Consider the following 57377-nt stretch of genomic DNA (forward strand, 5'->3'; position numbering starts at 1 on the left):
CTCGCGGACGATCTGCGGCATGTGCTTCCCGCGGATGCCGGCCTCGGCGATGTACTGGTCGGTGAACTCGTCGCGGGCGCCGGGGACCTGGTCGAACACCTCGGCGACGAGATTCTCGAGGTAGAGCACCTCGACGCCCTGGTCCCTCAGGATCTGGGCGAAGGTGTCGTGCTCCTGCTGCGCGACCTCCAGGAACGGGACGTCGTCGAACAGGAGCCGCTCGAGCTCGTCGGGCGGCAGGTTGAGGAGCTCGTCGCCGGGACGGTGCAGGCAGACCTTCCTGAGCTTGCCGATCTCGGAAGGCACGTGCAGACCTTTCGTCATGGCCTCCTACCTTTCTTTCGGGCCTTACTGGCCAAATGTATCAGCGCCCCTCCGTATGGAGCGCTGCTTGCTGACAGCTCTAGTTATATCCAAATTTCAACCGCAATTCCACCTCGCCCCCGAACGGTCAACAAAGTACGATGAACGGTATATCGCATATGATTTCCCATGATGCACTTCAGTTTCGTAAAGCATATTTTCCTAGGTAAACGTTATTTTTCTAGGAAATCAAGATTGAACACTCAAAGTTATCCATGATTGAAAGTGCATAGCAAAAACGGTTTTCTGCATATAAATGACGCTTGTCCTCGATTCGACCTAAATTCGATTATATTCAGCTTGCTATCATTCTTATTCATACATTCTCACCAGTTGAGTGAGGATATAGATCGCTTGTTCAAAGCACCGGACGTTAGTGCTTCGGATCGTCAGCGTAATAAGTAGGTAAAGATACCGTTCGCGCGATACGTCCGCGCCATAGGTCGACTAAATTGAGACAATAAGAAATAGTGTTAGGCTACCGTCCCCTGTAGGGACTGAACGGACAGATGCATATGCCGAGCAAAATCGAAAAGAAGCAGAACGCCGCCAAGCTGCGCAAGAAACCGCGCGATTTCTCGTATACGCAAAATCGAGAGCTTAGCTGGCTGCGCTTTGATAACCGCGTACTCGACGAAGCCTTCGATGAGTCTGTGCCACTGTTCGAGCGCCTTAAGTTCGTCTCGATCTTCGAGTCAAACCTCGACGAGTTTCTCATGGTGCGCGTGGGCGGCTTGTCCGATCTGGCAGAGCTCAAAAAACAGCCCGTCGACAACAAGAGCAATATGACCGCCTCCGAACAGGTCGATGCTGTCATGGCAGAGCTGCCCGGGCTCCTTACCCGCTGGGAGTCGATCTTTAAGAGCATCGAGGACAAGCTCGACGCTTTGGGCGTTCACCGCGCCCGCATCGATTCGCTTACACCCGAGGAACATACCTTTGTAACCCGCTACTTCCAGGCCTACATATCACCGGTCATCTCGCCGCTGGTCATCGATCCGCGCCATCCCTTCCCCAACCTGCGCAACGGCGCGCTCTATCTGGCTTGTGGCCTGGACGGCATCACCGACGAGGAGAGCCTGCTGGGCCTTATCGAGATTCCCGCCTCGATGAACCGCGTGGTCGAAATCCCCTCGCCCACCGGCACCTACTCCTACATTCTGCTCGAGGACGTCATCCTCGCCTGCCTGGACAGCTGCTTCGGCTCCTATAAGCCGCTCGACCGCGCGCTCATCCGCGTCACCCGCAACGCCGACATCGATCCGGACGGCGAGGGCGTCGAGGAGGAAGAGGATTACCGCCAGCACATGAAGCGCATCCTCAAGAAGCGCCTGCGCCTGCAGCCGGTGGTGCTCGCCGTATCGGGCTCGCTCGAAAAGCCAACGCTCAAGACCATCCGCAAAGCGCTCGAGCTTTCGCGCCGCTCGGTTTTTACCTGCGATATCCCGCTCAACCTGGGCTATGTCTTTGGCATCGAGGGCAAAATACCCGAGCATCTACGAAACGAGCTGCTCTTTACGCCGTTTAGGCCGCAGCCCAACCCCACCATCGATATGACCCGCTCCATCCGCGATCAGGTGCTGCAGCACGACAAGCTGCTCTTTTACCCTTACGAGACCATGAATCCGTTCTTGGACCTGGTGCACGAAGCAGCCTACGACCCCGAGTGCATCTCGCTTCGCATCACGCTCTACCGCGTGGCCAAACAAAGCCGCCTGTGCGAGTCGCTCATCGATGCTGCCGAAAACGGCAAAGAGGTTACAGTGCTCATGGAGCTCCGCGCCCGCTTTGACGAGCAAAACAACATCGAATGGGCCGAGCGGCTGGAAGAGGCCGGCTGCACCGTTATCTACGGCTCCGAGGGCTTTAAATGCCATTCCAAGATCTGCCAGCTCACCTATCGCGAGGGCATGGCGCTTACCCGTCTGACGCTTTTGGGTACCGGCAACTTTAACGAGAAGACGGCCAAGCTCTACAGCGACTTTATGCTCATGACCGCGCATCCCGGCATCGGCGAGGACGCTAACCTGTTCTTCCGCAACCTGTCGCTGGGCAACCTGCGCGGCGACTACCGCTTCCTGGGCGTGGCGCCCGTGGGCCTCAAGCCGCTCATCATGCGCGGCCTGGACCGCGAGATTCAGCGCGCCCTTGTCGGCGAGCCCGCCCGCGTGTTCTTTAAGCTCAACTCGCTTACCGACCGCGAGGTCATCGACAAGATCGCCGAGGCATCGTGTGCCGGTGTGCGCGTGGACATGATCATCCGCGGTATCTCGTGCCTCAAACCCGGTGTTCCGGGCAAGACCGAGAACGTGCACGTGCGCTCCATCGTCGGACGCTTTTTGGAGCATGCGCGCGTCTATGCCTTTGGCGTGGACTCGGATATGATCTACCTGAGCTCGGCAGACATGATGACGCGCAACACCGAGCACCGCGTGGAGATCGCCTTCCCCGTGCTCGACCCCACCTGCCGCGCCCAGGTGCACGAGTACATGGGCATGCAGCTGCGCGACAACGTGAAGGCACGCAGTCTGACGAGTGACGGCACCTGGATTCCCGTGAAGCGCAAAGAAGGCGAGAAGCCCTTCAACTCGCAGGAAGCTCTGCTGGAGCGTGCCTATCGCAACGCCGAGGCCGTCGCCAAGGCAGAACCTACGCTCGCATCCAAGCCTGAGCTCGAACCGCAGCCGGCCGCACCCGAGGTCCAGAAGGTTCAGGCAACCGTCATAGAGCCTGAGTCCGAGCCTGCTCCTCGGCCCCAACCGCAGACGGCCAACCCCGCGTCCGAGAAGGGCGCCCGCCGCGAGAAGCCCGCTGGCAAGACCAAGACCATCGAGCGCCATCGCCCCGGTCGCGTGCGCATGGGACTGGGCCTGATCGGCCTAGGCCTTAAGACGCTCATTACCGGCAAGACGAAATAGACGTTTGTAGAAGCGCCCCGTATTTGAGGAATACCCCAAATACGGGGCGCTTTTCACTGCTACCATGGTTGCGAACAATACCGCGAATGACAGGCAGGAACATGAAGCTCACCATAGAATCGATGACCTACGGCGCCGACGGACTGGCGCACGCCGACAACGGCAAGGCCGTCTTTGTGCAGGGCGCCGTGGCAGGCGACACCGTCGAGGCCGAGATCGTGCAGGACGGCAAGTCGTTTATGCGCGCCCGCACGACCGAGATTCTGGAGCCGGGCCCCGATCGCATTCAGCCCCCCTGCCCCTTCGTGGGCGTCTGCGGCGGTTGTTCGTGGGGCAATCTCTCGCGCACCGCGCAGCTTGCCGCCAAAGAGCAAAACCTGCGCTCCACGCTCGAGCGCATTGGCAAGTTCGCCCCCGAGCAGGTCAACGATCTTGTTCAGCCCATCCGCCACACCAAGGACGACTGGGGCTACCGCAACAAGATTGAGCTGGAGCCCACCCTCGTTAACGGCCGCGTTCGCCTTGGCATGCACGGCGTCGATCCCAGCAAGATCGTCACCGTAGATTCGTGCCCGCTGTTCGATAAGCGTTTTCCCAAGGCGCTCAAATCGGTCGTCGGCGCGCTCAACTATCTGAGCGGCAGTCACGATCTGGGTCTGGAGCGCGTGGGCATTCGCGCTTCGCGTCGCACCAAGGCACTCGAGGTCGCACTTTGGACGCCCACGGGCTCCTTCCCGCGCTCGCAAGTCTCGCGCGTGTTGGCAGACGCCGCTCGCCCCACGAGCGTAGTGCGCGTCATGAGCAAGGGAGAGAAGAAGGCCCGCCGCGTCTCCAAGGTGGAGGTGCTCGCCGGCGAGGGCTCTTGGACCGAGAACATCGCCGACGGCCAGATGCGCCTTTCTGCCCCATCGTTTTTCCAGGTCAACACCAAGGGCGCCGAGATTTTGATCGAGCTTGTCATGGAGGCGCTCGACCCGCAAGAAGACGAGCTTGCCATGGATCTGTACTGCGGCGCCGGCACCTTTACCCTGCCGCTCGCCCGCCGCTGTGATTTTGTTGCCGCCGTCGAGGCCTACGGCCCGGCCGTGCGCGACCTGCGCCGCAACCTCGAGATCAACAAGCTCGATAACGTCGATGTCATCGGCGGCGATGCCGTGCGCGAGTTCCCCGACCAGGATGCCGATGTCCTGGTGGTCGACCCGCCGCGTGCAGGTCTGGCACCCGAGGCAATCGACCTCATCGCCAGCACGAGCGCCCGCGACGTGGCCTACGTGAGCTGTGATCCGGCGACTTTGGCACGCGATCTTAAGCGCTTTGTCGAGGAAGGCACCTTCTCCCCCGTCAAGATCACGCCGGTCGACCTGTTCCCGCAAACCTTCCACTGCGAAACCGTCGCCCATCTCAAGCGCAACTAGACTGTTTGCCCAAGACCACACCCGATGATTTTTCTGAGACGGGGATAAAAATAAATTTGTTCCGAATGATTATTTAATCCCCGTCCCTTTTTAAACATTGGGAAATCGAGCGTGGCAAGCATAGGTCTTCGGGGTATAAGACGGCTAATTGTATGCCGCCTTACGAAAGGAACTCTCATGCCCAGCGTTGCCGTTCTCGCCGCCGATGGTTTTGAAACTATTGAATGCCTGACCATGGTCGATGTCATGCGTCGCGGCGGCGTGCGCGCCACGCTCGTCTCGATCATGCCCACACGCGAGGTCGTGAGCTCGCTGCAGATTCCCGTGACCTGTGATGCGCTCTTTGATGAGATCAACTTTGAGGAGTACGACTGCATCGTGCTGCCCGGCGGCCTGCCCGGAGCCACCAACTTGCGCGCCGACCAGCGTGTCTGCGATGTAGTCTGCGAGTTCGCCGCAACCAAGCACGTTGCCGCCATCTGCGCCGCCCCGTTTATCCTGGGCGAGCTTGGTCTGCTCGAGGGACGCCGAGCCACGTGCTTCCCCGGCTTTGAGAAGAGCTTCCCCGAGGGTGCTTATACCGGCGAGAAGGTCACGCAAGACGGCAACATCATCACTGCCAGCGGCATGGCACAGTCACTTCCCTTTGCCTTGGAGCTGCTGCGCACACTCGCCGGCGACAAGGCCGTCGAGAAGGTTGCCGAGGGCATCCAGCTATGATTTTGGCTTCGCAATCGCCGCGCCGCATAGAGCTGATGCGCGAGGCGGGCTATGACGTTCGCGTAATTCCCGCAGATATCGACGAAACACCTTTTGATGGCGAAGCTCCGCTTACGCTTGTCGAACGCTTGGCACGCGCCAAAGCCGCTGCCGTTGCCTCCGAGCACGCCGAACCCAACGAACTAACTGTCGCGGCCGATACCATTGTCACCTTTGACGGGCAAATTTTGGGCAAGCCGGCAGACGAGAACGAGGCACGCACCATGCTCCGCGAGCTTTCGGGCCGCACGCACCAGGTGGCAACCGGCGTCTGCATCGTTAAAGCCGGCGACGCTGCAGCTCCGCATGCCGCCGAAAGTCTGTCGTTTGTCGATGTGACCGACGTGACGTTCTATGAGCTTACCGAGGAGCAGATTGGACACTATGTTGCCTCCGGCGAACCCATGGACAAGGCCGGAGCCTACGGTATCCAGGGCACAGGCGGCCGCATGCTCGTGCATGACATTTCGGGCGACTTCTACAACGTGGTGGGCTTACCCATCGCTCGCGTCGCACGCGCGATTCAAAAACTCTCGTAATTGCATCTGGCGCTGGGTATCCCCCGGCGCCTACAATTTTGCCGTACCGCACGGATCCCGACCGAGCATAAGGCCCGGCGGAAAACCGATAGGAGAAAACATGGACACACTGCTCGAAGCCATTGACGTTTGCGATGTCGATGGCTTTTGCTTTGGCAACTATACAGACGAGGAGGCCGGCACCGGCTGCACCGTAATCGTGGCGCCCGAGGGTGCCACCGGCGGCGTTGACGTACGTGGTGGCGCTCCCGCTTCGCGCGAGACCGATCTGCTGCGTCCCGAGAACACCGTCGATAAGGTCCACGCCGTCTGCCTTTCGGGTGGTTCGGCCTTTGGTCTCGAAGCGGCAAGCGGCGTGGCCCGCGAACTCGAGAGCCGCGGCATCGGCCTGCCCGTCGGCCCCACGCAGGTGCCCATCGTGTGCTCCAGCTGCATCTTCGATCTCGCCTTTGGCGATCCCACCGTGCGTCCCGACATTGAAGCCGGTATCGCCGCCGTGCGCGAGGCGCTCGACCATACCCCCACCACACTCGATCAGGGCAATGTAGGTGCCGGCACCGGCGCCACCGTAGGCAAGCTCATGGGGCCCGCCACCTGCATGAAGGCTGGCCTGGGAGCTGCTGCCGTGGCACTCGGCACCGTCAAGGTGGGCGCCGTGGTCTCGGTCAACGCCTGTGGCAACGTGGTCGACCCGACCACCGGCGAGTGGGTGGCCGGCATGCGCGCCGCAGCCGATAGCGACCAGATCGTCGACATGGAGCTCGCCGCCCTTGCCACCGCCGGCTCTATGAAAATGCCACTCGACCGCACCAACACCACCATCAGCTGCATCGTCACCAACGTGGAGCTCACTAAGGCCCAGGCCACCAAGGTCTCCCAGATGGCCGCAGACGCCTATGCACACGCCATCCGCCCCACACACACCACCAACGACGGTGACACCATCTACACCCTTGCCAGCGGCAAGCTGGGCAGCCAGGCAAGCGCCGCCGTTCCCCTAGACCTACTGGGCATGCTCGCCGTAAGGGCCCTGGAAACCGCCATCGTAAACGGAGCCAAAACCGCCAAAACATCCCACGGCATCCCCGGCGTTGCGAAGTAATCCACTCGACCGTCGGTCGGAGGCGGGCGGGCGTTACGTTTGCTGCTCTACAGTCCTATGCAAGACGAAGGCCACATTAAGTGGCCTTCTTTGCATGCGGAACTCGCGACAAACGTAACGCCCGCCCGTCTCCGACCGACTACCAACTAAAACTTTTCAGCCCAGGCCCCTGTGTACCGCGCGTCCAAGATCTTCAAATTCAGCTTGCTGACATAAAGCGGGACATAGCAGAGGGCCCCTGGTCCTTAACTTGATACGAGTTCCGCACGCAAAGGAGGCGCCAGTGGCGCCTCCGTCTTGCGCAGGACTGTTCGAAGTAGCAAGTTAAGGACCAGGGGTCCCCGTTACCCGAGCGTTTATGCACTAGTTGAATTTGAAGATCTTTGAGGCAAGACGGTATAGGCCGAGTGTGGTTTTGTCTCCAGCCCGCCCGTGCAGGTTGGTAAAGAAGCCGACCACACCGTAGCGTGCACGACGATACATACGCTCGTCGTAGGCCTTCAAATCACTCCACAATGTCGTCAGGCGCTCGTCGGCGCAATCCTCATCGGAAAGCTTGGTAAGCACCGAACAAATTGCCATCATCATGGTGAAATAGCCCATCATGTACGCGCGCAGACGCGACGACTCGACATCGCTATACAGATGGAACGCCTCCATCATAATGCGCGTCACGCGAAACTGCTGGTCCAGACGTTTGACCATCGTGGCCTCGTTGACGCTCTGGCCCTCGCGACCGATAAAATAACGATAGAGGTCGATGTCGGCGTAGTACATGGTCTTGCAGCGCGGCAGCGGCACATAGGCGTAGATATTGTCTACATAGAACGTGTGCGGCGGCATAGGCAGATTGGACGCGCGCAGCACATCCGTGCGATAACACAGGCTGTGCATGAGCAAATTCTGGTCCAGACGGAAATGGCCAATCTGGTCCCAGGTAAAGATCTTTTTGCGCGGCAGGGCAAACTTGTAACCAATAGCGGTATGCGTACCCTCGTAAACCTTCTCGTACACATAGTTCGAGATAAACAGATCGACGCGCTGGTCGCGCTCCTCAAAGCCACGCAGAATCGAAAGCATGGTCGAAAGCGCCGCACCGTCGAGCCAGTCATCCGAGTCGACGACCTTGTAGTAGGTGCCCTGTGCCTCGCGCAGGCCCGAGAGGACGGCCATGCCGTGACCGCCGTTCTCCTGATGCACCGCGCGGATGATACCGGGGTAACGCGCCTCCCACTCATCGGCCTTAGCTGCCGTCTCGTCCTTGGAACCGTCATCGACGATGATGATCTCGATATCGGTGGCGTAATTGCTCCCCTCCAGAATGGAGGTGATGCAATGGTCCATGTCCTTGGCGGCGTTATACGAGGGAATACCGAATGATATGACTTTATGCATGGCAGGCGATAATCTCATCCGAAAGATCGAGGGCAGAGTTGGTCACGGCATCCATATCGTAGTAACGATACTCGGCCAGGCGACCCACCGGGTGGAAGTTCGTCAGGTTCTGGACGCGCTCAAGATAGCGCTCATAGAGCTCGCGGTTCTCGGGCTCCAGAATGGCGTAATAGGGCGTCTCGCCCGAGCCGGGCGTATAGGACTTGGAATACTCCTTCATGATGGTGGTCTTGCCGGGCAGGACCTGACCAGTCATGTTCTTGAACTCGGTGATACGCGTGTAATCCTCGCTCGTGGTGTAATTGACGGTGCCCACGGGCTGGAACTGGTCCATATCGAGCGTCTCGAACTTCATGTCGAGCGTACGGTACGGCAGAGCGCCCAAGTCGAGGTTGAACAGCTCGTCGAGCGGACCGGTGTAGACGATCTCGCCGCCATAGACCTTGCCGTCGATCTTGACGGTGGTCTCGTCAATCTCAAAGAGGTCGCGGGCGTCCACGTCGCAGAACACATCAATCAGATCGTGGTCGAGCATATGCTCGAACAACGCGGTATAGCCGTCCTGCGGCATGCCCTGGAAGGGAGCCTGCGGGAAATAGCGGTCATCGTCGCCCACAAAGACGGGAACGCGGCCGGTGATCGAGGGATCGATCTGGTCGGGCGTCTGGCCCCACTGCTTCATGGTGTAATGCAAAAAGACGTTCTCGTAGACGTAATCGGCGACCTCGGCAAGATCCGGGTCGTTCTTCTTGCGCAGCTCCATGATGGGCACCTTGACGTCCTTGCCAAAGGTCTCCACGAGCTTCTGATACAGCTCCTCGCCGCGCTCATCGCCAAAGGCGAGCTTGAGGCTCGCGTGGTTAAAGGGCACGGGCATAAGGGTGCCGTTGATGTTGGCGAGCACCTTGTGCTGGTAATCCGTCCACTTGGTAAAGCGCGACAGAAAATTGTGGACGCGCTCGTTAAAGGTATGGTAAATGTGCGGACCATACTCGTGGACCAGGATCCCGGCCTCATCAAAGCAGTCGTAAGCATTGCCCGCAATGTGGCCACGGCGCTCCAAAACGGCAACGCGATAGCCGATGGTCTCGGCAAGACGGCGGGCACAAACGGCACCGGCATACCCGGCACCGACGACAATCATGTCATATGCGCCGGCGTTAAAGCCTTCAGGCAGGCCTGAGGTAATCTGCATCGATACTCCTTGTCAAAAGCCACGGGCTCGTTAGCTGGGCTTTTCTCGAACATTCTTCGAGACATATTTATCAGAGCGATTATAGCGCTAATGCGTCCTATAATGAGCTTGCCACACAAGGAAAGCTCAAGCACCCCGGCGTACATATTTGAAAGGTAAACCCGCTAGCAGCGGGTTTATTCGTGGACAGCCGGACGCCTGGAGCTTAGCGAAACGCTTGTAAGGAGTAACATGAGCGATTTCCTAAACCGTATGAAGTCTGCCGCCAAGGCCGACCTTAAGACGATCGTCCTGCCCGAGGGCGAAGATCCGCGCACCATCATCGCAGCTACCAAGATCATCGAGGAGGGCTTGGCAAAGATCGTCATCTTGGGCAACCCCGACGAGATCAACGTTCCCGGCGCTACCGTCATCGACCCGCGCAATGCCGAGAAGCACGAGGAGTACGCGCAGAAGTTTGCCGAGCTCCGCGCCAAGAAGGGCGTCACCATCGAGCAGGCTCGCGCCCAGGTGATGGACGCCACCTACTTTGGCACCATGATGGTCAAGATGGGCGATGCCGATGGTCTGGTCTCCGGCGCCTGCCACTCCACCGCCGACACCCTGCGCCCCGCGCTGCAGATCCTCAAGACCGCCCCGGGCACCAAGCTGGTCTCGGCCTTCTTTGTGATGTGCACCGACACCCCGCAGTTCGGCACCGACGGCACGCTGATCTTCGCCGACTGCGGCCTCAACATCAACCCGTCCTCCGATGAGCTCTCCGAGATCGCCATCGCCTCCGCTCACTCTTGGTCCACCTTCATGGGCAACGTTGAGCCGCACGTGGCCATGCTCTCCTACTCCACCATGGGTTCCGCCGGCGGCGAGGTCGCCAAGAAGGTCCAGGAGGCCGTGAAGTTCTGCAAGGAGAAGGCCCCCGAGCTCGCCATCGATGGCGACCTGCAGCTCGACGCCGCCATCGTCCCCAACGTCGCCCAGCTCAAGGCTCCCGGCTCCTCCGTTGCCGGCAAGGCCAACGTGCTCGTGTTCCCCGACCTCGAGGCCGGCAACATCGGCTACAAGCTGGTCCAGCGCTTCGCCGGCGCCGACGCCTACGGCCCCATCCTGCAGGGCATCGCCAAGCCGGTTAACGACCTTTCGCGCGGCTGCTCTGCCGACGACATCGTGGGTGTCGTGGCCATCACCGCCGTCCAGGCTCAGATGGCTGAGTAGCGCACGCACTCGCCCGAAGGCCGTACGGGCTAACCCCTGAAAACGTCCTCGACCAATGAAACGCCCCCGTTCTGCTCCTCCGGAGCTACGAACGGGGGCGTTTCTGGTCTGCGGAATGTTTTCAGGGGTTAGCCTGTACGGCCTTCTACCGCAACGCAGCATTCAGGGGATCTGGAGTGGACGGCGGCTTGGCTACGAGCTGGGGCTGAGAAACTGAATGGATGGGTGCCGTTGCTGAAAGTGCAGGCGTTGATGGCGGCAATCACTTTGGATGCGAAATGTTGGCTGCGGTTCGATGTCTGGCCCACCGGAAAGCGTGTCCCGGTTTGGAGGCGGATTGTGGGATGTAGCTTCCACTTGGGGGCTGTTTGGGAAACTGCGGGACGGAATTTTGCTTTGTTGTGGGTCGTATTTTCCGCAACGTGCCTCAACCGGAAAGCGTGTCCCAGAATTTGTGCTCGAAACGGGATGGAGTTTCCGCTGTCCTTCTGCTAGTAAAAAAGGCCTCCGGAGCTGTTGCTTCGGAGGCCTTTCGTTTACATGCAATCGGCACGTTAGTTGTTCTTGGTCAGACGCTCGACGTCGTGGGCGATCATGTATTCCTCGTCGGTGGGGATGACCATGACGGTGACGGCGGAACCGGCGGAGCTGATGACCTGCGGGCCGTTGCCCACGGCCTCGCGGTTCTTGTTGTTGTCGATGCGCACGCCCAGCCACTCAAAGCAGTCGCAGAAGGCCTTGCGGATCGACCAGTCGTTCTCACCGATGCCGGCGGTAAAGGTGATGGTGTCCACGCCCGCCATGGATGCGATCATGGAACCGGCCTGCTGCATGGCCTTGTAGGCGAACATGTCGAAGGCGAGCAGGCAGCGCTCATCGCCCTCGGAGGCGCGCGTGCGGATGTCGCGGGCGTCGTTGGAGATACCCGAGATGGCAAGCAGACCAGACTGCTTGTTCATCATGTCATCGACTTCCTGATAGCTGTAGCCGCCCTCGCGCTGCAAGTAGCACACGGTAGCCGGGTCGATGGAGCCGCAACGGGTTCCCATCATCAAACCATCGAGCGGCGTGAGGCCCATCGTGGTGTCGCGGCACACGCCGTCCTCGATGGCGGCGAGCGAAGCACCGTTGCCCAGATGGCACGAAAGCAGACGGTGGCAGCGCGAGCCCAGGATCTCCTTGGCCATCATCCACTCGTAGCGGTGGCTCGTACCGTGCGCGCCGTACTTGCGCACGTGGTACTTGTCGCACACGTCCTTGGGCAGCGCGTAGGTGTAGGCGACCTCGGGCATGGTCATGTGGAACGAGGTATCGAAGACGGCCACGTTGGGCAGCTCCGGATACTTCTCGCGGCAATATTCGATTGCCGCGGCCTCGCCGTAATTGTGCAGCGGGGCGAGCGGGGCCACCTCAAGGATCTTAGCCATGACCTCGTCGTCAACGACTGCGGAATCATCGAAGTGCCAGCCGCCCTGAACGATACGATGCCCAATGCCATCAATCGTAAAGTCGGTCTTCTCAAGCTCCTCGAGCACACGAGCGATAGCAGAGCGATGATCGGGGAAAGGGACCTCCTCGGTCTGCTTGGCGCCACCGTTCTCGGAGTGGCCAAAGACGCCCATGTCCGATCCGATACGCTCGCAGTTGCCCTTGGCGAAAACCTTGCGGGTATCGGTATCCAAAAGCTGATATTTAAGGCTTGAGCTGCCGGCGTTGACAACAAGTACGTTCATGAGACTCCTTTGCAGTGCAATACGGTCGACGCAGACCCCTTAAGGCGGCCGCATGTTAATAAGAAGTTATCATATCTTGATAAATAGCTATCAGCATATCGCCCAACGAGCGCAAAAGAGGGGCCGAACGGCGCTCGGTCGCCCAGCCCCTCCCCTCTTGCAATTACTTGCCGTTGACGATGCGCTCGACGTCGGAAGCGATCATGAACTCCTCGTCCGTGGGGATGACGAAGATCTTGACCTTGGAATCCTTGGCGGACAGGCACCAGGCGCCGTCGCCACGCAGGGCGTTGCGGGCATGGTCCATCTTAACGCCCATAAAGGCCAGACGATCGGCCACGCCGGCGCGAACGGCCGGAGCGTGCTCGCCGATGCCGGCGGTAAAGACCAGGGTGTCCATACCGCACATGGAAGTGGCCATCTCGGCAGCCTTGGCGGCAATCTTGTAGACGAACATATCGAAGGCGAGCTGAGCCTCGGGGTCACCAGCAGCGGCGAGCTCCTCGACGTTGCGGCAGTCGTTGGTCTTGCCGCCGGTCACAGCCAAAAGGCCGGACTTCTTGTTCATCATCTCGTCGACCTCGTCGAAGGTGTAGCCACCCTCGCGCTGCAGGTAGCACACGGTAGCCGGGTCGATGGAGCCGCAGCGGGTGCCCATCATGACACCGTCGAGCGGCGTCAAGCCCATGGTGGTGTCCATGCACTTACCGTCCTCGATAGCGCACAGGGAAGCGCCGGAACCGATGTGGCACACGACGACCTTGCGAGCCTCGCCGTTGGTCATCTCGGCAACCTTCTTGGAGATGTAGCGGTAGCTGGTGCCGTGGGCGCCGTACTTACGGATGTGCAGCTTGTCGCAGACGTCCTTGGGAAGGGCGTAGGTCTTGGCGACCTCGGGCATGTTGAAGTGGAAAGCGGTGTCATAGACCGTGACGTTGGGCAGGTCGGGATACTGCTCGAGGCAGTACTCGATAACGTTGGCCTCGGGGTTGTTGTGCAGCGGGGCGAGCGGAGCGACCTCGCGGATCTTGGCGAGGACGTCCTCGTCGACGAGGGAGGAATCGCCGAAGTACCAACCGCCCTGAACGATACGGTGGCCGATGCCCTCGATCTTGACGCCGTTGGCCTCGAGGTCCTTCAGGACGACTTCGATGGCGACCTTGTGGTCGGGGAACTCGATGTTCTCGGTCACCTTCTTGGAACCGTTGGCAGCGTGGGTGAAGGTACCGCCGGTAAAGCAGACGCGCTCGCAGGAGCCCTTTGCGGACACCTTGTGGGACTTGGTATCGATGACCTGATACTTAAGGGTCGAAGATCCTGCGTTGACGACCAGAACGTTCATGTGTCTCCCTACTAACAGGCGGTGTGGCGCCGCCAGGTTACATACGATTCAATAATAAACCCAAACGCCCTCGCGCTCGGGTTTATTGCGTTGATATATAAGTTATCGATGCCCAAGCTTTCGCCTCATCCCACGGAAGAAGCGCCCTCAGATGAGGTTCTCGCCCAGGTTCTTGCCGCCGAGGACATGCATGTGGAAGTGCATGACGGTCTGACCGGCGTTGACGCCCTTGTTGGAGATGACGCGGAAACCGTCCTCCAAGCCCTTGGCCTTAGCGACCTCCTGGATGGCGTGAGCCATGGCGCCCATGGTCTCGGCAGGTACGTTGTCGGCGATGTCGCTGTAGTGCTTCTTGGGAATCACGAGGGTGTGGACCGGCGCCTGGGGATTGAGGTCGTCGAAGGCGATGACCTGATCGTCCTCGTAAACGACGGTCGAGGGGATCTCATGGTTGGCAATTTTGCAGAAGATGCAATCACACATGGTTGGTTCCTTTCTCACAGACCAAGGTAGTCTTTTTGGGACGGGGCTTTTTTGACTACTTTTTCGCAAGCGCAGGCACCTGGCGAGCCGTCGCGCAAGGGTAGTCAAAAAAGCCCCGTCCCAAAAAGACTACCCCAAAGTAGGCTGCGAGGTGGTTAGAACGAGAGGTTGTCGTCGGTGTTGGCGGCTTCGCCGTCGGCGAGCACGTCGTTGCCGTCGACATCCTTAAGAAGCACCGAGACCTTCTGCTCGGCATCGGCCAGGCGGGTACGCAGGCTCTTGAGAAGCTCGACGCCGCGGGTGTAGCTCTCGAGCGACTCCTCGAGCTCCATGTCGCCCGACTCCAGGCTGCGGATAATGAGTTCCAGCTCCTGCGAGGCCTGCTTGTACGTAAGCTGCTCGACCGGGGTCTTCTCTGCCATATCTGTTTCCTTTCCTAAAGGTCTATCACTGTGAAACGCGGTCTATTCGACCGTATTGACGGTTGCCGCCACGTTGCCGTCCGCCATGCGCACGCGGATGGCATCGCCGGGCTTAAAGGTCTGGGCGCTTGTAGCCACACCGTCTTCGCTATACGCGATGGAGTAGCCGCGGGCAAGCACCTTGAGCGGCGACAGGGCGTCGAGCGAGGCTGCCGCACGGCCTAAGTCAGACTCAGGCTTGCTCAACATCGTGCGCCCCTGATGCTCCAGGCGGGAGCTCGCGAGCGTGAGTGCATGACGCTTGCCATCGAGCCCCGAGGTGCTTGCGACCAAGCGCTCGGGCAGACGCTCGAAGTTGGAGCGGAAGGCCCCAACCGAACGCGTTACAGCGCCGGACAGACGATCGGCAGTCAGGGCAAGCTCGGACTCGCGACGCTCGACCATAAACGTTGGATCGTTGAGGCACGGGCGGCATGCGGCTGCATCGAGCGCATCGCCCAAGCGTGCCGTATAGGTATCCCAGGCACGCCGACCACGCTGGTCGAGCATCTCCAGATCGACCAGATTCGACCCGATCATCGATGACATCGCAGCGCCCAGACGCTGATGACGTGCCTCGAGCACGTCGGCCAGCTCTGTCATAGCCGGTGCCACCGATTCTGCAGCCGCCGTGGGCGTGGAGGCGCGACGGTCGCTCACCATGTCGCAAATCGAGGTGTCAGGCTCATGGCCAATGCCGGTCACCACGGGCACAGGACAAGCCGCCACCGCGCGGGCAAGCTCCTCGTCATTAAAGGTCATGAGGTCCTCAAAGGAGCCGCCGCCGCGCACCAGCAAAATACAGTCGGGCGCCGGCGTAATGGAAGCGGCGCGACGCAAACCCTCAATGAGCTCTGCCGGCGCACCCTCGCCTTGAACCTTGGCACCCACGCAAACGAGCTCGACGAGTGGGTTGCGACGACGCAATGTGCGCTTGACGTCATCGATTACGGCACCCGAAAGCGAGGTGACGACCGCCACACGCGAGCAGAACACCGGGATGCGGCGCTTGCGCGCTTCGTCCATCAGGCCCTCGCGGCTCAGCTTTTCGGCCAGTTGCGCCACTTGTTGACGCAGCAGACCCTCCCCCGCCAGCGAAAACGAGCGGGCGACAAAACTCATGCGGCCCGTGGGCTTATAGAGATTGAAGCTACCCTTAAAGCTCACCTGCATGCCGTCGCGCAGATCGAACGTGCGCTTGAGATAGGCACCCTTCCAAATGATGCAGTCAACGGCGGCCGAATCGTCCTTAATCTGGAAGTAGCAGTGGCCGCTTCGGGCATTGGGGCCACGGAAGCCCGTGACCTCGCCCAAGACACTCAGCTGCGGAATAGCATCGAGTGCACCGGCGGCGATCTCCACCGCCTGGCTCACGCTGAGTTCCTTGCGCTCCTGATCGTCCGAGCCGTCAAACTCGGCGGAAACAGCATTGCCGGTTAGATTCCAGCCTGCCACGCAGCCTCCTTTCGTTATCGTGCACAAAGGCTCCAGCCCTGCGCAAATTCAAGTCCAACACATAGTACAGCGCCGCGGGGACACAAATCCCCGCGGCGCCTGTCAAGCCAATTTGTTATCGGTTGGAGTTTCTGTTGTAGCGAGCCATCAGGTAGAGCAGCTGAATGATCGAGGTGAGCGCTGCGGCAACATAGGTAAGTGCGGCTGCCGTCAGGACCTTCTTGGCACCGTTGACCTGCTTGGAGCTCATGCCCGACCGCTCGATGTACGCCACGGCGCGGCGGCTGGCATCAATCTCGACCGGCAGCGTAACCAGCTGGAACAACACACTAAACGAGAAGAAGATCAGCGCGAGGGTCGTGAGTCCCGCGATGTTCATAAACAGGCCCAAGAGCAACACGATGGTCCAGGTGTTCTGGGTAAAGTTGACGACCGGGACCAGGGCAGTGCGCACCTTCATCATGGCATAGCCGCTTTGGCGCTGGGCGGCGTGGCCCGCCTCGTGGCAGGCGACGGCAACGCTTGCGACCGATCCGCCCGAACGGTTGGCATCCGAGAGATACAGGTTGTTATCCTGCGGGTTGTAATGGTCGGTGAGCTCACCGGCGACGCCCTTGATACCCACGGCATTGCAACCGCTGGCGTCGAGCATGCGGCGCGCGACCGCAGCGCCCGTGTCGCCGTCCGAGCGAACCTTGGACCAGGTTTTATACGTCGAGTTGATATAGCTCTGCGCGGCGAGACCGAGCACCGTACAAACAAGGACGACCAGCAGGTACAGCGGGTCGATGCCAAAGCCATAACCATAGTAATAGGGCATGCGAATTCCTCCGAATCGAGTTACACGTTGGAGACATTCTACCCACTCAAGCGGCTAGACTTCCTTATAGCAATTCAATTTTGCCATCTTTGACCGTCAACCCCATGTTGCCCGAGAGCAGATCGTCCAGGCGCGAGCCCACAAGCTCAAAGCGCCAACCTTCGCGCAAAGGGCTCTGCTCGGGATGCTCAATATAGTCGGCCAGGTCATCGCGCGAGGCAATGACCGAGGTCGCCACGCCCGAACGCTCGGCAACCAGGCGAATGAGCGCGTACATGAGATCCGTCACGCTCTCCAGCTCCGGAGAGATCTGGCGATGTCCGCGCACCATGAGCGGCAGGCGATCGTGCGGGCAGCTCGCGCCGCGCTTGATGGCCATGAGCGCGCCGTCCACATCGCGCTCCCCCAGTTGATCGGTGCCGCGGATGCTGCGGAACTCCTCAACGCGCACAGGATTGCGCTTGACGAGCGCCAGCAGCGTATCGTCGGACATAACCCACTTGCGCGGGATGTTGCGGCGCTCGGCGCGGTCCTCGCGCCAGGCGGCAAGCTCGCGCGCAATGCCCAGCTGATGGCGGCTACACGAGTTGATGCGCTTGACCTTGCGGAATGCCTCATGGCGGTCGGCGCGGTAGTGCGACTCGTCGGCCAGCGGGCGCAACTCGTCGAGCACCCAATCCACACGGCCCAGCTCACGCAGGCGGCTCATCATCTCGGTATAGGCGACGATCAGATACTTGACGTCATCGATCGCGTACTCAATCTGCTTATCGCTCAGCGGGCGGCGCGACCAATCGGTCAAGGACTCGGTCTTGGGCAGCGATACGCCGCAGAACGTCTGAACGAGCGCGCCGTAGGAAATCTGCTGGCGCTCGCCCAAAAAGGCGGCGGCGACCTGTGTGTCAAAAATCGGTCGCGGCAGCGCGCCCACGGTGTGGAGCATGACCTCCATATCCTGCGAGCAGGCGTGGAAGACCTTGACCACGCTCTCGTCGGCCATAAGCTCGGCCAGCGGCGATAAGTCGTCGATCACCAAAGGATCGACCGCGACGCTCTCGGCAGGGGTGGCAATCTGAACCAGGCACAGGCGCGGATGAAACGTGCGCTCGCGCAAAAACTCGGTATCGACGGCAATCGCATCGAACTCACGAGCGCGCTGACAAAAGTCGAGTAGAGCCTGATGTGTGGAAATGTACATATCAACCCATCGAATAAGGTTAGGCCCGAAAAACACGGGTAGGATATCGGCATTGCCCTACAACTATACTCGGTTAGTCACAGAACGGGAACGTAAGTATGCGCTGCCTTATCATCCACAACCCGGCATCGGGTCCCAGCTCCGATGAAATCTATGCATTCACGCACGCTCTTGCACAGGGCGGCGACGAGGTCGTAATGCGCTTTATCGGCGATGGCATGGAGCCCGAGGACGCGGTAGCGGACGTTCGGGAGTTCGACCGCGTAGTCGTTTCGGGCGGCGACGGCACCGTCTCCAACGTGCTCGACCAGATGCGCGGGTGCGGTGTCCCTACGCTCATCTTCCCCTCCGGCACAGCCTGCCTGTTCTTTAACAACATCGGTAATGCCCCCGAGGCGGCGGCGCTTGCCAAGGCTTGCCGCGCCGGCCGCACGGTCAAGGTGGACATGGGTGAGCTCTTTTGGATCGACGAGAACGGTAACGAGAAGCGCCACGGCTTTATCATCATCGCCGGCTCGGGCTTCGACGCCGAGATCATGATGAAGGCCGCTCCCACCAAAAACGACATTGGCGAGATCGCCTACTTCCTCTCCGCGCTCGCCACGCCCAACCCCACGGTGGCGCACTTTACCATTGAACACGACGGCATGGTCGAGGAGCTCGACGGCATCTGCTGCATGGCGGGCAATACCTCAGTCATCCAAAACGACATCAACCTGTTCCCCAACTGCCGCATGAACGACGGCATGGTCGACATCGTCGTTATTGAACCCGTGCGCACGGTGCAGCTGCTCCCCACGGTGATCACCGCCGCGCTCGACCCCGCCGGCAAGGTGCTCGGCCGCCCGCAGTTTAAGATTATCCAGACCAAGGAAGCCAAGATTACCTGCACGCCGTCGCTGGGCATGCAGTTCGATGGCGAGATCATCTCCAGCAACTCCGGTGTCTTTGGCGCCCGCGCGCTTCCGCAATGCCTCGACCTCATCGTCGACGAATTCTCACCACTCGGAAAATAGGAGAACCCCGTGAACGACAACCCTATCCTTGGCTTTATCGTCATCGTTCTGGCCCTGCTCGTGGGCTACGCCATCAACCTGATTCACCGCCGAAAGAAGTAAATCCACATTGGTATGATATTCACCCAATCACCGAGGAGAAGTCCAAGGGCAACAACATGGCCGCCATGGGTGTTGGCGCCATCATCATCGGTGTCTGTGGCTTCGTGATCTATCGTCGCAAGAAGGCCTAAGAACCCCACACCTTAAGGCGCGGGCGGGATGGCCAAGGTCGCCCCCCGCTCAGCCCGCCCCTTCGACCGGCGGGAAACGTCGCTGAAATCTTTCAAAAAAGATTCCCCGCAAACACTTTGCTGTGCTATAGTGCAACGCAACAGAAACAAGGTGCGACTGCGCCATGGCATCACGAAAGGAGCCACCAAGATGAAGAACGCGATGAAGTCCCTCAACAACTGGTGGTGGCGTGATGCGAATACGATCGGTCGACAGTGAGTCCCTCACGCCTGTTTTTGCGCTCTAGGTGATTGAAAGGCCTCCGGTTTCGACCGGGGGCCTTTTTCTATCTCGAGCCCGATCGCATTCGCATCACGCGCCTCCGCTTTTCTCTTACACCCCCTCTCTGAAAGGACCTTCACCATGTCTCAGAACACCACCGCCACCCAGCCCCGCACCGTCCAGACCGCCGACCGCGGCAAACTCGATATCCGCGCCCTCGTCCTGCTCGCCATCCTACTTGCCGCCGGCTTCATCCTCAACTTCACCGTCGGCAAGGCCATCTCCGGCATCTCGGGCGGCATGATCAGCCCCGAGTTCATCATCTCGGCCTTCTGCCTCACCATCCTGGTCGTTCGTCCCAACATTGGTCAGGCACTCGTCATCGGTCTCATCTCGGCGGCCGTAATCCAGATCACCACTACCTCGCCGTTTGTCGATTTTGCCGCCGAGGGCATCGCCGCCATGCTTATGGCCGTCATTGTCAACACGGCCGCCAAGGATGGCCAAGTTAAGCCTGCCGCCGCCATCGTCGCTACGTTCGTGACCACCTTTGTCTCGGGCGTCATCTTCATGGTCATCAAGATGGCCATGCTCGGCGTAGTGGGCGAACTCGCCGCAGCCATGCTGCCCGTCGTCGCCATGACCGCTGTGTTCAACGCCATTCTGATCGGCGCGCTCTATCTGCCCATCCAGAAGGCCCTTAGGCTTAACTAACCCGCTCGGCTTTACGAGCCACCCCATCTTGGCGTTCATTCGTCGCTCGCGTACCCAAGTACGCTTCGCTCCTCTTTCGCGCCAACCTGGGGCACCTCGTAAAGCCGTCTCCGTGCTTCACCAGCAAAGACTGTCCCAAACAACGAGCTATTGGGGACGTCCTTAAACGACTAGTCATGTAAGAACGTCCCCAATGACTATGAAAGGTATCCATGGAAACGATCATCAACGTCGACGATGTCTCGTTCGCCTATGGCACGCAGGCCGAGCAGGCGCTTAGCCACGTTTCGCTCAGTGTGAACAAGGAAGATTTCATCGGCATCATCGGGCCTTCGGGTGCCGGCAAATCAACACTTACCGCCTGCCTGTCGGGCGCCGTGCCCCACCACTACACCGGAACCTTCTTTGGCTCCGTGTTCGTTGACGGGCACGACACCTGCGAGGTCTCGCTCACCGACATATCGCAGATCGTCGGCAGCGTGCTGCAAGACATCGACACGCAGATGGTCGCTTCGGTCGTTGAGGACGAAATGCTCTTTGGCCTCGAGAACTTTGGCGTTCCGCATGACCAGATCGAGCAGCGCGTGAGCGAGACGCTTAAGGCCGTCGGCATTAGCGACCTGCGCGACCGCGAGATAGCCACCCTCTCGGGCGGCCAAAAGCAAAAGGTGGCCATCGCTGCCATCCTCGCCATGCGCCCGCGCGTACTGGTGCTCGATGAGCCAACCGCGGCACTCGATCCCGTCAGCTCCACACTGGTTTTCGAAACGCTGCGCGAGGCAAACCATAACCTCGGCATCACCATCGTCGTCGTTGAGCAAAAGGTCGCCCTGCTTTCGGAGTACTGCAACCGCGTACTGGTGCTCGATCACGGCCAGATCGCGCTGCAAGGCGAGCCGCACGAGGTCTTCGCGCACACCGACAAGCTCCGCGCCATCGGTGTCGATTGCCCGCGCGTCACACGCATCTTCAACAGCCTCGAGGCCGATGGCTTGGCCAGCGGCACTCCCTGTTTGGATGTTGATGAGGCCGAACGCCTGATCGCGGGCATCGTCGACCCCGACCGCGCGACAAGCGACGCCCAGGCGCCCACAGGCTCCCCGCACGCACCGTCGCTGCGCCCGCATGCGAAAGACGCCGAGCCGGTGCTCACGTTTGACCACGTTGAGTTTTCCTACCCCCATGGTGGCGCCGCCGTCCACGACCTCAACCTGACGCTCTATCCCGGCGAGCTCGTGGGCATTGTCGGCCAAAACGGAGCCGGCAAGACCACGCTCACCAAGCTGCTCACGGGTCTGCTTAGGCCTGCATCGGGCAGCGTGCGCGTTACGGGCTTGGACACGGCATCGGTTCCCACGAGCCGCATCGCCCGCAAAGTCGCAACCCTCTTCCAAAACCCCGACCGCCAGATTTGCAAGGACACCGTGCTCGACGAGGTCGCCTTTGGCCTGGAGCTTGCCGGCATCGACCGCGCCGAGGCGCTGCGTCGCGCCCAGCTCGTCATCGACCGCTTTGGTCTGCCGGCCGACGAGGCGCCCTTCTCCCTTTCGCGCGGCCAACGCCAAATGGTGGCGCTCGCCTCCGTCGTGGTGGTCGAGCCCAAGATCGTGGTGCTCGACGAGCCCACGAGTGGCCTGGACTACCGCGAGTGCATGACCGTGATGGAAACGGTGCGCACCATGGCCGAGCGCGGCTGCGCCGTTATCATGGTCTGCCACGACATGGAAGTCGTCTCCGACTTTGCCGAGCGCATCGTAGTAATGGCCGACGGTCGCATCCTCGATCGCGGCCGCACGCACGAGCTGTTCTCGAACATCGAGCTCATGCAGCGTGCCTATGTTGAACCGCCCCAGGTTATTGAACTCTCACGCCGTCTGGCATCCTCCGTCTCGCCCGCCTTTGCACAGGTGAGCGAGGTCACCGATATCGTTCGCATTACCGAGGAGATGGTCCGCCGTGGTTAATGTCATCGACTATATGCCGGGCGACACGCTGCTGCATCGTCTGAATCCCGTCATCAAACTGGGCCTCGCCGCTGCCATCATCATCGGCATCTTTTTGTCCGACACCTACGTGGCGCTGTTGGGGTTTCTGGCGCTCACGCTCGCGCTGGGAGCCTACGCCGGCGTCGTCGACCGCCTGTTCTCGCTGCTCAAGCTGCTGATTCCGCTCGCACTCATCATGTTAGCGCTGCAGCTGGCCTTTATGCACGATGGCAACGTGGTGTGGGGCTTCGTCACCGACGAAGGCCTCATCACCGGCTCGAAGGCCTGTCTGCGCCTGTTGGGCGTAGCGCCGCCACTCATCCTGATGCTCATGGTGACCAAGCTCAACGACCTTGCCAATGCCTGCGTGGAGGTGCTGCACGTGCCGTATCGCTACGCCTTTACCTTTACCACGGCGCTGCGCTTTGTGCCGGTGTTTGGCCAAGAGATGAACGCCATCATGGAGGCACAGACCGCACGCGGCGTCGAGTACGACACCAAGAATCCCATCAAGAAACTCAAGCTCATGCTGCCGTTGTGCGTGCCGCTATTGATCTCGAGCGTGGGCAAGACCGATGCCACCGCGCTTGCCGCCGAGCAGCGCGGCTTCTACCTGCGCACGCGTGCGAGCTCGTACAAGCGCTACCCCATCAAAGGCTTGGACATTGCCGTACTTATTGTCAGCATCGCCCTTATCGCCATCGGCTTCCTGTTCTAGCAATCGCTGGCAGCAACCGACAAATGCAAAAGGCCTCGGCTCGCACAAACGAGCCGAGGCCTTTACTGTTTTCCCAGATAAAACCTACCAAAATAAACCTGTCCCTTTTTGGCAGGTCGAGGGCTACAGACGGTAGGGGGCGCCGCTGCGGATGATGGACTCGCGTACCAAAACGTCCATGGCGTCGAGGGTGATCTCGGGCATCTCGCGATACTTTTGCAGCACCGAAAGCTCCGTGCAGGCCAGAATGACGCGGTCGCAGCCGCTGCGGGCAAACTCCCACATCACTCGGTCAAACTTATCCATATCGGGCTCGCGTCCCGCCTTCACGTCATCGTAAATAAGCGACATCACATCGGCCTGGCGCTTCTCGCTGGGATAAACGACTTCGACGCCCGCCGCCTCGCACTCGCGACCGTAGACGCCGGCACCCACGGTGCCATCGGTACCCATGATGCCGATCTTGCGCACCGGCTCGGCCGGCATGCTCAAGTTGGGGTCGAACTCACACTCCCCCATCACCACGCCGGCAAGCGCATAGCGCACCGACTCGCGCGGCATATGGATGATGGGGACCGAGGTAAACGACTGAATCTGATCGTAGAAGTAGTGCGACGTGTTGCAGGGAATGGCAATGTGCGCGCAGCCCAGCGTCTCAAGCGCCTGCGCACATTCCTTCATGGTCGCCAGCAACTCGGTGTGGTCGCCGGTCTTAATGGCCAGCGTGCGGTCGGGCATGGTCGACTTAGAGAGCACCACCATGTCGATATGTTCCTGATCGCGGGCGGCCGCCGTGTGACGCACCACCTGGTCGTAGTAATACGACGTGGCCTCGGCGCCCATACCGCCGATAACTCCCAGCTTTTCCATCGCCGCCTCCTTGGTGACGCTCGCACCATTGCGCGTATCATACCCGCGCCCGTCCGATACAAACCGGGCGGGCGCGACGTTCATCCTATTTGTAATACGTCTTAAACAGCTTAAAGTGACGCAGCTTGGTGTGCCACATGCGCAGCCAGCGGTTAAAGACAAAGTCGCCCTTCATAAACGAGGGGTCGGCGGCCTTACCCTCCTTGACCAGGCGATGCGCCTTAGCGCGCAGCTCGGGATCCTTGACGTATTTATCGACCACGCCCATGGGGACAACCATCCACAGCGCCTCGTTCTGCGCCGTCACAAACTCGGGCTCAAACGGGCGGTTGTACACATACTCGTCCACTACGTACTTGGCAACGTTAAAGCCACTGTTGGTGACATAGTAGTTACTGCGGCCCTGGCGAGTGTTGAAGTCGAAGAACTTAAACGAACCGTCGCGCTCGTCGTATTTGACGTCAAAGTTGGAGAAGCCCGTAAACTTGAGGTCCTCGAGCAACTTGCGCACGCCGCCCATGAGCTCGTCATTGGGCTCGGTGATGATGCAGGCGTGGTTGCCAACGCCGTGAGGCTGGTGCTCCTCGAGCAGCACGTGGCCCAGGCACATCATGCGCACCTTGCCGTTGCGGTCGGAATAGCTGGTAAGCACGCGCATGTACTCGTCGTTGCCGGGCACGCGATCCTGCAGGATCAGATCATCGGTGTAGCCACTCGCGTATACATCGCGAATGACCTGCTCCAGTTCGGCGCGATCGGCGATCTCGTAGGCCTTCTTCTGGCCCTCGAACTCGTGCTCCCACCACATGATGCCGTCGGAAGGCTTCAGGATCATCGGGAAGGGAAAATCGATCCGGTCGAGCACCTCGGCAGGAGCCTCTCCCTGGGCGTTGAGCATGGCCATGGTAAAGGTAAACGTATGCGGATAGGGAACACCGTGCTTCTCGCACAGCTCGTAGAAGATTTCCTTCTTCTGGCACTGTTCGAGCATGCTGTAGGGCGCATAGGGCGCGATGACGTTTGAGGCAAGCTCGCCGGCATCCTGAGCCTGTGCGGCAAGCGCGACATAGTTGTCGCCGCAGCCCATGAGAATAATCTTCTTATCGGGATTGGCCTGCGCGACACCGTTAATGGTCTCGATCATGACCGGCATGGTGTCGATATCAACATTGGGCGTGTAGTCGATAATCTGGCTGCGGTACGCAGGACCGGTCTGGTACTTGCCAAAGACCAGGCTCTTGACCTGATACTCCTCGTAAAAGGCGCGCGCCACCGAATAGGCGTTGATGTCGCCACCGAGCAGCACGGGGATAAACTCGCGCTCTGTAAACTGCAATGCCATGGAAACTTCCTATCTAGAACTGCCCACGACGGGCGGTCTTTATGCAACCTGTTTATTTTAGCGTGCCGGACCGTTTCCTCCTAAAGCTCCACTGTATCTATGACAATCAACGCAATTATCCAGCATGAAGGCCGCACTCACCGCCGTATGACAAACGGCAATGAACCCACCGTTGTTGTAGGGTTCAGCATATTGATACCCCCGAGTGAAAGGCGCACGCGTGCTCCAGGACCTTCCAACCGATAACCCCATCCTCGATGCCGCAAAACGCGAGTTGGCGCCGCGCGCGCAAGCGACTGCTCCTCTGCGCACCGCAAACGACGCTTACGACGGTGCCGCCTACATCACCTCCATCGATACATCGGCGCACAAAGGCACGCGCAAGACGCCCGTCGCCGGCGGACACGATACCGCCATCGAGCAGTTTGGCCTCGTCTCCGATGCCCACGCCGGGGACAACATCAGGGTAATCAAACTCGGCGACGGCACCTGTTCGTTCACCCCGCCCAGGCGCTCAACGAAGTAGGGCAAGCTCGCCGCAATGGGACCTTATAGCCACAAACCCCAACGTTGAGATAGCTTTCACAGTCCAAAGCCCGTCCCAAACAGGCCCCCGTAACGTTAAAGTTGAACTCTATGGTTTCTCAACAATTCGATATAACTGCAGGTCAAAGCCAAAGTCTCAAGTTCAACTTGACCCTTTAAAACCTTTAAGGTTCAAGTTGAGGTCGAAAGCAGTAGTAGAATACCTGAGGAACAATAACCTACGATTGATTGCAGAGGGACTGGATGCAGCATTCGAATCATCGCACCGCAGCGCTCATTGCGTCGAAGCCGGCTCGTATCATCACGAGCGCCGCGTTCGCCGTTGCGTTGACGGCCACGCCGATGCTCTCCCCCGTCGCGGCGTATGCCGCCTCGCAGGCAACGCAGGATCAGCTTGCCGCCGCCCAGCAGAAGATCGAAGCCGCCACGAGCGCCTACAACGATGCCCGCACCAAGCTCGGCGATCTGCAGAAGCAGATTGACGCCAACGAGGCAAGTATCGAAAAGATCGAGGCGAAGCTTCCCGATCAGCAGGAAAAGGCATGCACCGCCATGCGCGATCTGTACAAGTACCAGAAGGGCACCAACCCCATCGTGAGCTTCCTGGTCAACGCACAGAGCCTGGGTGAGTTCATCACGACCTGCAAATACACCAACCAGATCACAAGCTCGAGCGTCGACGAGATCGAAGAGCTCAATAACATGCAAACCGAACTCGAGCAGAACAAGGCCGAGCTCCAGCAGGCCAAGTCTCAGCTTGAGGCAGAGCAGAAAAACGCCGAGGATGCGCTGACGCAGGCCCAGCAGCTCCGCAGCGAGGCACAAGCAAAAGCCGAGCAGGAAAATGCCGCCGAGCTTGCCAAGCTTGAGGCCGATAAGGCCGCTGCCGCCGAGAAGCTCTCGGGCGAGGGCGTGAGCGGCAGCAATTCCAGCAGCCAGGCCACCAACGCCAACACCACCATCGACACCACGGTGAACAACGCCAACACCGGTAGTTCCGATTACGATTCGTTCATTAATGAGTGGACGAGCCGCATCGACAATTACCTCGCCGGCTCCCCTATGGCAGGCCAGGGCTATAACTTTGCCGTCGCCGCTTGGAATACCGGTGTCGACCCCCGTTGGTCCCCCGCCATCGCCTGCATCGAGAGCACCAAGGGTGCTTATTGCGCCAATTCTTACAACGCCTGGGGCTGGAGTGCACGTGGCGGCGGTTGGCGCAGCTTTGGCAGCTGGAGCGAGGGCATCTTCGCTCACGTTGCCTATCTGGGCGCCAACTACGGCTCCACCCTTACCCCGGCTGCGGCCAAAAAGTACTGCCCACCCACGTGGCAGGACTGGTACAACAAAGTCGCCGCTCAGATGAACCGCATCTAAGTGCAACTGCAAAGGGCCCCAATGGGGCCCTTTTTTGTTTACGCGACGGAAGTATCGACGACGCCGGTCGCATTGGCAACCGCGACTATGACGATCATGCATAGGAGCAGCACACCCAATGCCTTGAGCCAGAGTTTCGCGAGTTTCTTGCCGCGATAGCTGTCGAGCAGTGCGAATCGCCGACGTAGACGGCGCTTATCGAGCACCGCAAAATGCATAAGCGCCATAAGGCCATCGACAAAGAAAAAATACTCGATTATGAGAAGCCACGTCGGGTAGCTTTGGTTTGCTCCCGTGGGTTGAAAGACGGCAAAGTGACTTCCGGCAAAGAACACAAGCAGCGAGAAGCAGACGAGCGTATTCCAAATGCGCCCCAGGGACTCCGGAACGCGAGAGAGCAGACCGCATGCAGCGGAGGTGGCAGGCCTAGGAAGCCTTGCGGGGTTCTGGAGCCCTTGGGGCGTCAACAACGTCTCCGAGGCCGGAGTACGGACAGGCGCAGGCGCAGGAGGCCGCACGGGGCGACTCAGATCGTATGCCGCGCGCGTCGCCCGTCCCAATGCTTCCGCACTCGCAAAACGCTTGGCCGGATCGAGCGCCATCGCCATGCAAACGACATCGGCAAGTGGAGTGGGAATGCCGCGCACCTCGCATTGCTCGCGCATGTCGAGCCCTGGTTTAGGGTCGACTCCCGTCAAACAAAAGAACAGCAGGGCACCGAGCGCGTAGACGTCGCTTCGCACGCTCGTCTGCCCAAACCCATACTGCTCGGGCGGCGCATAGGGCCGTGTCCCAAACTTGACAGTATCGGCATCGGCGCCATCGCGCCACACGCGCGCGATCCCCAAGTCGATAATCACCAGCGATGAAAACGTCAGGCCGTCATCAGGCGTATAGTTGGCACCTGCCACGATGATATTCGACGGCTTGAGGTCGCGATGGATCACCGGCGCCGAAGCCTCCCCCGCCATTGCAAAACCGGCATGGAGCTCGCCCACGGCGTCGCAAAGGACAGGATACAATTCACGCGCATAATCGGGAGCGGCTCCCAGACGGTCCACCAGTGCCCCGAGTGTCTCCCCTTCTATATATTCCATAACCACGTTGAGCTCGTCGCCCGCACGACGACAATCGACGATTCTGGGAAGGTGCTCAAAACGCCTGCCTGCCCGCTGAGCGGCAAACAGACGCTCGTATGCCCCGCCGATTTGAGCCGAAGCATCGATGCGTTTACGGACAAAGGGACCGAGCGAACCACCGCCGGTTCCTTCAAAGTACACGAGCTCGGTTGTTTCAACAGACGAGCGCTTAAGTACACGCTCCACGCGATAGCTGTCGTCGCGATCGAGCGACGCCAGGTGCTCGGCAAGCGCTGCGGTCAGCTCGTCATTGGAATATGTTGGGGTCTGAGTATCCATAGCCTCCATCATAGCGCAGGGCGCAGACACCCCATGGCATCCGCGCCCCGTTCGTTTGCATCGTTGTTCGACAGCTCCGCCGGCTCAGATATCAGCGGCTAATTCACCGTCTCCTCGCCAAAGCGATACAGCTCCTCGTTGACCTTTTGGAGGCTGCACCCGCGATCGATGCAAAAGATGATAATCGCATCGCGGCGGTCCTTGCAGTTAAGGACGCTTACCCCGGCAGCCGTCAGCGCACGGTTGGTCTCTTTGAGCGTCAGCGCCATCGCAAAGGCAATCTGCAGCACCTTATTGCGACTCGGATGACGCGCACCGGTAAAGATCTGATAGCCAAAGGTCTCATTGAGATCGGCCATACGAACCACGCGCGAGCGCTCCAAGCCCTTTTCCTGCAGTAGCTGCTTCAGGTAATCCGAAAGCGACGGGGCGGCAAAGTCGTGCTCCCTGATATAGCCATCGATGTTCGGCGCATCGAGAAGCTCATTGAGCAACTCCTCGGTCAGCTTTTTATCGGGCATACGACTTCACCTCCCATCCGGCGCAACGGTAGCGACATGCTAGGCCAGCACCCAGCTTGCAGTGGCAGACTTATCAAACATATTGGCAAAATACAGTGCCTTCTTGATATCGCCATCAAAGTAGATATTGCCCGCCACGGAGCCACCGGCGGAAAGGGTACCAGACTGCAGCTCATCGGAGCCCTCGCTGTAGTAACCCTGATTCTGTTGGGCGCCGTTGGCGTCCTCGCCCTTCCAGTCGTAGATATTGTAATCTGCGCCCTCATCGCCATTGTTGACGTACGTGACGTGAATGCCCGTCATGGTCGAACCGTCATAATTTGTAAGGCCGGGCTGGACGGAATCGACAACGACGGAAAGACCGGCAGCTGTGGTCACCGTCGTGCCAACCGCCAGGTCAGTCGTAGGCTGCTCTTCCTTCTTCGCCTCTTCCTTCTTGTCGCCATCGCCAGCGTCCTCGGTGACGGTCGCCTTATCGCTACCACAACCGGCAAGAAGACCGGCAGTCCCCAAGGCGACGGTGGCGAATGCGCCAAGTGCAGCGCGACGGCTCAGCAGCACTTCGTTTTCGAGCTTTTTCATTATGCATCCTTCCTACGATCCGGCTACCGCGCCGGTACACAGCACATCGTAGAAGGCAGCGAGCTCAAATTCATTAGCTGGGAGCTAATGGGGGTGTTCCTATAGTTTTGTCAACTGGGCAATGCTGTTTTCGAGATTGAATCGCGACATGCTAACGCCAGGCCTTTCGGCCGATGGGCTCCAATCTGTTCGGAGCGCTTCGACTAGGCGGCGTAGGGCACCCTGTCCCGCATGATCGCGTAGATGACCTTCAGCCTCTTTCGTGCCAGCGCCTTGAGCGCCTTGCCGTGCGGCATGCCCCGCTCTCGGCACCTAGCGTAGTAATCGCCCCATCTTCCCTCTGTCCGGGTAAGGCAGTTGCACGAGAATATGAGCAGGTTCTTCAGCCTCTTGTTGCCTTGGCGCGATGCCGTCACCGAGGAGATCGAGGTCCCCGACTGGCGGTTGCGCGGCGCCAGGCCGCAGTACGACGCGAGCTTGTCGTGGCTTGGGAAGTCTTCGATATCTATGGAGATCGCGAGCTCGGAAGCGGTTTTGGGGCCGATCCCCGGCACCGTCAGGAGGCATCGGTAGGTATCGTCGCCCTCGAGGAGGGCGGATATCTCCGCCGTGATCACATCGATCTCCGCCGAGTTCTCGGAGATCCTGCGCGCGAGCAGCCTCACCGCCCGGTCCTCGGCGGCGATGGCCGCCGCATCCGGCCTTGTCGAGGAGGCCGTCGAGCGGACGAGGGCCTCGATCTTGCCGCGCGCCGCCCCGCGCGTGAGCGCCGCCGCCCTGCGGGGCCCGGCGTCGGCCACCGACCAGGCCCCGCCGAGGGATGCCATGAGCCTCAGCTGGGGACCGTCGGACAGGTCGACCAACGCCTCGAAGGCGGGGCACGATTCCAGCAGGATGCTGCGCAGCCGGTTCTTGCTCCTGGTGTTTTCGCAGGTCAGGAAGTTTCTCTGGGCGGCCAGCGCCCTCGCCGCCGCGACCGTCGGGCCCGGATCCCCGACCGGCAGGAGTGCGTCGGGGATGCCCAGCGCCGTCTTCGCGATGACCATTGCGTCCCGCTCGTCGGTCTTGGCGTCGCCGGCGAAGAGCCTGGCGGCCCCGTGTGCCGCGAGTCCCGGCAGGTACGCCGCCGACATCCCGGCCGCCTTGGCGCGGGCGAGCGCGAGGGCGCCTATGTTGCGCGACTGGTCGACGACCACGAGCGCGTCGGGGAAGCGGCCGAACAGCGAGTCCAGATCGCCCTCCCTGTTCGCGACGGGGGCGCTCAGCAGTATCTCGCCGTCCCGGGTCGCGACGCATGCCCAATGGGACAATTTCCCGACATCGAGCCCGATGACGGCTTCCGGCATTCTAGGTGGTGCCACGGTGTTATCCTCCAATCGGTAGGCCGATCGGAACCCCTCCCTGCGACACCCACATTACCTGGCCGTGGCGCTTGCGCCCGGCAGTTTCCTATCAGTCGTCCGGAGCGGCGAGCGCCCCCGGTGGCAACACCCCCCGGCCCTCTACGGGGCAGGGGCAGACGGCCATCCGGAGGCGCCCGATCGGCGGCCCCTCGGGGCTTGCCCGTATCGTAGGCAATGCGCCGAATGCTCGCCATCGAAATTTATCGGTGGCCCACTTCAGACTGTAATGGGTTGTAAGCCAGATTGGTACTGGATTGAGAAGATGCCTGTTCAGATGGAGCGGTGATTGAGGCTGCAGCTTGATACCAAAGCGCCCTTGCCGCGCCTCTGGCCGACGTTAGCCGCCCCCCTCTCACCTGCAAGATGCCCATGAGGGGGGCTGCCCGTCGAAGATAGCGCGCGCATGGTGTTCGACGATTCCGTCGCCCCGCTATCGAATAAAAGGTATGGTCCTAAGATCACTCAGGCAATAAAGCAATAGCGCTGCGGTATATCTCCCCGTGCTTTAAGTCGGCATCAGCCACCTCAGGCAAGCGATTCAAATCACGGCACCCCTATGCCAGCTCGCGAAGCCTCCCGAGCGCCAGCCTGAACCACTCCAGATCGTCCTCATCAGGCACGCTATCGTACTTCCAGTGCGTTATATAGCGCCACCGAGAGAAGACGCCGCTGCCCAGAAGCCCAACGTCGTCTATGGTGTCTATGTCCTCTCGCAGTCCTTCGGCCGTACCGGAGCGCGGATATGCCCCGGCAAAGGCCTCGCCAAAGTCCATGTGCCAACCCAGGCCGAACATGTCATGGGCCAACGCGTGGAAGTCGCGGGTGGGACCGTCCAGCGAATCCTCGAAGCGCTTAACGAACCTGCACAGGTCATCACCGTAAGCCCCGCCGAACAAATAAGGCTCAATCACGTCCTTGCCGCGCAAGGCCTCTAACCACTCGGTCGGAATGCCCTCGTATCCGTACAGGATGCCGGCCAATCCACCGGCCACGCAAGCCGTGGTGTCGGTATCGTCGCCCAGGTTCACGGCGGTCAGTACGCAGTCGCGGTAGTTGTCGGTATGTTCTAGGCACCAGATGGCGGCGTGGTAAGTATCCCACACGTAGCCGCCGCTGGCACCAGCTCTGTCCTCACTCTCGCAGCCGGCGTGCCCGCTGTAAAGCACCTCGCGGGCATAGGCGATCATGTCCACGCAGGCCTGGCAGCAGTCGTCGGTAGCGTGGTTGATCGCGCTGACCTCCCTTATGTCGCAGTCGGAGCATTCCATAAACACCATAGGCAGGCAACGCATGAGCGAGCCGTTGCCCTTGCTGTATTCGCTTGTGAGCCCGCAACCCGTATCGAGCGCCTGCCTGGTGGCGTTGCCGTAGTCGAAGACGTTCCCGTCGGCGGTGTATGCGCCTTCGTTTATCCAATTGCGGAACTTGACGAGGATATCGTCGCAATTGATATCGCCGAGCTCGCGGTAGCTGTCGCACAGCGCGAGCGCCATGGACGTGTCGTCGCTCCATGTGCCCGCAGGCTGGTTGTGCGTGCCGAGGCCCACCATGTCCGTGCAGGTAAAGCTGCCGCGCGGCCTGAACTCGTAGGGCACGCCGAGCGCATCGCCCACGGCCATGCCGTACACGCAGTCCCTCACCGTCCGTAACAAGCCCATGGCGCGCACCTAGTTCCAGTTCATGCCGAACTTGCGCGAGCAAAGCACGTCTTTCCAGTGACTCTCGCGCTCGCACACCTCGGCGGTGGTCATCTTGGTGTCGCACACCTCTAGAATGGAGTAGGTGAAGTTTTCCACGATGTACCCAGTTCCGTGCTCGGCCACGATGGCCTTGAACTCCTTGTTGCCGCCAGTCGGGTCCATGGGGTTGGCATAGGCGCTCCAGCGCTGCCAGATACCCAAGTCCGCGCCCGCGTCCTTCTTGCTGTCGCCCGAGGCCGAACCCACGTAGAGTTTCCCCGTCGCGGTGTCGGTGATGCAGTAGACGCCCTTCACGTTGTCCAGCGCCCAGTACCAGTCGGAGCCCACGCTGGCGATAACGGCCTGCAAGGTCTTGTGGTCGATACACACGTACTTGTAGCCAGGAAAAGGGGCAACGTTGCCCAGGCTCATCGAGTACTCGTACACTACGGGCTCGAAGTCGTGCATCGTGTTCTCGTAGAACTTGTTGTAGATGTCGCGCCCGATAGGCTTCTTCAACTTGATGATGAGGCGCTTGATGTAGGCCTCGTAGTCGGGAAGAAGCGTCAACTTGTAGCCCACGCCGCCCAGCACCTCGGGTACTGCCTTCTCCACTTTGTGCATGCCGCCGAAGATGAAGTACTCGGGCCCGTAGGTGTAGTACTGTGCGAACGAGATCAGGTAATCCGCATGGTTGAGGTTGTTATTCGCTTGTCCCGTCGCGCTCCTCCACGCGTTCATCTCGTACCATCGCGAGCCGCTATCGGTCTTCTCGGGGGTCGAGGTGTCCTTCAACAGCATGTCGTACGCGCGCACGTTCACGTCGCCAGCATTCATGTTGAATTTGATCTTTGTCTTCTCTGGGTGCGCCACCGGCATCAAATCCCTGAGCGTTATAACAGCATTTCCCATGTTAATTCCGCCGTTTCAGTTTGAAAAGCCTGTAGGTCGAATCATACCACTCGCTTTCCAGACGAAAATTAGCGCTCGGCTAACCGCTCTGCTGTTGTCGTTTCTTATGGCGAAGAAGAGCACGAAGCCGATAAGCCCCGCGCCCGTGTTTATGCCTTGTTTGGCGATTGTTCGTGATGTGCCCGCACAGCTATTTTTGGTGAATAATCCGAAAGTAAGGAAGATAAGCGCGAATCATCCACGCCACCATCCGTCTCGCCCGCACTCGGGCAATACGCAGTGCCCGCTCCTGATCGGCCGTCCCTAGCGCCGGCGCGAACTCTTAGATGGCGTCTTTTGCGCTCATCACCTTGCGGAAGACGGTCGCGTCCTGCTTGCCGATGGGAATCGCGATCTTCTTGCCGCCCGCGCGTCGCACTCCGTCTTGAACAACATGTCCCATCCGCCCCCTCGCCTCATCCTCAAAAGGCTCGTCGAAGCCTAGCCCACCGTGACGGATTCCCCGGTAAAGGTGCTAACGAGCAGCAAAACAAAGAACACAAGGTAGCCGATGCTCAACAGGTAGGCGGTAACCAAAAAGACAATCCATCCCACATCGGTCTTGCCGTCGGCATGGCGTTGCTCGCGATTGCGGCAGAGCCAAATCGTCACGCCAATGGCCACGATCAGCAACACGAGTGCCGCTGCCGCCAACCCGGCAAGCGCAAACATAACGCCAATGCTCACAGCAATAACCGGAAGCAACAACAAGCCGCATCCACACCCACCGGGACTATAAACGGCAGACTGTCGGCGTCGCCCCATCGTCACTCCAACCTCAACATCTTTGAACACTACAATGCGATAGCCTGCTGAACAGGAACGATCTTATCCAGTTCCGGCTCGATGCGCCTCTTTTCCGCCTCGAGGTCAAACGCTATCTGGGCGCGCAGCCAATAACCATCCGTTAGGCCAAAGTAGCGGCAAAGGCGAAGATCAGTGTCAGCCGTAACACGACGCCTCCCCAAAATAATCTGCCCAATACGCTGTGCCGGAATCCCGGTCTCCTTAGCAAGACGATATTGAGAAATGCCCATAGGAACAAGAAATTCCTCTTTGAGAAGTTCACCAGGAGTCACCGGTGACAGCAAATCGGGCGCGGTCTCATCACTTGTGATAATCGACGATTTCGACATTCCAAGCCATCCCCTTTCTCCACTCAAAGCAGACCCGATAGCGCTCATTAACACGGATACTATATTGGCCGGCGCGATCGCCCTTCAACGCTTCAAGACGATTGCCCGGAGGAACGCGAAGGTCATCAAGTGAAGCACAAACCTGCAGTTGACGAATCTTCCTCAATGCGACCCGCTCAAAGGGCACGAACCTCCTGACCCGCACACCCATTGCAAAACGTTCGGTATCCTCATCTTTGTACGATGCAATCATAGTATCGCCTTACGTTAATAACGTCAAACGTTTCTACAGACATACATCTCTATTATACCGTACATTTGTTCGTATTTTCTAGAACATGCGCCCGCGCCGATTAACCAAGCAAAAGCAATCGTTTGTAGACATCGAGGCCCTTGAGCAGAATTTCCTCGTCAAAGAGCATGGTATCAGTGTGAAGGGCGCTCGTGGCATAGGCGGGACAGCCATCCGAATCGCTCGGGTTTTCTTGACCCTCCGGCACACCCGTGCCCAGCAAGAAGAACACGCCCGGCAGATGGCGCTGATAGAACGCAAAGTCCTCGGCAATTAACAGCGGCTCCTCCACAAGCTGCAGGCCGGGCAAGGCAGGCGCGACGCTGGCAAACAACTCGGGGTCGTTGTCGACCGGCGGATAGCCCTCGGCAAAGTCGAGATCGTACGTGCAGCCCGTTGCGGCACAGGCATCGTCCAGCACGCGATGCACGCCTTCGCGCGCCCGGTCGAACATGTCGTCCGTAAACACACGCAGGCTTCCGGCCACATGGGCCTCCCCCGCCACCGCGTTGCAAACCGTACCGGCCTGCAGCAGACCAAACTTGCCGATGCAGGGCTCGTCGCCGCCCAGCTCGTCCATCAGCTCGCGCTCGGCAACCAAAAACTTCGCTGCCGCCAACGCGGCATCGTGCGACTCCTCGACCGGCACGCCATAGGTCTTAGCAATATGGATGCTCGTACCGTGAATAAAGATATGCGTCTCGCTCGAACGCGCCAGCAGCGGACCGGAACAGCTCGCCAACGTGCCGGCAGGCAGATCGGGCCACACATGGAAGCCAAAAATGCGGTCGACCCCATAGCGCTCGAACACGCCGCTCTCGCATACCGTCTTGGCACCACCGGTCGTTTCCTCGGCCGGCTGGAACACAAAGAGCACGTTGCGCCTCATGGCGCCCGGCTGCTCGCAAATCGTACGGTCGACATACGTCGCGGCGGCAAGTGCCATGGCCATGTGACCGTCATGTCCGCAAGCGTGCATCTTGCCGGGATGGGTCGAGGCAAAGGCCGCCCCTGTCGCCTCCTCAATGGGCAGCGCATCCATATCGGCGCGAATCGCCGTGGCATGCGCGGCATCAACGCCGGCGTCGAAGAAAGCGCAGACGCAGCTGGGGCACGGATGGGTCACTTCGCAGGTGAGCGGTGCCAGCACGCCCTCGATATAGGCAATGGTTTGCGGAAGATCGAAATCGAGCTCCGGAATGCGATGGAGATCGCGGCGATAGCGACGGAGTTCTTGGAGCTCGGTCATAGAGGATCCCTTCGTGAGGCACATCTGTTGCAACTTATTGTGATACAGGATTGTGGCGCACATGTTTCCAGCATATCCCTGCATTTTTTAAACGTTATATACGAATACTCTTGTTTGGTAAAGTGCAACGTGATAGGGTCTTTACCACTTGATAGAGGCGCGGGCACGAAGAGCCGCGGGCGAGCCGGCAGGCTTTGACCCCGCGGGGAGGCGAAACCCGCCGAACTGGGTTTTTCGGGCACGAACAACCTGGTGGGCCTGTGGGAAACACCCACAGGACTGTCTGCAGCAATGCGGGAGCGCTATCCGGACATTGGGTCCACGCTATGCGGATTCGATGCGCAGATGGCGCCGTCTGGATAGCGAGGTTTACGGGACATGGCATTGACCCCCAACGAGGCATATGCGGCCAAGCAGCCGTTTGTGGACAAGGAGACGCTCGAGCATATCGTCGAGCAGTTCCCCACGCCGTTTCATCTATACGACGAGGCGGGCATCCGCCGCAACATGCAAGAGGTGCGCGACGCCTTTGCGTGGAACCCGGGCTTTAAGGAATACTTTGCCGTCAAGGCCAACCCCAACCCGGCACTCATCTCCATTCTCAACGAATACGGCTGCGGCTGCGATTGCTCGAGCTATACCGAGCTCATGATCGCCCGCTCGCTGGGTATCACGGGACACGACATCATGTTCTCGTCCAACGACACGCCGGCTGCGGACTTTGAGCTCGCCGACAAACTGGGTGCCATCGTCAACTTTGACGACATCAGCCACATCGAGTTCTTTGAGCGTGTTGCGGGGCCCATCCCCAAGACGGTCAGCTGCCGCTTTAATCCGGGCGGCCTGTTCCAGCTCTCCAACGGCATCATGGACAACCCCGGCGACTCCAAATACGGCATGACCACCGAGCAACTCTTCGAGGCCTTCCGTATGCTCAAGACCAAGGGTGCCGAGGACTTTGGCATCCACGCATTCCTTGCCAGCAACACCGTTACCAACGACTATTACCCCAAGCTCGCGCGCATCCTCTTTGAGCTTGCCGTGCGCCTGGAGCGCGAGACCGGCGCACACGTCGCCTTCATCAATCTATCCGGCGGCGTCGGCATCCCCTACCTGCCCGAACAACAGGCCAACGACATTCACGTCATCGGCGAGGGAGTGCACGCGGCATACGACGAGATCCTGGTCCCCGCAGGCATGGGCGATGTGGCAGTCTACACCGAGATGGGCCGCTTTATGATGGGCCCCTACGGCTGTCTGGTCACCAAGGCCATCCACGAGAAGCAGATCTACAAGGACTATATCGGTGTCGATGCAAGCGCCGTCGATTTGATCCGCCCCGCCATGTATGGTGCCTACCACCACATTACGGTGATGGGTCAGCCGGGCGGCGCCGACAAGGGCACAGCGCCCGTCACGAACACCTATGACATCACGGGCAATCTGTGCGAGAACAACGACAAGTTCGCCATCGATCGCGAGCTACCGCATATCGACATGGGCGACCTGCTTGTAATCCACGATACCGGTGCGCATGGCTACTCCATGGGCTACAACTACAACGGACGGCTGCGCTCCGCCGAGGTCCTGCTGCGCCCCGATGGCGCGGCCGACCTCATCCGCCGCGCCGAGCGCCCGGGCGATTACTTTGCCACGCTCGACGTGCTGCCGTGCGGCCGAGAACTGTTGGCCAAGTCGCGCGCCGAAAGTGCCCGCCACCGCGCCCAAGACGAGCGCCTGGCAGTCGCCGCCCAATGGAACAAGCGCATCCAGATCGCCGAAGCGAAGGAGAAGAACATGGACATCCGCAATCTCGAGGGCTCAATCGTCGCCCTGGTTACGCCGTTTAAAAAGGACGGCAGTGTCGACTTTGATGCGCTCGAGCGCCTTATCGATTTCCACCTGCAAAATGGCACCGACGCCATCCTCGCCCTGGGCACCACCGGCGAGAGCGCCACGATGACCGACGACGAGGACAACTCCGTTGTCGCCGCGGTGGTCAAGCAGGTTGCAGGACGCGTCCCCGTCATCGCCGGCTCGGGCTCCAACTCCACGCAGACCATGCTCACCAAGTCGCTCACTTACCAGGGCTTGGGAGCCGACGGCCTGCTGCTCATTACCCCCTACTACAACAAATCCAACGAAGAGGGTATCTACCAGCACTTTAAGACCGTCGCCGATGCCGTAGACATCCCCTGCATCCTGTACAACATCCCCGGCCGCTGTGGCTGCGGCATCAGCGAGCGCAACGTGGAGCGCTTGGCCGCGCACCCCAACATCATGGGTATTAAGGAAGCCTCGGGCAACGTCGCCTACGCTGCCAAGATCGCCCACCTGCTGTCCGACGACTTCCGCATGTACTCGGGCGAGGACGCGCTCACCGTGCCGCTCATGAGCCTGGGTGCTTCGGGCACCATCAGCGTGTGGGCCGACGTGCAGCCGCAGCTCGTACATGACATGTGCCGCGCCTATCTGGACGGTGACGTGGCACGTGCCCGCGATATCCAGATTGCCGGCCAGCCGCTCATCAATGCCCTCTTTAGCGAGGTCAACCCCATCCCCGTCAAGGAAGCGCTCGCCCAGATGGGTATGATCGAGGCAAACTACCGCATGCCGCTGTGCCCCATGGCAGACGACACGCGCTCCGCACTTACCGATGCTCTGAAGGGAGCTGGTCTGCTTGATTAAGACCGTCATTATGGGAACGGGCCGCATGGGCTCGCTCATCCGCACTACCGCCGAGGGTATTGTCGACGCTGCCGGAGAGCCCGTTTTTGACATCGTCGCCCAGATCGGCTTCGACTTGTCCGAGCTCGAGAACGCTCCGGCGGCCGACGTCATCATCGACTTCTCGAACGTTGCGACCTTCGACGCCGTCGTCGCCTATGTCGAGCGCACGGGTGCGGCGTTGGTCTCGGGCACCACAGGCTATACGCCCGAGCAGATGGATCGCCTGCGCGAGCTGGGTCAGAGCGCCCGCGTCATGCACTCCGGCAATTACTCCATCGGTATCGCAGCCCTGCGTCATCTGGTGGCACAGGCCACGCGAGAGCTGCCCGGCTTTGACTGCGAAATCGTCGAGACGCACCACAACCAAAAGGTCGACGCCCCCAGCGGCACTGCCAAGTTGCTGCTCGACGCCGTCGTCGAAGCCGAGCCCGAGGCAGGCTACCACCCCGTCTATGGCCGCGAGGGCATGTGCGGAGCGCGCGACCCCAAGGAGATCGGCGTGCACTCGCTGCGCGGCGGCACTGTCGCCGGCGTGCACGAAGTGAGTTTCTTTGGCCAGGACGAGGAGGTCACGCTCGCGCATCGCGCCACGAGTCGTCAGATCTTTGTCAACGGCGCCTTGGCAGCCGCGCAGAAGCTCGTCACCCGCGAACCCGGCTTCTATACGTTCGACCAGGTCATGTTTGCCTAACCAGGTATCAACCGGATCCACCCAAAGGAGAGACCGCAAATGAGCAACGCAGCCGAAATGGATGCACAGGAGATTATCAACTATATCGCCACCGCGCCCAAGAAGACGCCCGTCAAGCTGTACGTGCGCGAAAAGCCGGGCATGAAGGTCCAGTGGGGCAGTGCGCATGTCTATGGCGGCCGCCGTGGCAAGACTGTATTTGGCGACTGGGATGAGCTCAAGGCAATCCTCGACGCCAACGTCGATTCCATCGACTACTACGATGTGGAGAACGACTGCCGCAACTCCGCCGTGCCCATGCTCGACCTCAAGGGCATCAACGCCCGCATCGAGCCGGGTGCGATCATCCGCGACCGCGTCGAGATCGGCGACCGTGCCGTCATCATGATGGGCGCCATCATCAACATCGGCTCCGTCATTGGCGAAGGCTCCATGATCGATATGGGCGCCGTGCTGGGCGGTCGCGCCACCGTGGGCAAGAACTGCCACATCGGCGCCGGCACCGTGCTGGCAGGCGTCGTGGAGCCCGCCAGCGCCACCCCCGTCATCATCGAGGACGACGTTATGATCGGCGCCAATGCTGTGGTCCTGGAAGGCGTGCGCGTGGGCAAGGGTGCTGTCGTTGCCGCCGGCGCCGTGTGCGTCGAGGACGTCCCCGCCGGCGCCGTCGTGGCCGGTGTCCCTGCCCGCGTTATCAAGATGCGCGACGAGAAGACCGACAGCAAGACCGGTCTCGAGGAAGGCCTGCGCCAGCTCTAATTGTTACGCGGTTTTACCAAACCGCGTAACGGCTCGACGCTCCACCTTTGGTTCCGTCGTTCTAACGAACGACGGACCGGTCGACGCTGCAAACGCCCCTAAGCGGCAATCTGACGTTCAATCGTCGGTCGCGTACCGAAGTACGCTTCCCTCCTCTTTCACGTCACCTTGCTCGCCTAGGGGCGTTTTCGCTGACGTGTGCTCAACCTGCGGGGTAATGTCAGCAACCAAGCCGAAAACAACAAAGGCCGAAGCACCATCGGAGCTTCGGCCTTCATCATCTCAGGGTTCCGTCGTATTCAACCATGGCGGGTTGCTTTGACAGGCGCCCTACGGCCGTCTTATAGACCTCGGAACGATCGCGCCGCCCTATTGCTACAATCTCGGCAATCTCAACCATTCCGTCCTCTCGGATTCGGAAAACCATTTTGAGTCCCGCATTCCGCCATTTAATCTTTTTGCAGCCGGCGAGCTCGCCGTGAAGCGGCGTACCGATTTCATCAGCGCGCGTCTTTAATTTTATTCAAAAGTTAAAAGCCTTATCGATTCTCGATGCTACCGATGTTTTTGAGCTCGATGGAGATGAGGCCGTTGGGCTCGTTGACGAACTCGATGTACTCGGAGTTCGAACCCATCTCGGCCGGAAAGCTGATCTCGATGCCCGTGTCGGTACGAATCTTGTGATTGCGTACGGCCGCGCGCTCGACTTGCTTGCGCTCCACGGGCACGCGCTCGGGAACCTTCTCCTCGGTCAGCGCCGCACGCACGCTCTCCTTGATGACCGGCTCGTCCTCAAAGACCTCATCGACGATATCCCAAGGCGGCAGCTCCTCGTCGTCTTCAACCTTCTCGGCAACGGCGGCTTTGACCTTGGCGAGCGCTACGGCCGTGTTGGAGCCGTGCTCCTCGGCGACTTCCTCGACCACGCGCGTCACCGTGTCGATGACCTCCTTACCCGAAACCCCCGTGTCGCACTGCAGCAGACCATCAGGGATAAGCATGCGGTCCTCGCCGGCAATCTTGCGCTTCTTATCCACGTAGCCGATCTCCATGGTGCTTGCACGCACGATGGCATAGCTCGGCACCTTTTGCGAGGGGTTTGGCAAAATGGCGTAGTGGCGCGCGATGTCGTTACGAACCTCGCCCTCTTCGCGACCCACCTCGTGCATGAATGCCTGCTTGGAGCCCAGCAGCATCACGGCAAACCAGCGGGCATCTTCATCATCGTCAAAGTCCGCCACAAGCACGTCAGTGGACTCGGCTTTCTCGGCTTTGGTGAGCTCGGAAGAGATGAACTCCGCAATCTGCTGAGACAAGTCCACGAACTCACGCTCACCAAAGAAATAGCCCTTGAGCTCGCCGCCAAACGCAGAGTTCTCCGCAAACGTGGCGCGCTTATTGTCGGCCGAGGTACGTGCGCGGCGCAGATGCGTGGTCACAAAGCTGCGCACGGTACGGCTTTCGATATCCAGCTCGCGCTGGCTCATGACGTTGACGGCAGAGTCAAAGTCCAGGATATGCAGAATCGCGTGATTGATTTTCATATACGGCATTCCGTTCTAGATCGCTTTTGGCACGAACCAGTATAGCGGTCGAGTCCACCCCAGGCGCATCGAAGATTGGTGCAAACAAGCCTGTCCCCTTTGCATAAAAAAGCGCCCGGGTCACATGGGCCCGGACGCCTTCATTGTAGCTTTTCGCTCTAGCGAGCTTGATTTAGCAGGAAAAGTCGACGCTGTCGATAATGTCCTTGAGGGCCTTTGCGGAGGCGGTGAGCTCATGCTGCTCGTCATCGTTCAGCGGCACGGGGACGCGGCAGACAACGCCGTCGCGGCCAACGACGGTCGGCATGGAGATGGCAAGATCGGACAGACCATACTCGCCCACCATGAGCGAGGAGACGGGCAGAACGGTCTGCTCGTCACGCATGACGGCAGTGCAGATGCGCTTTACCGCCATAGCGACACCGTAGTAGGTGGCGTGCTTCTTCTCGATGATGGTGTAGGCGGAGTTCTTGACGTCCTCGGCGATGCGCTTCTCGGCAGCCTCATGCTCCAGGTGGCCGTGAAGCTCGCAGAAGGTGTTCAGCGGCACGCCGGCAACCTGAGCGCTGGACCAGGCGACAAACTCGGAGTCGCCGTGCTCGCCCATGACATAGGCCTGAACGTCGCGCGGGTCAACCTCGACGTGGGCGCCGAGCATTTGCTGTAGACGGCCGGTGTCGAGCACGGTGCCGGAGCCGATGACATGGCCCTCGGGCAGACCGGACATCCTGATGGCGGCGTAGGTCAGAACGTCGACCGGGTTGGAGACGATGAGCAGAATGCCGTCGAAGCCAGACTTCTTAATCTCGGGAATAATGGACTTAAAGATGCTGACGTTCTTGTTGACCAGGTCCAGACGGGTCTCACCGGGCTTCTGAGCAGCGCCAGCGGTGACGACGATCATGGCGGCGTCGGCGACATCTGAATAATCGCCGGCGTAGATCTTCATCGGCTCGGCAAACGTCATGCCGTGCGCAATATCCAGGGCCTCGCCCTCGGCGCGGTTCTTGTCCACGTCGATGAGAACCATCTCGGAGAACAGACCACTCTGCATCAGCGCGAACGCCGAAGACGAACCGACGAAACCGCAGCCGACAATAGCGACCTTCTTCTCGTTAACCATTAGAAACTCCCATCTCTCTCCACAAACAAGCCGCCCGGGAACGACCCGAGCGGCTTGCCGTAATCCCAATACATCCAATCGGGACTTTGATTATGCTCCTATACGCAGCCAAAAATCGACCGTTTACCGAAATTGTTTGAAGGATTCGTAAAATAACTGCACGAAATCGGTTTCGAGCTATTGACGAGCCCAAATAGCCTTCTAATACAGGCCCGCCTCGCGGATGGCCTCGACAGCCAAAGCGATCTGATCGGGCGGCAGGACCAGCGCCATGCGCACGTGCCCCTCGCCCGAAGGGCCAAAGCTCGCGCCCGGCGTCACCACAACGCCGGCCTTCTCCATAAGCTCCTCGCAAAACGCCATGGAATCGGTGCGACCACCGGGAAGCTTGGCCCACACAAACATAGAGCCATGCGCGTTGGGACGCTCCCAGCCCAGGCCCTCAAGACCGTCGCACAGGGCATCGCGGCGCTCCTGGTACTTCAGACGTTGCGCCTCGACCTCATCGCGCGGACCATTGAGGCAGGCGATGGCGGCCTTCTGAATCGGGAAGAACATGCCAAAGTCGATCTGGCTGCGCAGCTTGGCAAAGGCAGAGACCACATCCTCACGGCCGACCAAAAAGCCGATGCGCGCACCGGTGACGTTAAACGACTTGGAAAGCGAGAAGAATTCCACGCCCACCTCGAGCGCGCCGGGATACTGCAAGAAACTGCCGCCGGGCTCGCCGTCAAACACGATGTCGGAGTACGCGTTGTCATGGACGATCAGCAGGTCGTGCTCGCGGGCGAAGGCGATGATCTCCTCGTAGACCTCGGGCGTGCCCACCGAGCCCACCGGGTTGGCGGGCAACGACACGATCATGTACTTGGCACGATCGGCCACCTCGGGATCGATGCCCGCCACATAGGGCAGGTAATTGTGCTCCGCCACCAGCGGATAGTACTCGAGCTTGGCATCGGCGATCTTGGCGCCCGCCTCAAAGACCGGATAGCACGGATCGGGAACCAGAATGGTGTCACCCGGATCGAGCAGGGCCAGGCCCAAATGACCCACGCCCTCCTGCGTGCCGTTGCACGACTGCACCATGGACGGCGTAATGCCCGAAACGCCAAAGCGACGCTCATAGTAATCGCACACGGCCTGCTTAAGCTCGGGCAGGTCGCGCAGGGAATACTTCCACATCTCGGGATTTTGGGCGGCCTGCGTGAGCGCCTCGACCACGTGGTCGTACGGCTTAAAGTCGGGCGTGCCCACGCTCATGTTGTAAATGGTCTTGCCCTGAGCCTTCAGCGCAAGAAGTTTGTTGTTGAGCGAGGCGAAGACCTCCGCGCCAAAGCGGTCGAGACGCTGCGATGCCTGCATGGTGCCACCTTTCGATATAAAAATACGGCGCTCCGACAAGAGCGCCGCGCGATACGGGCCATCAGATTGCAAAAGTGTAACGCTTGCAACCCCCGTATTGGTTCAATTTAGCCAACCTTAGTCAATTGGATTGAGCGCATCGATCCGCGCAAGCCACAGACGCGAGCTGGCGTCACTCGGCATACGCCAATCGCCGCGCGGGCTGAGCGTCACCGAGCCCACCTTGGGACCATCGGGCAGACAGCTGCGCTTAAACTGCTGGGCAAAGAAGCGACGATAGAACGTACGCAACCACGTGTGGACGGTCTTGGCGTCATAGACACCCTCAAAGCTCTTGAGCGCCATACGGTAGATCTTGCCCGGCTCAAAGCCAAAACGCAGCAGGTAATAGAGGAAGTAATCGTGCAGCTCGTACGGGCCCACCAAATCCTCGGTCTTCTGCGCAATCTCACCGTCGCCCGTGGGCGGCAGAAGCTCGGGGGACACCGGCGTATCGAGGATATCGAGCAAGACCTCGGCAATACGCCCGCCAAAGACATCGGCGGCATAACGTACCAGATGGCGCACAAGCGTCTTGGGCACGCTCGCGTTGACGGCGTACATGCTCATGTGGTCGCCGTTATAGGTAGCCCAGCCGAGCGCCAGCTCTGACAGGTCGCCCGTGCCGATAACAAAACCGCCAGCCTGGTTGGCCAGATCCATCAGAATCTGCGTACGCTCGCGGGCCTGGCTGTTCTCGTAGGTCACGTCTTGGACGGCCGGATCGTGCTCAATGTCCTTGAAGTGCTGCTCCACGGCCGTGTGGATCGAAACCTCGCGGAAGCTCACGCCCAGGTCGCGAGCGAGCGACTCGGCATTGGACTTGGTGCGACGCGTCGTGCCAAAGCCGGGCATGGAAACCGCCGTGATACCGGTGCGCGGCAGCCCCAGCGCATCGAAGGCACGCACGGTCACAAGCAGTGCCAGCGTGGAATCCAGGCCGCCCGAAAGACCGATGACTGCAGCCTTGGTACCCGTATGGGCAAGGCGAGTCTTGAGGCCGGCAGTCTGCAGATTGAGGATCGTCTCACAGCGCCCGGCCAGGTCACCATGGTCGGCCGGCACAAAGGGCGCGCGGGGGAAGACACGGTCAATGTCGAGCGCATCGCGCAGGACAGGTTCTTCGGCTAGCATGCCCTCAAACGAAAACTCAACGGTCGTGGCCTCCGACGCATCGTCCGCGCGCGTCCACGTGGTCGAACGACGGCGCTCGGCAACCAGACGGTCGAGATCAACGTCGGCCACCGCCATATCGCAGGTGAGGAGCTTCGTGGCGGCGAGCTTCGAACCGTTTTCGTAGACGAGGTTCTCGCCCGCAAAGACCATATCGGTCGTGGACTCGCCCTCGCTCGCGTCTGCATAGGCATAGGCACAGTACAGGCGCGCACTCTGATTGGAGATAAGGCTGCGACGATAATCTGCCTTACCGATAATCTCATCCGAGGCCGACGGATTGAGGATCACCGTCGCACCGGCAAGCGCCATCTCGGTCGAAGGGGGCGCCGGCACCCACAGATCCTCGCAGACCTCAACGCCCAGCACCATATCCTCGGCGCCCTCATCACAGCAGCGGTAGACAAGCCCCGAACCCAGCGGAACCGGACCCTGACCGGCAAACTCAACCCACACGGGATCGGCGGGCGCCGGATCAAACCAACGGCGCTCATAGAACTCGCCATAGTTGGGCAGATACTTCTTGGCCGTGAGGCCCAAAAGCTCGCCCGCGCAGCACACGGCGGCACAGTTGTAGATATTCTCGGCCACCGCAACGGGAAGACCGATGGTAAAGACAATCGGCAGCTCACGAGTCTCATCGAGGATATGCACCAGAGCAGCCTCGCAGGCATGCAGCAGCGTGCGGTTATGGAACAGGTCAGCCGCGGTATAGCCGCACAGATTAAGCTCGGGCAGCACCAGAGCACGGACACCGCGCTCGACCGCCTCGCGAACAGCCGCCAGCGCAACCTCGGCATTGCCCTCGACATCGGCCACGCGAATCCGCGGCGAGGCCGCCGCCACGCGCAAAAAGCCATCAGACTGAGAAAGGTGAAGATTCATAAGAATGCTCCCGTGCGTAGACGCCATTCACAACAATTAGCAAGCCCTATTGTAGTTCAACCGCCGGGTGTAACCGCATCCCACCAATTTGGTGAGCTATTGATGAGTTGATGGTATCTGTTAAATGTCACGTACGATTCACATCTGGTGGGTACCCTGATGGCTACACGAAACGAAGCAGATTTACACCGGGAGGGCCCCGTATGACAACCAAGTACACCGACGCGCCGCGCACGCGCGTCATGACACCGGCCGCGCTCAACAACGGCGTTCACGAAAACCATTCCATCGGACAGACCATGGCCATCGCGCCCAAAAAGGGCCTGTTCGACGACATTTCCATTCCCCAAATCATCGCCGGCGCCGCAGCTGCCGCCACGAGCGTCGCACTTGCTTCCAAGATCGGCATCGCCGGATCGGTGATCGGTGCCGCCGTGAGCTCGGTCATCACCGTTGTGTCCTCGCAGGTCTACCGCCACTTTATCTCTGCCAGCGCCGAAGCCCTCAAAGGCACGCACGCCGCCGTCGACTACCCTGCCGGCGCCTATGAGCCCGTTGACCTTAATGCCGAGGAGCACCTGGGCGGCGCCGCGACTACGCAGGAGATGCGCCAGGTTGCGGGGCGCGCGACCACGGCGCGCGTCGCCCCCAACAGTCTGCGTGCCAAGGCGGCGGCAGAGCGCAGCCAGACGCAAAAGAAGGTCATCGTCTTCTCGATCGCCATCGCCATCGTCGCGGTCATCGCCTGCGCCGGCGCCATCCTTATCACCACCGCCGGTGAAGGTCTGGGCGAGCGCCCCGAGCCAATCCTATCGTCGCGCACGACCGAGCACGACGCGGATAGCACTGGTCAATCGCAAAGCCAGCAGGACGACTCGCAGGACACCTCCGCATCCACCGACTCGTCCTCGAACGCCCCCGATCAATCGCAGGGCGCCGATTCCTCTGTAAACAACAGCGGCACGCAATCCGGCACGACTGGCTCAAGCCAAACGACCGACGGCTCTCAACCGAGCACGGGCGACCAGGCAAACGGCAATACATCGGGCACAAGCTCCACCGACAACAGCAACACCAATAGCTCGAACAGTTCGAGCGGATCCGCGTCCGGCACGGCATCTGACAGCTCGAGCCAAGGCACGGCATCGGGCAACTAGGCACGTTTGCCTCTCATAGATAACCGACCTGCATAACGGGCGCGAACCGGCAACGGTCGCGCCCGTTTGCCTTGGGCGACGAGATGGCAAGCCCCATGCGATGGTAAGATGCTTTGGTGTGTATAGAGGAGATTTGCCATGAGCAAGACAATAGTTAAGCCCACACTATCGCTGGGCAACCACATCTATCTGTATCGCCTGCTGCGCGACGCGATTGGGTGCGGCAAGCAAACGTTTATGACGCAGGTCGAGGAGGCGCTCGCCGCTGGTGACATGGCCGCTTATGACCTGGGCTTCGAGTCCACGCGCGAGCTGCTCGAGGAGCTCGACGACTGCATTAAGCTGACCGTCTTTAAGGGCGGCCGTCTGTATGCCACCGTCATCGCCAACGAAGCCTGGGATGCCGCCCTTGCCAAAGGCGAGGACAAGCCCAAGGCTGCCAAGGGCGCCAAGCAGTCCTACAAAAAGAAAAAGCGCGGCGAGAAGGACCTCAAGGCCGTGCGCCCCAAGCACGTTAAGCATCCCGAGCCCGAGCCCATGGCCGAAGTCGCTCCGGAGCCCGAGCCCGAGACAGGGATCGAAGTCGCTATTGAGGTAACGGCAGGAGCCGAAACCGAAATCGCCGCCACGACCGATCCCGAGGTCATATCAGAGCAGGAAGCCACTGCGGAGCTCGACGAGGCTCCCAAGTCGACAACCGAAGAAGCCGCCAACCAACCCGAGACGCCTGCGTTCCAAAACAGCGATGTCTTTGGCGACGAGGCCGAGGACGATCAGTCCGACGAGCCCGACGATCAAGACGCTACCGAGTCGACGCCAGAGCCCGAGACGCCGCAGCCCGCCATCTCGCTCACGGTCGTCTATGACCCCGAGAACGCAAACGCCGGCATCACCACCATGGCATCCACGCCAGCCGAGGCAAAGCCATCTGTCGAGGCAGAGGATGCCCCGCGAGCCGATGCCAAAACCGAGACCGCAGACACGTCCGTCTCCGTGGAACCGACGGATTTCGCAGTTAAGCCGGAAAAAGCGTCTGAGCCTGAGCCTGCCATCGAGTCCGCATCCGCATCTGCCTGTGACCAGGTTCCCGCACCTGCACCGGCTTCGGCACCCGCAGCACCGACCATCCCCGAGGACTTCCCCGTCGATTTCACAACCGAGGTCTTCTGCCCCGGCCCATTGCTACACCAGCTGTCGACCTATCTCCCCTACGGCGCCGACACGCTCGGCATCGTCGGCGAGTACTACTGGATCGCCCGCGAGCGCGGTACCATCGAGGCCGCGCGAAACCGCGCAAGCTTCCCCCTGCGCTACACGCAGGCCGGCGAGCGCCACGAAGTCACCGTGCGCATCCGCCGCAACACCGCCGGCGGCCTCGGCGCCACCTGGACTATCGATAAAGTCGAGCCTTCTACCAAGTAAAAAAGGGACGATAACCCTCAAGGTTATCGTCCCTTTCTCGTTAGGTCACCTGAGCTCGACTAATCGCGCGTCAGCTTGCGGTGAATACGATGCGGCTGGGCTGCGTCCTCGCCCAGGCGCTCGATACGGTTGGCCTGATAGGCCTCGAAGTTGCCCTCGAACCAATACCAGTTGCCCGGATTCTCGTCGGTGCCCTCCCACGCCAGAATGTGCGTGGCGACGCGGTCCAGGAACATACGGTCGTGGCTAATGACCACCGAGCAGCCCGGGAACTCGAGCAGCGCCGCTTCGAGTGAGGACAGCGTCTCGACGTCGAGGTCGTTCGTGGGCTCGTCGAGGAGCAGCAGGTTGCCGCCCTGCTTGAGCGTAAGCGCCAAGTTCAGACGGTTGCGCTCGCCACCGGAAAGTACGCCAGCGCGCTTCTGCTGGTCCTGGCCCTTAAAGCCAAAGCTCGCCACGTATGCGCGGCTGGGGACCTCGGTCTCGCCGACCATCATGTGGTCCAGGCCGTCCGAGACGACCTCCCACAGGTTCTTATCGGGGTCGATGCCGGAGCGGTTCTGATCGACATAGGAGATCTTGACGGTCTCGCCCACCTCGAGCTCGCCCGAAGTCAGCGGCTCCAGGCCCACGATGGTCTTGAACAGCGTGGTCTTGCCCACACCGTTGGGGCCGATGACGCCCACGATGCCGTTGCGCGGCAGGGTGAACGATAGGTCGTCGATGAGCACGCGACCGTCGAACTCCTTGTGCAGGTGATGGGCCTCGAGCACCTTGTTGCCCAAACGCGGGCCCACAGGGATGCGGATGTCGGTCCAGTCGAGCTTCTGGCTTGCGCGGGCCTCGGCCTCCATCTCCTCATAGCGAGCCAGACGGGCCTTGTTCTTGGCCTGGCGGGCCTTGGGCGAGCTGCGCACCCACTCGAGCTCGGCCTCCATGCGCTTGGCGAGCTTGGCGTCGCGGTTGCCCTGAGCCTCGATACGCGCGGCCTTGGTCTCCAGATACGTGGAGTAGTTGCCCTTGTAGGGATAAAGGTGGCCGCGGTCGACCTCGCAGATCCACTCGGCAACGTTATCCAGGAAGTAGCGATCGTGTGTGACGGCAAGCACCGCGCCCTGGTAGTTGTGCAGGAAGTGCTCGAGCCACAGGATCGACTCGGCGTCCAGGTGGTTGGTGGGCTCATCGAGCAGCAGCAGGTCGGGAGCTTCGAGCAGCAGCTTGCACAGGGCCACGCGACGGCGCTCGCCGCCGGAAAGCACATTGACCGGCATGTCGGAATCGGGCAGCTGCAGGGCATCCATAGCCTGGCCGAGCTTGGAATCGATATCCCAGCCGTCGGCGGCATCGATTTCGTCCTGGAGCTTGCCCATCTCGGCCATGAGGGCATCCATGTCGCAGTCCGGGTCGCACATCTCCTCGCCGATCTTATTGAAGCGATCGACCTTGGCGATCATGTCGCCAAATGCCATGCGCACGTTCTCGATGACGGTCTTGTCGTCGTCGAGCGGCGGCTCCTGCTGCAGGATACCCACGGTGTAGCCGGGGGTAAGTCTGGCATCGCCGTTGGAGACTTCCTCGATGCCGGCCATGATCTTGAGCAGGGTCGACTTGCCCATGCCGTTAGGGCCCACGACGCCGATCTTGGCACCGGGATAGAAGCTCAGGGTCACGTCGTCAAGGATCACCTTGTCGCCATGAGCCTTGCGAGCCTGATACATCTGGTAGATAAACTCTGCCATTTGCCTGTTTTATCCTTTCTACCTGCTGTTTCCCTATTCTTGTTTCGCTTTAGTGGAAACGAGATGAGAAAACCAGCTCTAAAACGTAACGAAAAAGGGGCACGGTTGCCCATACCCCCTAATACTACCTGGGAAAAGTCCCCCGGAACATGCTATTAACTGCGTACGCTAGTTTTCCGCAACCTTAACGAGCGGCTCGCTGCGATTTGCGCCACAGCAGATACGAGTAGACGTAGACGACTCCGACCGAACCAAACGCCAGAACCGCAATCATCGCGGCGACAACTTCACTCGAAAGCACGCTACCCGCAACGCCCATCACAATCAGACCAACACCCAGCACCATAAAGCAGGCACCGCCAAAACGCTGCGTACGGCGCCAGTTCTCGGGATCGGCAAGCGCCCAGGGCGTCTTGATACCGAGCGTATAGTTCTGCTTCACACGCGGCAAGTAGTTGCCTACGCCAATGAACAGCAAACCGACAGCACAGGAAATCAGCACGTTGACCGAACCGACCGCCGGCACCACGCCCCAGACCGTAAGCTCTCCCAGCCAGCTTATGGCGCACATGAACAGGGTGAAGGCGATTACGAAGCCCTGATAGAACTTGCCCGAGGTTCGATATGCCTCACCTTTGGGATCGATGCGCGGCACCACGCAGAACATTGCGAGAAGCACCAGGGGCAGCACGCCGTGCGCGGAGGCCATCCAGCTGGGACCCCAACCGTCAACGCCGTTCGCGCCCCAGTGCGTGGGAATCTGCGCAGGCAAGCTCGGCATCACCATAAGGTGCGCTACGATATTGGCGACGCACAGAGCGACCAGCGCGATCCACACGCGTGGCGATACCCCCGTGGCGTGAATGCCCTTGTTTTCGTTATTCATCCTTATCACCTTCAGTGTTTGTAAAGCCCATAAACCAACCGATCAAGTCCTGCATGACGGTGGTGTTTAAGCTGTAAACGATGTTTTGGCCATGACGTTCATCGGTCACCAACCCGGCGTTTTTGAGCGTCGCCAAATGATGGCTCAACGACGGCTTGCTGATGTCAAAATGCTCGGCAAGCTCCCCAGCCGTGCGGTCGCCCTCGCGTAGTAGTTCCAAAATGCGCCGCCGCGTAGGATCGGCCAGCGCTTTAAAACCCTCTCCCGGCATAGGACCTCCTCTCAGTATTTCGTTCGACGCGCACACTATACTCGATATTTAGATGTTTGTCTAACTATCTAATCTTGTACTCAAAAAAAATAGCCGCCCCCGCGTAATGCGAAGACGGCCACTTCTCACGCCATAAACGTGTTTCGGAGTTGGCTAACCCGCGGCAACGGGCACCATCTGTTTCAATCTTATGCGAATCCCGATCCCATTTCAACAAACCCCAAGGGTTCAAATGGAATCGTGATAATACCTATAATGGCGATAGCTAAAACACGATTCGCTTCCCCATCGGAGGATATTTATGACCGAAACCGTTGCCGCAGCCGCCATCGAGACACGCGACACCAAGCTCGAGATCATCATGGGCCGCGAGGCACTCGATAAGCTCGCCGATGCTACGGTGCTGGTGCTCGGCTGCGGAGGTGTGGGCTCCAATTGCTGCGAGGCACTCGCCCGCGGCGGCATCGGTCATTTCGTCATTCTGGACAAGGACATCATCGCGCCCAGCAATATCAACCGTCAGGCCATCGCCTTTCACAGCACCATCGGCAAGCGCAAGGTGGACGTGATGGAAGCCATGATTCGCGATATCAATCCCGCCGCCACCGTTATCAAGCGCACCGAATACCTGTTGAGCGACAACATCGACGAGTTCTTTGCGAGCGTTTTTGAGCAGACGGGCGGCAAGCTCGACTACGTCGTCGACGCCATCGACACCATCTCGGCCAAGCTCACTATTGCCAAATATGCTCAGGACCACGACATTCGTTTGGTTAGTTCCATGGGCGGGGCTAACAAGCTCCATCCCGAGTGCCTCCGCTTTGCCGACATCTTCGATACGGTGCGCGACCCCATGAGCCGCATTATGCGCAAAGAATGTAAGAAGCGCGGAATCAAGAGCCTGCACGTGCTGTTTAGCTGCGAGGAATCGGTTAAGACACAGCCCCGCGACCCTTCCAACATCCACGAGCGTACCGAGCTCGGAACCGCCAGCTTTATGCCGCCCATCATGGGTCAGATGATTGCCGGCGAGGTTATCCGCCAGATCAGTGGCCGCGGCACCGAGCGCGTGCGCGCCGATGGCCAGCGCCTGGACTAGCGGAGCGCGCCGAGATGGAGCCCTGGTTAATTGATGCACACTGCCATCTTGATTTGATGGCTTACCCGAATGCTGTTGCCGACGAAACTGCGGCTATAGGGCTGGGGGTCTTTGATTGCGGGGTCGACCCACGCGACTTCGCGGCAGCAAAAAAGCGGGCCAGCCGCTACCCAAACATTATCGCGGGCGTCGGGCTCCATCCCTGGTGGCTCGCCGACGGCCGCTGCGGTCCTGCCGAAGTCAATCTGCTTTGCAAAGTTGCTGCCCAAGAGCGCTATATCGGCGAGGTGGGACTCGACTTTTCCGCGCGCTTTGCCGGAAGCGAACCGCTGCAAATACAGGCACTTGACCGGCTCTGCGATGCGCTCGTGCAGTGTCCTCTTGCCGGGCGCGTAATATCGATTCACGCCGTTCGTTCGGCAGGAGCCGTACTGGACGTCCTCGAATCGCATGGACTACTCATCCCAAACCCCGACTCCCCCGCTATCATCTTCCATTGGTTTAGCGGTACTTCGGACGAACTCGCCCGCGCGCGTAATGTGGGCTGCTATTTTTCTGTCAACGAACGCATGCTCGCGTCTAAACGAGGACGCGAATACGCACGACAGATTCCACTCGATCGTTTACTGCTCGAGACCGATGCACCAGCAGAGGCAAACGCAGAAACAAGCGCGCAGTCGCTCATCAAATCGCTCACAAGGACCTCGATGCGCATCGCCTCGCTCAAAAATTGTGACACAAAGCACATCGAATCGGCAGTTTTAGCAAATGCGCACTCTGTTTTTGACCTTCGCTAACCCCTGTATGCAAAAAGACGACAACGATACCATTATGACGGTAGACGTGCCGTCCAAGTCCTACGCAAGCTCCAGCAGCTCCGGCAGCTGGTCGATAATCTTGTCCGCGGCATCTTGGCTAAAGCCGAAGCGTTCCTCGCGCTTGGCAATGACCGTCAGGCCGGCTCGCTTGCCGGCAGTGATACCAGGTACCGAATCCTCAACGCAGCAGCAGCGATTCGCGGGAAGTCCCAGCAGGTCCAGCGCATGCAGGTAGATGTCGGGCTCGGGCTTGCTCTCCTTAAACTGCTCGCCGCTCACCACATACTCAAAGGCATCCGACAGCCCGCACGCATTGAGCACTTCCTCGATGCTATCCATGGGAGACGAGCTGGCAAGCGCCACGCGAACGCCGCGGCGCGGCAGCTCTCGAATCGTATCCACGGCGCCTGGGTTAATCAAAGCCTGATAGTCGCGCGGACGCTTATGCGCCCACTCGTCCCAACGGGCCAACGCTTCCTCGCCAGTGAAATGCCCCTTACCGGCGCGCTCAAACCAATCGACCAGCATATGCAGGAAGAACTGATGTGAGGTACCGATCTGCCCGTTCAACTCCTCTTGAGTCAGGTTAAGCCCAAGCTCCTTGGCAAACGCGGCAGTCTCGCTCAGGTAGTAATACTCGGTATCGACAATGACGCCGTCCATGTCAAAGATAACGGCGTCGAACGGAAATGCGGACACGGCACCCTCCCTAACAAAAGGGCGCCTGTAAGCAGGCGCCCGAACCATGCATTAATCGGCGATTCTAACCCAGCAGCTTATCCAGCGCCACCGCAATGCCGTCTTCGTTGTTATTGGCAGTCACCATCTGGGCCACGGCCTTAACCTCGTCAACCGCGTTGCCCATGGCAACACCGGTGCCGGCCCACTCAATCATGGACTTGTCGTTCTGGCCGTCGCCAAACGAGACGACCTCGCTGGCATCGATGCCGAGCTTGGGCAGGGCACCCTCGAGCGCGCGGGCCTTGTCGATACCGGGAGCCGTAAACTCAAAGTACCAGTCGGCCGTAAACATACCCGAAAGCGTCTGAGTAAAGGGCGCATACATCTCCTCGTGATGCGCTTGCAGATAGGCCGGGTCGCCAGCAGTGAGCAGCTTGTCCACGGGATAAGTGTCCACGACCTCATGCAGGCTCTCCACCTCGCGGATCTTAAGGTCGCAGGCATCGCGCTCGTATTTGACGATGTTTTTCTGCGAGCCATCCGGCAGCGTAATCATGCAGCGGTACGAATCCTCGACATGCAGATCGCGACCGAGCGAAATCATAGGGATCACGTCAAAATTACGCAGATGATCAATCAGACGGTGCAGTTCGTCAGCCGGCATGGCCTGGTCAAAAAGGACCTCATCGGTCTGAGCGTCGACGACGTGAGCGCCATTAAAGGCCACCAGCAGACCGTCATGGTTTTGAAGGTCGAGCTCCTGCGCCAAGGCGTGCAGCCCCCATGCGGGACGGCCCGAAGCCAAAATGAGCTTAATGCCCGACTCCTGCGCCGCGAGCAGCTTCTCGCGCGTACGCGGGCTGATGACCTTTTGGTCGTTGGTGAGCGTACCGTCGATATCCATTGCGATGGCTTTGATTGCCATATAAGCCTCCCTGTCATTGAACAACCTTGCCTGAGTCATCATACAGAACACCTACTGCGGCTCTGTCTGCAACGGGGTAAAAGGTCATATTGTCCCGAACATGAACGGCGTGTGGTCGTGAAGCTTTATCGCTCAGGTCAAATACGTCTGCTAGCGACGCTCATCCGTCGGTGCGCCCTCGACGATCGCGATGCCCGCCGATGCACCTAACGCGCTGGCGCCGGCCTCGATGAATGCGCAAGCCTCTTCGTAATTATGGATACCGCCCGCCGCCTTGATTGCCACGGCATCGCCGAGCACCTCGTGCATCAGCCGCACGTCCTCGAGCTTAGCACCGCCAAAGCTTCTGCCGGTCGATGTCTTAAGGAATCCCGGCTTGGCCTCCAGCGCGATCTCGCATACACGGCGCTTGGCGGCGTCGTCGCCGTCCAGCTTGCACATCTCAACGATTACCTTGTCAGTGATGCCATGCGCGCGACAAAAATCAGCAACGGCAGTCATCTCGCGCTCGATGGCATCAAAATCGCGGTTCTCGATCGACCCCTGATTCAAAACGTAGTCAATCTCGGTAAAGCCACACGCAGCGTATTCCTCAAACCTCGCAAGCTTCTCCTCAAGCGTCATAGTGCCCTGGGGAAAGTCGATAGCGCCGGCAAGGATGATGTCAGAGCCCTCGAGCATGGCGCGGCCCGTCTCGTACTCCTGCAGGTTCGCAAATACGCAGCGAAAGTTGTACTTTAGCGCCTTCTCGACATACTGCTCAAACGTGTCCTCGGGGGCATCGATATAGTCGATGTATTTATTGATGGGTTTGGCAAGCGTCATGCTGAGCCTCCTTGTTCAGGGCTGACAACCGATTCGTGGTTTCACGCGAAAAACCACGTTCAATATACGCCCGACATGCAAGGACAGCGTCCGCATTCCGGCAAGTGGTATGAAATTAGCTGTAGACGTATATTTACGGACAGCGAATGGCACCGTACGCGGATGCCGACTGCAAGACATCCCCCCCTCAATACGCCCTCATGCCCACTCAAATAGCAAAGGGGCCCGCATCCCAACGGATACGGGCCCCTTTCAGTCATAAGCCAACTCGGCCGTAAAGACTACTTACGATGCGCGCGATAGAACTCGATGAGCGCCTGGGTCGAAGCGTCCTGCTCGGCCTTGGCGGCGTCGTCGTGGAAGGCCGGGGTAATCTGCTTGGCAAGCTGCTTGCCCAGCTCGACGCCCCACTGGTCGTAGGAGTCGATGCCCCAGACCGTGCCCTCGACAAACGTGATGTGCTCGTACAGGGCGATGAGCTCGCCGAGTGCGAACGGGGTCAACGTATCGCCGAAGATCGAGGTCGTCGGGCGGTTGCCCTCAAAGCAACGGGCCGGGACG

General features: G+C 59.9%; 53 protein-coding genes and 1 riboswitch (1 of these 54 running past the window's edge). Of the genes, 20 read left to right on the forward strand and 33 right to left on the reverse strand.

Going from position 1 to position 57377, the window contains the following annotated elements; genetic code table 11:
* A partial coding sequence (locus tag ACTM86_RS04445) for an arginine deiminase family protein (RefSeq protein WP_441015712.1) occupies window positions 1–324 on the reverse strand: 324 nt, incomplete at its 3' end.
* A 548-nt stretch (window positions 325–872) separates the two neighbouring features.
* On the opposite strand from ACTM86_RS04445, the gene ppk1 reads away from it, so the two are divergent.
* The 5 genes from ppk1 (at window position 873) to ACTM86_RS04470 (ending at window position 7096) form a co-directional block, all read left to right on the forward strand.
* Window positions 873–3281 carry a polyphosphate kinase 1 gene (gene ppk1, locus ACTM86_RS04450; RefSeq protein WP_441015714.1) on the forward strand — a complete coding sequence of 803 codons (2409 nt, stop codon included), beginning with the start codon at window positions 873–875 and terminating at the stop codon, window positions 3279–3281.
* Window positions 3282–3367: 86 nt separating this feature from the next.
* Window positions 3368–4696, forward strand: a complete 1329-nt coding sequence (gene rlmD / locus ACTM86_RS04455) for a 23S rRNA (uracil(1939)-C(5))-methyltransferase RlmD (RefSeq protein WP_427729070.1) — start codon at window positions 3368–3370, stop codon at window positions 4694–4696.
* Between the two features lie 177 nt (window positions 4697–4873).
* Window positions 4874–5416 (forward strand): DJ-1 family glyoxalase III, encoded by a 543-nt coding sequence (locus ACTM86_RS04460; RefSeq protein ID WP_427718432.1) that lies wholly within the window; start codon window positions 4874–4876, stop codon window positions 5414–5416.
* Window positions 5413–5994 (forward strand): Maf family protein, encoded by a 582-nt coding sequence (locus ACTM86_RS04465; RefSeq protein WP_441015717.1) that lies wholly within the window; start codon window positions 5413–5415, stop codon window positions 5992–5994. Before ACTM86_RS04460 ends, ACTM86_RS04465 begins: the two co-directional genes overlap by 4 nt.
* A gap of 100 nt (window positions 5995–6094) precedes the next feature.
* Complete coding sequence (locus ACTM86_RS04470) at window positions 6095–7096, forward strand: P1 family peptidase (protein WP_441015720.1); 1002 nt, start codon at window positions 6095–6097, stop codon at window positions 7094–7096.
* Window positions 7097–7459: 363 nt separating this feature from the next.
* On the opposite strand, the gene ACTM86_RS04475 is transcribed toward ACTM86_RS04470, so the two are convergent.
* Both ACTM86_RS04475 and glf read right to left on the reverse strand, forming a co-directional pair.
* On the reverse strand, window positions 7460–8491 hold the full coding sequence (locus ACTM86_RS04475) for a glycosyltransferase family 2 protein (RefSeq protein WP_427794873.1): 1032 nt from the start codon (window positions 8489–8491) through the stop codon (window positions 7460–7462).
* Window positions 8484–9686, reverse strand: a complete 1203-nt coding sequence (glf, locus tag ACTM86_RS04480; RefSeq protein WP_441015723.1) for a UDP-galactopyranose mutase — start codon at window positions 9684–9686, stop codon at window positions 8484–8486. The genes ACTM86_RS04475 and glf overlap by 8 nt, the downstream gene beginning before the upstream one ends.
* Before the next feature lie 231 nt (window positions 9687–9917).
* Here glf and pta point away from each other — a divergent pair, with 231 nt between their 5' ends.
* Window positions 9918–10898, forward strand: coding sequence for a phosphate acetyltransferase (gene pta, locus ACTM86_RS04485; RefSeq protein ID WP_427718446.1), 981 nt, complete (start codon window positions 9918–9920; stop codon window positions 10896–10898).
* Window positions 10899–11452: 554 nt separating this feature from the next.
* Here the strand turns inward: pta and ACTM86_RS04490 are convergent.
* From ACTM86_RS04490 to rnd, 7 genes are all read right to left on the reverse strand, one after another.
* Window positions 11453–12631: an acetate/propionate family kinase gene (locus ACTM86_RS04490; RefSeq protein WP_441015726.1), complete on the reverse strand. Its 1179-nt coding sequence runs from the start codon at window positions 12629–12631 to the stop codon at window positions 11453–11455.
* 163 nt (window positions 12632–12794) lie between these two features.
* The gene (locus tag ACTM86_RS04495; RefSeq protein WP_006234305.1) at window positions 12795–13973 is read right to left on the reverse strand and encodes an acetate/propionate family kinase; all 1179 of its coding nucleotides are present in this window, start codon (window positions 13971–13973) and stop codon (window positions 12795–12797) included.
* A gap of 147 nt (window positions 13974–14120) precedes the next feature.
* Window positions 14121–14456 (reverse strand): histidine triad nucleotide-binding protein, encoded by a 336-nt coding sequence (locus ACTM86_RS04500; protein ID WP_035137921.1) that lies wholly within the window; start codon window positions 14454–14456, stop codon window positions 14121–14123.
* 155 nt (window positions 14457–14611) lie between these two features.
* The gene (gene xseB / locus ACTM86_RS04505; protein ID WP_161144749.1) at window positions 14612–14878 is read right to left on the reverse strand and encodes an exodeoxyribonuclease VII small subunit; all 267 of its coding nucleotides are present in this window, start codon (window positions 14876–14878) and stop codon (window positions 14612–14614) included.
* 42 nt (window positions 14879–14920) lie between these two features.
* On the reverse strand, window positions 14921–16372 hold the full coding sequence (xseA, locus tag ACTM86_RS04510; RefSeq protein WP_441015729.1) for an exodeoxyribonuclease VII large subunit: 1452 nt from the start codon (window positions 16370–16372) through the stop codon (window positions 14921–14923).
* Between the two features lie 115 nt (window positions 16373–16487).
* Window positions 16488–17192, reverse strand: a complete 705-nt coding sequence (locus ACTM86_RS04515; protein ID WP_427795820.1) for a zinc metallopeptidase — start codon at window positions 17190–17192, stop codon at window positions 16488–16490.
* A 64-nt stretch (window positions 17193–17256) separates the two neighbouring features.
* Window positions 17257–18390, reverse strand: coding sequence for a ribonuclease D (gene rnd / locus ACTM86_RS04520; RefSeq protein ID WP_154517283.1), 1134 nt, complete (start codon window positions 18388–18390; stop codon window positions 17257–17259).
* Between the two features lie 98 nt (window positions 18391–18488).
* Between rnd and ACTM86_RS04525 the strand changes: the two genes are divergently transcribed.
* The 5 genes from ACTM86_RS04525 to ACTM86_RS04545 all read left to right on the forward strand — a co-directional run bounded on the left by ACTM86_RS04525 (window position 18489) and on the right by ACTM86_RS04545 (window position 23318).
* Window positions 18489–19406 carry a diacylglycerol/lipid kinase family protein gene (locus ACTM86_RS04525; protein ID WP_427727874.1) on the forward strand — a complete coding sequence of 306 codons (918 nt, stop codon included), beginning with the start codon at window positions 18489–18491 and terminating at the stop codon, window positions 19404–19406.
* Between the two features lie 261 nt (window positions 19407–19667).
* On the forward strand, window positions 19668–19898 hold the full coding sequence (locus ACTM86_RS04530; RefSeq protein WP_441015732.1) for a hypothetical protein: 231 nt from the start codon (window positions 19668–19670) through the stop codon (window positions 19896–19898).
* Window positions 19899–20042: 144 nt separating this feature from the next.
* Window positions 20043–20615 carry a hypothetical protein gene (locus tag ACTM86_RS04535; protein ID WP_441015735.1) on the forward strand — a complete coding sequence of 191 codons (573 nt, stop codon included), beginning with the start codon at window positions 20043–20045 and terminating at the stop codon, window positions 20613–20615.
* A gap of 212 nt (window positions 20616–20827) precedes the next feature.
* Window positions 20828–22579, forward strand: a complete 1752-nt coding sequence (locus ACTM86_RS04540; protein WP_441015738.1) for an ABC transporter ATP-binding protein — start codon at window positions 20828–20830, stop codon at window positions 22577–22579.
* Entirely contained in the window at window positions 22572–23318 is a 747-nt protein-coding gene (locus tag ACTM86_RS04545; protein ID WP_441015741.1) for an energy-coupling factor transporter transmembrane component T family protein, read from the forward strand. Before ACTM86_RS04540 ends, ACTM86_RS04545 begins: the two co-directional genes overlap by 8 nt.
* A 123-nt stretch (window positions 23319–23441) precedes the next feature.
* Here the strand turns inward: ACTM86_RS04545 and ACTM86_RS04550 are convergent, their stop codons facing one another.
* Window positions 23442–24188: an aspartate/glutamate racemase family protein gene (locus ACTM86_RS04550; RefSeq protein WP_229770678.1), complete on the reverse strand. Its 747-nt coding sequence runs from the start codon at window positions 24186–24188 to the stop codon at window positions 23442–23444.
* Between the two features lie 85 nt (window positions 24189–24273).
* Window positions 24274–25530, reverse strand: a complete 1257-nt coding sequence (locus tag ACTM86_RS04555) for a carboxylate--amine ligase (RefSeq protein ID WP_441015744.1) — start codon at window positions 25528–25530, stop codon at window positions 24274–24276.
* A 220-nt stretch (window positions 25531–25750) separates the two neighbouring features.
* Here ACTM86_RS04555 and ACTM86_RS04560 point away from each other — a divergent pair, with 220 nt between their 5' ends.
* Entirely contained in the window at window positions 25751–26056 is a 306-nt protein-coding gene (locus tag ACTM86_RS04560; RefSeq protein WP_441015747.1) for a hypothetical protein, read from the forward strand.
* A 263-nt stretch (window positions 26057–26319) separates the two neighbouring features.
* Window positions 26320–27453, forward strand: coding sequence for a coiled-coil domain-containing protein (locus tag ACTM86_RS04565; protein ID WP_441015750.1), 1134 nt, complete (start codon window positions 26320–26322; stop codon window positions 27451–27453).
* A 38-nt stretch (window positions 27454–27491) separates the two neighbouring features.
* Here the strand turns inward: ACTM86_RS04565 and ACTM86_RS04570 are convergent, their stop codons facing one another.
* From ACTM86_RS04570 to ACTM86_RS04615, 10 genes are all read right to left on the reverse strand, one after another.
* Window positions 27492–28871 (reverse strand): serine/threonine protein kinase, encoded by a 1380-nt coding sequence (locus tag ACTM86_RS04570; protein WP_441015753.1) that lies wholly within the window; start codon window positions 28869–28871, stop codon window positions 27492–27494.
* 98 nt (window positions 28872–28969) lie between these two features.
* Window positions 28970–29392, reverse strand: a complete 423-nt coding sequence (locus tag ACTM86_RS04575) for an XRE family transcriptional regulator (protein ID WP_154517313.1) — start codon at window positions 29390–29392, stop codon at window positions 28970–28972.
* 39 nt (window positions 29393–29431) lie between these two features.
* Window positions 29432–29974, reverse strand: a complete 543-nt coding sequence (locus tag ACTM86_RS04580; protein WP_154517316.1) for a DUF4352 domain-containing protein — start codon at window positions 29972–29974, stop codon at window positions 29432–29434.
* Between the two features lie 203 nt (window positions 29975–30177).
* Window positions 30178–31335 (reverse strand): IS110 family transposase, encoded by a 1158-nt coding sequence (locus tag ACTM86_RS04585; RefSeq protein ID WP_427727853.1) that lies wholly within the window; start codon window positions 31333–31335, stop codon window positions 30178–30180.
* 596 nt (window positions 31336–31931) lie between these two features.
* Complete coding sequence (locus ACTM86_RS04590; RefSeq protein WP_441015759.1) at window positions 31932–33035, reverse strand: ADP-ribosylglycohydrolase family protein; 1104 nt, start codon at window positions 33033–33035, stop codon at window positions 31932–31934.
* Between the two features lie 9 nt (window positions 33036–33044).
* Window positions 33045–33968: a GIY-YIG nuclease family protein gene (locus ACTM86_RS04595; RefSeq protein WP_441015762.1), complete on the reverse strand. Its 924-nt coding sequence runs from the start codon at window positions 33966–33968 to the stop codon at window positions 33045–33047.
* Window positions 33969–34448: 480 nt separating this feature from the next.
* Complete coding sequence (locus ACTM86_RS04600; RefSeq protein WP_441036914.1) at window positions 34449–34718, reverse strand: hypothetical protein; 270 nt, start codon at window positions 34716–34718, stop codon at window positions 34449–34451.
* Between the two features lie 83 nt (window positions 34719–34801).
* A complete protein-coding gene (locus ACTM86_RS04605) occupies window positions 34802–35143 on the reverse strand; it encodes a HigA family addiction module antitoxin (RefSeq protein ID WP_427727846.1) in 342 nt (113 codons plus the stop codon).
* A complete protein-coding gene (locus ACTM86_RS04610; RefSeq protein WP_441015768.1) occupies window positions 35115–35396 on the reverse strand; it encodes a type II toxin-antitoxin system RelE/ParE family toxin in 282 nt (93 codons plus the stop codon). Before ACTM86_RS04610 ends, ACTM86_RS04605 begins: the two co-directional genes overlap by 29 nt.
* Window positions 35397–35496: 100 nt before the next feature.
* A complete protein-coding gene (locus tag ACTM86_RS04615) occupies window positions 35497–36684 on the reverse strand; it encodes an N-acetyldiaminopimelate deacetylase (protein ID WP_441015771.1) in 1188 nt (395 codons plus the stop codon).
* Window positions 36685–36828: 144 nt separating this feature from the next.
* Window positions 36829–36997, forward strand: a riboswitch (Lysine riboswitch).
* A gap of 65 nt (window positions 36998–37062) precedes the next feature.
* Here ACTM86_RS04615 and dapA point away from each other — a divergent pair.
* Genes dapA through dapD form a run of 3 tightly spaced genes read left to right on the forward strand, consistent with a single transcriptional unit; the run spans window position 37063 to window position 40864 of the window.
* Window positions 37063–39372, forward strand: a complete 2310-nt coding sequence (dapA, locus tag ACTM86_RS04620; protein ID WP_441015774.1) for a 4-hydroxy-tetrahydrodipicolinate synthase — start codon at window positions 37063–37065, stop codon at window positions 39370–39372.
* The gene (gene dapB, locus ACTM86_RS04625; protein ID WP_441015777.1) at window positions 39365–40105 is read left to right on the forward strand and encodes a 4-hydroxy-tetrahydrodipicolinate reductase; all 741 of its coding nucleotides are present in this window, start codon (window positions 39365–39367) and stop codon (window positions 40103–40105) included. The genes dapA and dapB overlap by 8 nt, the downstream gene beginning before the upstream one ends.
* 39 nt (window positions 40106–40144) lie before the next feature.
* Window positions 40145–40864, forward strand: coding sequence for a 2,3,4,5-tetrahydropyridine-2,6-dicarboxylate N-acetyltransferase (gene dapD, locus ACTM86_RS04630; RefSeq protein WP_427747945.1), 720 nt, complete (start codon window positions 40145–40147; stop codon window positions 40862–40864).
* Between the two features lie 539 nt (window positions 40865–41403).
* Here the strand turns inward: dapD and ACTM86_RS04635 are convergent.
* From ACTM86_RS04635 to ACTM86_RS04650, 4 genes are all read right to left on the reverse strand, one after another.
* A complete protein-coding gene (locus ACTM86_RS04635; protein ID WP_441015780.1) occupies window positions 41404–42408 on the reverse strand; it encodes a nucleoid-associated protein in 1005 nt (334 codons plus the stop codon).
* A gap of 172 nt (window positions 42409–42580) precedes the next feature.
* Window positions 42581–43531 carry an L-lactate dehydrogenase gene (locus tag ACTM86_RS04640; RefSeq protein WP_427727834.1) on the reverse strand — a complete coding sequence of 317 codons (951 nt, stop codon included), beginning with the start codon at window positions 43529–43531 and terminating at the stop codon, window positions 42581–42583.
* Window positions 43532–43732: 201 nt separating this feature from the next.
* The gene (locus tag ACTM86_RS04645) at window positions 43733–44896 is read right to left on the reverse strand and encodes a pyridoxal phosphate-dependent aminotransferase (RefSeq protein ID WP_441015783.1); all 1164 of its coding nucleotides are present in this window, start codon (window positions 44894–44896) and stop codon (window positions 43733–43735) included.
* 117 nt (window positions 44897–45013) lie between these two features.
* Window positions 45014–46993, reverse strand: coding sequence for an NAD(+) synthase (locus ACTM86_RS04650; RefSeq protein WP_441015785.1), 1980 nt, complete (start codon window positions 46991–46993; stop codon window positions 45014–45016).
* A 203-nt stretch (window positions 46994–47196) separates the two neighbouring features.
* Between ACTM86_RS04650 and ACTM86_RS04655 the strand changes: the two genes are divergently transcribed.
* Both ACTM86_RS04655 and ACTM86_RS04660 read left to right on the forward strand, forming a co-directional pair.
* On the forward strand, window positions 47197–48150 hold the full coding sequence (locus ACTM86_RS04655) for a hypothetical protein (protein ID WP_441015788.1): 954 nt from the start codon (window positions 47197–47199) through the stop codon (window positions 48148–48150).
* Window positions 48151–48288: 138 nt separating this feature from the next.
* On the forward strand, window positions 48289–49572 hold the full coding sequence (locus ACTM86_RS04660; protein WP_441015791.1) for a hypothetical protein: 1284 nt from the start codon (window positions 48289–48291) through the stop codon (window positions 49570–49572).
* A 59-nt stretch (window positions 49573–49631) separates the two neighbouring features.
* Here ACTM86_RS04660 and ettA read toward each other — a convergent pair whose 3' ends face one another.
* The 3 genes from ettA to ACTM86_RS04675 form a co-directional block, all read right to left on the reverse strand.
* The gene (gene ettA, locus ACTM86_RS04665; protein ID WP_055251458.1) at window positions 49632–51311 is read right to left on the reverse strand and encodes an energy-dependent translational throttle protein EttA; all 1680 of its coding nucleotides are present in this window, start codon (window positions 51309–51311) and stop codon (window positions 49632–49634) included.
* Between the two features lie 184 nt (window positions 51312–51495).
* The gene (locus ACTM86_RS04670) at window positions 51496–52197 is read right to left on the reverse strand and encodes an SdpI family protein (RefSeq protein ID WP_441015794.1); all 702 of its coding nucleotides are present in this window, start codon (window positions 52195–52197) and stop codon (window positions 51496–51498) included.
* The gene (locus ACTM86_RS04675; protein WP_154517353.1) at window positions 52190–52468 is read right to left on the reverse strand and encodes an autorepressor SdpR family transcription factor; all 279 of its coding nucleotides are present in this window, start codon (window positions 52466–52468) and stop codon (window positions 52190–52192) included. Before ACTM86_RS04675 ends, ACTM86_RS04670 begins: the two co-directional genes overlap by 8 nt.
* 301 nt (window positions 52469–52769) lie before the next feature.
* Between ACTM86_RS04675 and ACTM86_RS04680 the strand changes: the two genes are divergently transcribed.
* Together ACTM86_RS04680 and ACTM86_RS04685 are read left to right on the forward strand one after the other, a co-directional pair.
* A complete protein-coding gene (locus ACTM86_RS04680) occupies window positions 52770–53567 on the forward strand; it encodes a tRNA threonylcarbamoyladenosine dehydratase (protein WP_441015797.1) in 798 nt (265 codons plus the stop codon).
* A 14-nt stretch (window positions 53568–53581) separates the two neighbouring features.
* Window positions 53582–54364, forward strand: coding sequence for a TatD family hydrolase (locus ACTM86_RS04685; RefSeq protein ID WP_441015800.1), 783 nt, complete (start codon window positions 53582–53584; stop codon window positions 54362–54364).
* Between the two features lie 60 nt (window positions 54365–54424).
* Here ACTM86_RS04685 and ACTM86_RS04690 read toward each other — a convergent pair whose 3' ends face one another.
* The 4 genes from ACTM86_RS04690 to pgi all read right to left on the reverse strand — a co-directional run.
* Window positions 54425–55084 carry an HAD family hydrolase gene (locus tag ACTM86_RS04690; RefSeq protein ID WP_370450635.1) on the reverse strand — a complete coding sequence of 220 codons (660 nt, stop codon included), beginning with the start codon at window positions 55082–55084 and terminating at the stop codon, window positions 54425–54427.
* Window positions 55085–55148: 64 nt separating this feature from the next.
* Window positions 55149–55991 carry a Cof-type HAD-IIB family hydrolase gene (locus ACTM86_RS04695; protein WP_441015803.1) on the reverse strand — a complete coding sequence of 281 codons (843 nt, stop codon included), beginning with the start codon at window positions 55989–55991 and terminating at the stop codon, window positions 55149–55151.
* A 150-nt stretch (window positions 55992–56141) separates the two neighbouring features.
* Window positions 56142–56816: a deoxyribose-phosphate aldolase gene (gene deoC, locus ACTM86_RS04700; protein ID WP_441015806.1), complete on the reverse strand. Its 675-nt coding sequence runs from the start codon at window positions 56814–56816 to the stop codon at window positions 56142–56144.
* 281 nt (window positions 56817–57097) lie between these two features.
* Window positions 57098–57377, reverse strand: the final stretch of a protein-coding gene (gene pgi / locus ACTM86_RS04705) for a glucose-6-phosphate isomerase (RefSeq protein ID WP_117817172.1). 1415 nt of this gene lie beyond the right edge of the window; only the last 280 of its 1695 coding nucleotides appear in the window; its start codon lies off the right edge, out of view; the stop codon is at window positions 57098–57100.

The sequence above is a fragment of the Collinsella sp. HCP3S3_E11 genome, from assembly GCF_052067375.1.
In the GTDB taxonomy this organism is placed as follows: domain Bacteria; phylum Actinomycetota; class Coriobacteriia; order Coriobacteriales; family Coriobacteriaceae; genus Collinsella.

What these genes read in the sequence shown, in the direction of transcription:
- ACTM86_RS04565 (WP_441015750.1), top strand. Translation starts at nt 26,320, where the DNA reads ATGCAGCATTCGAATCATCGCACCGCAGCGCTCATTGCGTCGAAGCCG.
- ACTM86_RS04680 (WP_441015797.1), top strand. Translation starts at nt 52,770, where the DNA reads ATGACCGAAACCGTTGCCGCAGCCGCCATCGAGACACGCGACACCAAG.
- ACTM86_RS04675 (WP_154517353.1), bottom strand. Translation starts at nt 52,468, where the DNA reads ATGCCGGGAGAGGGTTTTAAAGCGCTGGCCGATCCTACGCGGCGGCGC.
- ACTM86_RS04465 (WP_441015717.1), top strand. Translation starts at nt 5,413, where the DNA reads ATGATTTTGGCTTCGCAATCGCCGCGCCGCATAGAGCTGATGCGCGAG.
- ACTM86_RS04460 (WP_427718432.1), top strand. Translation starts at nt 4,874, where the DNA reads ATGCCCAGCGTTGCCGTTCTCGCCGCCGATGGTTTTGAAACTATTGAA.
- ACTM86_RS04470 (WP_441015720.1), top strand. Translation starts at nt 6,095, where the DNA reads ATGGACACACTGCTCGAAGCCATTGACGTTTGCGATGTCGATGGCTTT.
- ACTM86_RS04535 (WP_441015735.1), top strand. Translation starts at nt 20,043, where the DNA reads ATGTCTCAGAACACCACCGCCACCCAGCCCCGCACCGTCCAGACCGCC.
- ACTM86_RS04530 (WP_441015732.1), top strand. Translation starts at nt 19,668, where the DNA reads ATGGCCAAGGTCGCCCCCCGCTCAGCCCGCCCCTTCGACCGGCGGGAA.
- ACTM86_RS04570 (WP_441015753.1), bottom strand. Translation starts at nt 28,871, where the DNA reads ATGGATACTCAGACCCCAACATATTCCAATGACGAGCTGACCGCAGCG.
- ACTM86_RS04495 (WP_006234305.1), bottom strand. Translation starts at nt 13,973, where the DNA reads ATGAACGTTCTGGTCGTCAACGCAGGATCTTCGACCCTTAAGTATCAG.
- ACTM86_RS04500 (WP_035137921.1), bottom strand. Translation starts at nt 14,456, where the DNA reads ATGTGTGATTGCATCTTCTGCAAAATTGCCAACCATGAGATCCCCTCG.
- ACTM86_RS04580 (WP_154517316.1), bottom strand. Translation starts at nt 29,974, where the DNA reads ATGAAAAAGCTCGAAAACGAAGTGCTGCTGAGCCGTCGCGCTGCACTT.
- ACTM86_RS04550 (WP_229770678.1), bottom strand. Translation starts at nt 24,188, where the DNA reads ATGGAAAAGCTGGGAGTTATCGGCGGTATGGGCGCCGAGGCCACGTCG.
- ACTM86_RS04555 (WP_441015744.1), bottom strand. Translation starts at nt 25,530, where the DNA reads ATGGCATTGCAGTTTACAGAGCGCGAGTTTATCCCCGTGCTGCTCGGT.
- ACTM86_RS04540 (WP_441015738.1), top strand. Translation starts at nt 20,828, where the DNA reads ATGGAAACGATCATCAACGTCGACGATGTCTCGTTCGCCTATGGCACG.
- ettA (WP_055251458.1), bottom strand. Translation starts at nt 51,311, where the DNA reads ATGGCAGAGTTTATCTACCAGATGTATCAGGCTCGCAAGGCTCATGGC.
- glf (WP_441015723.1), bottom strand. Translation starts at nt 9,686, where the DNA reads ATGCAGATTACCTCAGGCCTGCCTGAAGGCTTTAACGCCGGCGCATAT.
- pta (WP_427718446.1), top strand. Translation starts at nt 9,918, where the DNA reads ATGAGCGATTTCCTAAACCGTATGAAGTCTGCCGCCAAGGCCGACCTT.
- xseB (WP_161144749.1), bottom strand. Translation starts at nt 14,878, where the DNA reads ATGGCAGAGAAGACCCCGGTCGAGCAGCTTACGTACAAGCAGGCCTCG.
- ACTM86_RS04670 (WP_441015794.1), bottom strand. Translation starts at nt 52,197, where the DNA reads ATGAATAACGAAAACAAGGGCATTCACGCCACGGGGGTATCGCCACGC.
- ppk1 (WP_441015714.1), top strand. Translation starts at nt 873, where the DNA reads ATGCATATGCCGAGCAAAATCGAAAAGAAGCAGAACGCCGCCAAGCTG.
- ACTM86_RS04635 (WP_441015780.1), bottom strand. Translation starts at nt 42,408, where the DNA reads ATGAAAATCAATCACGCGATTCTGCATATCCTGGACTTTGACTCTGCC.
- ACTM86_RS04590 (WP_441015759.1), bottom strand. Translation starts at nt 33,035, where the DNA reads ATGGGCTTGTTACGGACGGTGAGGGACTGCGTGTACGGCATGGCCGTG.
- ACTM86_RS04575 (WP_154517313.1), bottom strand. Translation starts at nt 29,392, where the DNA reads ATGCCCGATAAAAAGCTGACCGAGGAGTTGCTCAATGAGCTTCTCGAT.
- ACTM86_RS04515 (WP_427795820.1), bottom strand. Translation starts at nt 17,192, where the DNA reads ATGCCCTATTACTATGGTTATGGCTTTGGCATCGACCCGCTGTACCTG.
- ACTM86_RS04605 (WP_427727846.1), bottom strand. Translation starts at nt 35,143, where the DNA reads ATGTCGAAATCGTCGATTATCACAAGTGATGAGACCGCGCCCGATTTG.
- ACTM86_RS04640 (WP_427727834.1), bottom strand. Translation starts at nt 43,531, where the DNA reads ATGGTTAACGAGAAGAAGGTCGCTATTGTCGGCTGCGGTTTCGTCGGT.
- rlmD (WP_427729070.1), top strand. Translation starts at nt 3,368, where the DNA reads ATGACAGGCAGGAACATGAAGCTCACCATAGAATCGATGACCTACGGC.
- ACTM86_RS04685 (WP_441015800.1), top strand. Translation starts at nt 53,582, where the DNA reads ATGGAGCCCTGGTTAATTGATGCACACTGCCATCTTGATTTGATGGCT.
- ACTM86_RS04645 (WP_441015783.1), bottom strand. Translation starts at nt 44,896, where the DNA reads ATGCAGGCATCGCAGCGTCTCGACCGCTTTGGCGCGGAGGTCTTCGCC.
- ACTM86_RS04695 (WP_441015803.1), bottom strand. Translation starts at nt 55,991, where the DNA reads ATGGCAATCAAAGCCATCGCAATGGATATCGACGGTACGCTCACCAAC.
- ACTM86_RS04655 (WP_441015788.1), top strand. Translation starts at nt 47,197, where the DNA reads ATGACAACCAAGTACACCGACGCGCCGCGCACGCGCGTCATGACACCG.
- dapD (WP_427747945.1), top strand. Translation starts at nt 40,145, where the DNA reads ATGAGCAACGCAGCCGAAATGGATGCACAGGAGATTATCAACTATATC.
- ACTM86_RS04615 (WP_441015771.1), bottom strand. Translation starts at nt 36,684, where the DNA reads ATGACCGAGCTCCAAGAACTCCGTCGCTATCGCCGCGATCTCCATCGC.
- ACTM86_RS04475 (WP_427794873.1), bottom strand. Translation starts at nt 8,491, where the DNA reads ATGCATAAAGTCATATCATTCGGTATTCCCTCGTATAACGCCGCCAAG.
- ACTM86_RS04610 (WP_441015768.1), bottom strand. Translation starts at nt 35,396, where the DNA reads ATGATTGCATCGTACAAAGATGAGGATACCGAACGTTTTGCAATGGGT.
- dapA (WP_441015774.1), top strand. Translation starts at nt 37,063, where the DNA reads ATGGCATTGACCCCCAACGAGGCATATGCGGCCAAGCAGCCGTTTGTG.
- ACTM86_RS04660 (WP_441015791.1), top strand. Translation starts at nt 48,289, where the DNA reads ATGAGCAAGACAATAGTTAAGCCCACACTATCGCTGGGCAACCACATC.
- ACTM86_RS04650 (WP_441015785.1), bottom strand. Translation starts at nt 46,993, where the DNA reads ATGAATCTTCACCTTTCTCAGTCTGATGGCTTTTTGCGCGTGGCGGCG.
- ACTM86_RS04595 (WP_441015762.1), bottom strand. Translation starts at nt 33,968, where the DNA reads ATGGGAAATGCTGTTATAACGCTCAGGGATTTGATGCCGGTGGCGCAC.
- deoC (WP_441015806.1), bottom strand. Translation starts at nt 56,816, where the DNA reads ATGACGCTTGCCAAACCCATCAATAAATACATCGACTATATCGATGCC.
- ACTM86_RS04525 (WP_427727874.1), top strand. Translation starts at nt 18,489, where the DNA reads ATGCGCTGCCTTATCATCCACAACCCGGCATCGGGTCCCAGCTCCGAT.
- rnd (WP_154517283.1), bottom strand. Translation starts at nt 18,390, where the DNA reads ATGTACATTTCCACACATCAGGCTCTACTCGACTTTTGTCAGCGCGCT.
- ACTM86_RS04490 (WP_441015726.1), bottom strand. Translation starts at nt 12,631, where the DNA reads ATGAACGTACTTGTTGTCAACGCCGGCAGCTCAAGCCTTAAATATCAG.